This is a genomic window from Streptomyces actuosus, assembly GCF_016921115.1.
GTDB lineage: Bacteria > Actinomycetota > Actinomycetes > Streptomycetales > Streptomycetaceae > Streptomyces > Streptomyces actuosus_A.
Genome location: NZ_JAFFZS010000008.1, coordinates 114163 through 170551, shown reverse-complemented (window position 1 = coordinate 170551; position 56389 = coordinate 114163). Strand labels below are relative to the sequence as shown.

Genomic DNA, 56389 nt, shown 5'->3' with positions numbered 1-56389 from the left:
CTCGGCTACAAGTTCGAGCCGTAGGCCCGACCGGCCGGGCCTGGGACACGATGAGGGGCGGCACCCCCAGGGTGCCGCCCCTCGCGGCGTTCCGGGCCGCTCGGCCGGCCGGACTCCTCGGTGATCGGAGCTTCCGGCCGCGTGGCCTCCGGTGGCCGGAAGCTCCGGCCACCGGAGTGCTCGACCGGACTACTGGGAGGCCGAGGCCGACGGGCTGCCGGAGCCCTCGCCGGCCGGGGAGCCCGAGGCGGACTCCGACGGCGAGGCCGACGCGCCCTGCGACGCAGTGGCGGCGGGGGCGGCGGTCGTGGCGCTCGGGACGTCGCTCGGGCCCCACTCGGTGAAGTAGCTCGTGGCGGGGACGACGAAGGCGTTCAGGCTCACGTCACCGGTCTCGCTGAAGGTGAAGGTGACCTTCTCGACGTTGCCGTCCTGCAGCGCCTCGCTGCTGTCGGGCAGCGAGGCCGCGGCGTTGCCCTTGCCGCCGATGACGAGGGAACCGCCGGCGGGGATGCTGAGCTTGCCGCCGCCCTCGGCCGGCTTGAGGTCGGCGGTCCGGTCGACACCGTTCACCTTGACGGCGTCCAGGGTCTGGGCGGTGGTGCCGGTGTTGAACACGGTGGCGGAGACCACGGCCGGGCCCTTCGCGTCCCGCATGGGCTGGGTGATGACCAGCGCGTTCTGGATCTTGACGGCGCCGACGCTCGTGGCCGCGTTGTCCGGCTTGACCTGAAGGGTCTGAGCGTCGTTTCCGGCGCCGCAGGCGGCCAGCGAGGCGATCGAGACGGCAATGACGGAGGCGGCGAGGGCGCCGCGTCGAAGGCTGCTGCTCACGGCGGCGGCAACTCCTTGAACGCAGGGAAAGGCGGCTCTCCTTGTAAAGCCGCCCTAAGGGTCTGTCAGCGGCTTCAGGTTACCGAGCCGCTCCCCGGCCGCCGCACCCGACCCTCCCCCGAGCGGTTCGGCTTCCCTCGTGCAGGTGCCCCCTCGGGGCGTCCGACGCCGCCCACGACAGGTGACCCGTACAGCCCCGGGAGCCGTTTCGGGCCACGGCTCGTCCGGCAACCACCTTGTGCCACGGGGACGCCCCGGTGCTGACGCAGGGGAGGAGCGGTGCGCTCCGCGCGGGCCGGGAACTGTGCGCGCAGGTGCGCGGGAAGCGGGGCCGCGCGCGAAGGCGCCCCGGCAGCGGCAGGACAGCGACCACCGGTGGGGTGGGCCGAGCGTGTCGGGGGAGTCAGCGGCGCCCTCGCTGTGGGGGCGTCCGATCGCCTCGTCTCCTCGCCAGGGCGCCGACGGCCCGCAAGGAGGCAGACGCTGCCGGTCCGAACCCCGCTCGCGCCGAGGGCGCGGGACCTCCCGGGGCGCTGCTCCCCGGGGGGCGGACCGGGCCGGGAATCCCCTCCCTTCGGCGAGTCCTTCGGCGAGTCCTCCGCGAGGGAGCATTCGAATAAGCGGCCGTCGGACCGCGGTGGGACCCCGGCGAATATTTCGTGAAGGAATGCACGACCCCCCGGGCGCGGGAGTCGGAAATTGATCAACGCGGGTAGCGTCCGGCACTTCTGTGGCGGCCGTGATCAATTCCTGATTCGTCTCGTATCCACCTCGGGGCCACCGAACGGAGTAGCGTAAGTCGCACACCTGGAAGCGGACATTTGTGGACGTTCGGCCCTTCGGGTGGCCCTCCGGGTGCGTGTGACGTACGTGTTTCACCCCACCTGCGAAGCGGCTCCGACCTGCGAATACCTGCTTCCGCTCCCGCGGCGAAGCACGTTCCTGTTGCTGTTGTCAAGCCCCGAGATATGCCCTGACCTGCGAAAACGCCATTCAGAAGACGCTGTATCCGTGTTACCCTGGATAGCCACGGAAGGGGTACCTGTCACATGACGTTCAAGGTTGGCGACACCGTGGTCTATCCCCATCACGGGGCCGCGCTGATCGAGGCTATCGAAACTCGCCAGATCAAAGGCGTGGACAAGACCTACTTGGTGCTGAAGGTCGCCCAGGGTGACCTGACGGTACGTGTGCCAGCGGACAATGCGGAGTTCGTCGGCGTGCGTGATGTGGTCGGTCAGGACGGGCTGGACCGGGTCTTCGAGGTGCTGCGTGCGCCGTATGCCGAGGAGCCCACGAACTGGTCGCGTCGCTACAAGGCAAACCTGGAGAAGCTCGCCTCCGGCGACGTCATCAAGGTCGCGGAAGTCGTGCGCGATCTGTGGCGCCGTGAGCGTGAGCGCGGACTCTCCGCAGGTGAGAAGCGCATGCTTGCCAAGGCGCGGCAGATCCTGGTGAGCGAGCTGGCCCTCGCGGAGAACACCAACGAGGACAAGGCCGAGGCTCTGCTCGACGAGGTTCTTGCGTCCTGACGCAGGCGCGCGCCGCTCGGAACGCTTCGTACATGGCTATGCCGCGGTGCCCGATGACGTGAATTCCGTCGCCGGGCGCTGCGGCATGTTCGTACGCGGATACACCGCGCCCGTACCGTACAACGGGGAAGGCACCCCGGCACCGAGGGGAGAGATCCCCCCGGGCCTGTGCGCCGGGGCCGGGCGATCGGCTCGACCGTGGTCACGGAAAGGGTCCGGTCTGCAGTGCCCACCCCCGCGCACTCCTCCAGGCCATACCCACGCCAGGCCGGCACACAAACCTGACAGGAACCGATGTCTGACGTTTCCAGTGCTCCCCCCGCCGCCGAGGCCGCCCGCACGGCCGTCGTGATCCCGGCCGCCGGCCGGGGGGTACGGCTCGGGCCCGGCGCCCCCAAGGCCCTGCGCACACTCGGCGGCGTCCCCATGCTCGTCCACGCGGTCCACGCGATGGCCGCCTCGCGCGCCGTCTCCCTGGTCGTCGTCGTGGCCCCGCCCGAGGGTGCCGCCGAGGTGAAGTCGCTGCTGGACGGGCACGCACTGCCCGAGCGCACCGACGTCCTCGTCGTGCCCGGCGGGGACACCCGCCAGGAGTCCGTCCGGCTCGGGCTCGACGTCCTGCCGCCGGAGTTCGGCATCGTGCTCGTGCACGACGCGGCCCGCCCGCTGGTCCCCGTCGACACCGTCGACGCCGTGATCGACGCGGTACGGGAGGGCGCCGTCGCCGTCGTGCCCGGCCTGGCGCTCGCGGACACCGTCAAGGAGGTGGAACCGGCCGCCGTCCCCGGTGACCCGGAACCGGTCCTCGCCACGCCCGAGCGGGCCCGGCTGAGGGCCGTGCAGACCCCGCAGGGGTTCGACCGGGCGACCCTGGTCCGCGCCCACGAGACCGTCACCGGCGCGGTCACCGACGACGCGGGCATGGTCGAGCAGCTGGGGGAGCAGGTGGTCGTCGTCCCCGGGCACGAGGAGGCCTTCAAGGTCACCCGCCCGCTCGACCTGGTCCTGGCCGAGGCGGTCCTGGCCCGCAGGAGGCTCAACGATGGCTTCTGACGTCCCCGCCGCCCCGCCGCTGCCCCGGGTCGGCATCGGCACCGACATCCACGCCTTCGAGGACGGGCGGGAACTGTGGTGTGCGGGCCTCAAGTGGGAGGGTGAGGGCCCCGGCCTCGCCGGCCACTCCGACGCCGACGTCGTCGCGCACGCCGCCTGCAACGCGCTGTTCTCCGCCGCCGGCCTCGGCGACCTCGGGCAGCACTTCGGCACCGGGCGGCCCGAGTGGTCCGGTGCCTCCGGCACGGTGCTGCTGGCCGAGGCCGCCCGCATCGTGCGCGAGGCGGGCTTCACCATCGGCAACGTCGCCGTCCAGGTCGTCGGACCCCGGCCGAAGATCGGCAAGCGCCGCGACGAGGCGCAGAAGGTGCTGTCCGAGGCGGCCGGGGCCCCTGTGTCGGTGTCCGGCGCCACCACCGACGGACTGGGCTTCCCCGGCCGGGACGAGGGTCTGATGGCCGTGGCCACGGCCCTGGTGGTGCAGACCGGCTGAACGCTCCGCGGCGCCGCGGAGCGGTGGGCACTTCCGCCCGGACGTCGGTTGCACCCCCCGCGGCCCACTACCCTGGAGTGGTGACTATTCGCCTGTACGACACCAGCGCCCGGCAGATCCGCGACTTCACCCCGCTCACGCCGGGCTGTGTCTCGATCTACCTGTGTGGCGCCACCGTGCAGGCCGCCCCGCACATCGGGCACGTCCGCTCCGGGCTGAACTTCGACATCATGCGCCGCTGGTTCACCCACCGCGGCTACGACGTCACGTTCGTCCGCAACGTCACCGACATCGACGACAAGATCATCAGGAAGGCGGCCGAGCAGAACCGCCCCTGGTGGTCGATCGGCTACGAGAACGAGCGCGCGTTCGACGACGCCTACACCACGCTCGGCTGCCTGCCGCCGACCTACGAGCCGCGGGCCACCGGGCACGTGACCGAGATGGTCGAGATGATGCGCACGCTCATCGAACGCGGCCACGCCTACGAGTCCGACGGCAACGTCTACTTCGACGTCCGCTCCCTGCCCGGCTACCTGTCGCTGTCCAACCAGGAACTGGAGAACCTGCTCCAGCCCTCCGAGGAGGGCGAGACCGGCAAGCGCGACCCGCGGGACTTCGCCATGTGGAAGGCGGCCAAGCCGGGTGAGCCCAGCTGGGAGACCCCGTGGGGACTCGGCCGGCCGGGCTGGCACCTGGAGTGCTCCGCCATGGCGCACAAGTACCTGGGCAGCGCGTTCGACATCCACGGCGGCGGGATCGACCTGATCTTCCCGCACCACGAGAACGAGATCGCCCAGGCCCGCGGCTTCGGCGACGCGTTCGCCCGCTACTGGGTGCACAACGCCTGGGTCACCATGAGCGGCGAGAAGATGTCCAAGTCGCTCGGGAACTCCGTCCTCGTCTCCGAGATGGTCAAGCGGTGGCGGCCCATCGTGCTCCGCTACTACCTGGGCGCCCCGCACTACCGCTCCACCATCGAGTACAGCGAGGAGTCCCTGCGCGAGGCCGAGGCCGCCTTCGCGCGGATCGAGGGCTTCGTGCAGCGCGTCACCGAGCTGGCCGGCAAGACCGTCGATCCCGCCGACCAGGTGACGCCCGCCTTCGCCGAGGCCATGGACGACGACCTCGGCGTCCCGCAGGCCCTCGCCGTCGTGCACAACACCGTCCGGCAGGGCAACAGCGCGCTGGCCGCCGACGACAAGGACGCCGCCGTGGCGCGGCTCTCCGAGGTGCGGGCCATGCTCGGCGTCCTCGGTCTGGACCCGCTCGACGAGCAGTGGGCCGCCGAGAGCGACCGCGGCGCCGAACTGCACGGCGTCGTCGACAGCCTCGTGCGGCTGGTCCTCGACCAGCGCGAGGCCGCCCGCGCCCGCAAGGACTGGCCGACCGCGGACGCCATCCGCGACCGGCTGGGGCAGGCCGGACTCGTCATCGAGGACGGCCCGCAGGGCCCGCGCTGGAGCCTCGGGGCGCGCTGAGCCGGGACCGGCGCAACAGGCCCGCAGAAGATCGACAGTGCCGCCCGGGCCTCCGGGCGGCACACTGCATAGACGTACGTACGACAGCACACGACAGACAGGTAGGTCATGGCCGCGAACAACCGCCGCATGTCCGGCAAGAAGGGCGCGCAGGTCGGCAGCGGCGGCAAGCGGCGCCGGGCCTTGGAGGGCAAGGGGCCGACGCCCCCCGCCGAGATGCGCAAGGGTCACCCCAAGCAGCGTGCCGCGCAGTCCAAGACGCGCCGCGCCCAGGGCCGTCCGCAGCAGAGGCGCGGCGCCGGCCGGTCGACCGCCGAACTGGTCGTCGGCCGCAACCCCGTCGTCGAGGCCCTGCGCGAGGGCGTGCCCGCCACGACCCTCTACGTCCAGCAGTTCATCGACAACGACGAGCGCGTCCGCGAGGCCCTCCAGCTCGTCGCCGACCGGGGCTCGGTCAACCTCATGGAGGCCCCCCGGCCCGAGCTCGACCGCATGACGAACGGGCTCAACCACCAGGGCCTGGTCCTCCAGGTCCCGCCGTACGAGTACGCCCACCCCGAGGACCTCGCCGACGCCGCCGCCGACGCGGGCGAGGACCCGCTCATCGTCGCCCTCGACGGGGTCACCGACCCGCGCAACCTGGGTGCCGTCGTCCGGTCCGTCTCCGCCTTCGGCGGCCACGGCGTCGTCGTCCCCGAGCGGCGGGCCGCCGGTATGACCGCCGGTGCCTGGAAGACGTCCGCCGGCACGGCCGCGCGCACCCCCGTCGCCCGCGCCACCAACCTCACCCGGGCGCTGGAGACGTACCAGAAGGCCGGGATCGTCGTGGTCGGGCTCGCCGCCGACGGCGAGGTCGAACTCGGCGAGCTGGAGGCGCTGGACGGGCCGGTCTGCATCGTCGTCGGCAGCGAGGGCAAGGGCCTGTCCCGACTGGTCGGCGAGACCTGCGACTTCCGAGTGCGCATCCCGATGCCGGGCGGCGCCGAGTCGCTCAACGCCGGTGTCGCGGCGGGCGTCGTGCTGTACGAGGCGGCCCGCCGCCGCGCCTGAACCCGCGTTCGCGGACGTCACCCACACGCGCTCTTCGGGTCTGTCCGGACAACCTTGACGGGGTCCGGACAGATCCGGCGGGTCAAAGCAGTGTCCTAAGCACACGTCACTCGGTTAGATGAGTGTGGACACCAGAACACCCCGCACACCCACGGGGGACCGCTCGTCGGGATTCGACGACGCTCCCGCGCTGAGCATGGTGAAGGTGCCGAGCGACCCGGCGCAGATCATCGTGAACCACGCGAGCTTCCGCGTGCAGCTGGGCGCGTCGGCCAGGCGCACCCGATCCCCGCGGATCGCGCGGCACCCGAGCGCCACCTACGACACCGCCCGCACCCCCTTCGTCGGCGCCACGGCCGGCCGGACGCCCGCCGCCGGCGGCCGCCGTCCCGTCGTCTGGAGCGGCAGGTCCGCCCCGGACGACACCGGCGCCCACCGCCTCCTCCAGGCCGTGCGGGCCGGCAGCGTCGGCCACGACGAACCCGCCGAAGCCGGGGCCACCCAGGTCATCCCGCGCGTCGACGGCACCGACCCGGGCTACGGCGCCCTGGACGCCACCGTCGAGACCCCCGTCGTCGGCGCCCAGCGCACCCCCGGCGACGCGCCCGGCGCCCGACTGCTGCCCGCCATGCGCAGCGTCGGCAGCGACTACGACGAACCCGGTTACGACGACGCGGAGTTCGAGGACTTCGACGAGACCGAGGACGCGCGGCCCCCGGCCCGCGGCAAGCGTCACGCCGACGACCCCGCCCGGCACGCCTACTTCCCGGGCCGGCGCATGAACCTCGGCGTCGTCTTCCTCCCGCTGCGCGTCTTCCTCGGCTTCATCTCCATCTACGCCGGCATGGGCAAGCTCTGCGACCCCGTCTACTTCGACGGCGGCAAGCGCGGCTCCATGGTCACCTGGCTCAACACCCTGCACCCCTGGCAAGTCGCGGAGCCCCTGCGCCAGTTCGCCCTGCACCACCCCGTCGGTTCCGGCCTGGTCATCGCCTTCCTCCAGGTCGTCGTCGGGGTCCTGACCGTGCTGGGCTGCTGGCAGCGGGTCGCCGCCGTGGTCGGCGCGCTGCTGTCGGCCGCGCTCCTCGTCACGGTCAGCTGGAAGACCGTTCCCGCCTACGACACCCCCGACATCATCTACCTCGCCGCCTGGTCGCCGCTGATCATCGCCGGCGCCCCGGTGTACTCGATCGACGGCCGCCTCGCCGCCAGCGCCTGGCGCCGGCTCGGCCCCCGCTCGGACATCTGGGAGCTGCGCCGGTACGTGCTGCGTCGCGGCGCCCTGATCACCGCCGTCGTCACCGGCCTCACGCTGCTCCTGGGGTCCCTCCTCGGCGGTGCGGTCCGCGACTCCGACCGGATCGTCGTGCCGGGCCCCGGAGAGTCCCCCCGTAACGAACTGCCCGGCTCCCCGCTGCCGCAGGAACCCGGCACGCAGCGGCAGAGCCAGTCGCCCACCGCGGCCACGTCTCCCACCCAGGGCGCCACCTCGGCCGCCCCCACCACGGACGCCGCCACCGCGCCCGGCGCGACCCGCGGGCCCGGTGCGGCCACCACCGGCGCCCCCAGCCAGACCCAGGGCACCACGGGCCAGGCCCCGCCGCAGCAGTCCTCGCCGGCCGGACAGGCGCCCAGCACCAGCTCCGGCCCCACCTCCGGCGGCACCGCCACCAGCGGCACGTCCGGCGGCGGCACCAGCGGCGGCTCCGACTCCGGCTCCTCCTCCGACCAGTCCGGCCTCGTGGGCGGCCTGTTGGGGTAACCCGGCCGGTGGGCGGCATCATGGGCGGGCCCACCGGCTGAACACCATCGCCCACACGACGAGGCCCCGCTCTTCGAGAGCGGGGCCTCGTTCGTCGTGGGGCGTGCGGGACGGCGTGGGCCGAGGCGGGGCCGGGTCGGGCGAACTGCGCGGGAGCCCGGCGGCGGTACTGCAGGCCGTCCTGGGGCGTCCGGGGCGTCCTGGGCGTCCGGAGCCACTGGGGCGCCTGTGGGGAAGCCTGTGGGCCGCTTGCGGGCCGCCCACAGGGGGCGAGTGGTCCCGGGCGGCCGGTCCGTGGCCTGGAGGGCCGTGCGGCGGTCGGCCCTCGGCATGCCCAGTCGTGCATCGGTCGGTGCGCGGTCAGCGGCGGCCGGTCCGTGGCTGCGGGGGGAGGCGTCGCGTCACCGTGGCGGCCTTGCGCCTCGCAGCCGTGCGGCCCTGCCCGAGGGAGCCTCCGTGGGGCCTGTGCGCGATCCGGGCGAGCGTGAACCGCGAGGTGGGACCCGCCCAGTGGTGTGTGCCCGCGTCGGGTCGGGGGCGGCCGGACGGTGTCAGCGGCCGAGTGCCGCCAGTTCCCTGGCCGCCTCCGTCAGGTCCTTCGCCGTGTCGATCGCCCGCCAGTACGCCCCCTGCGGGATCGGGAACCCGGCCAGGCGCCGCTCCCGGGCCAGATGCGGGAAGGTGGTGCGCTCGTGGTCACCGCGTTCGGGCAGCAGCGCCGCGAACTCGGGGGAGAACACGTAGACACCCGCGTTGATCTCGAACGTCGACGGCGGGGCCTCGATGAAGTCGGTGATGTGTCCGAACCCGTCGGTCTGCACGGCTCCCCAGGGAATGCGCGGCCGGGCCAGTGCAAGGGTCGCCACCGCATCGCGTTCGGTGTGGAAGTCCGCCATGTCGCGCAGCGAGAAGTGGGTCCAGATGTCACCGTTCGTCGCGTACCACGGCCGGTCCGCGTGCGGGAGATGGGCAGCCGCGTACTTCAGTCCGCCGCCGCGGCCGAGCGGCTCGTTCTCGACGACCGTCTTCACCCGCACCGGCAGATCCGCCGTCCGAAGCCACTTCTCCAGCACATCCGCGAGATGGCCGCAGGAGACCACGACGTCGGTGACGCCCTCCTCTGCCAGCCAGACGAGCTGATGGCCGATGATCGGCGTCCCCGTCCCGGGGATCTCGACCATCGGCTTGGGCCGGTCGTCGGTGTACGGACGCAGTCGGGAGCCCTGGCCCCCGGCCAGGATCACGGCTTGCGTGGGGCGGGACGCGGCATGCGGATCGGTCATGCCCGAAGCGTACGCGGCGCCCCGCCGGGGGCCCGAGCCGCCGGCGGATTTCCCGTACTGCCGTCACCGTCGTCCGCCCCGGGCCGTCCGGGGCGCACGGACGGACGTCAGTGGTGGGCCGCCAGAACCCCCGAGGCGAACGACGTGTCACACACCGGCCGGGCGAACGACTGGGCACGGGAGGGGCCGTACACGCGGACCGCGGCGCGGCCCAGGGCCCGGGCGATGGACGCGCAGTGCTTCGCCAGGGAGGGGCGGCTGTTGACGGCCTGCTGGAGGTGGGTCAGGGCCACGCCCGGATCCTTCTGCTGGAGCTCGGTCAGCAGTTGGTCGCGCAGCACGTCCTGCGGGGCGCGCGGGGCGGCGTTCTTGGCGTCGCTCGCGACCGAGACGTCCGTTGCGGCGAGCACCGAGTCCTGGGGGCTCCTCGACCAGTTGACCCGGGTCACGGCGAGGGTTCCGGAGAGCACCAGGACGACGGGCAGGACGAGGGCGAGGGAGCGGCCGATCCGGCGGGCTGGGCCCCGGTGGCCGCGTCGCGTCTGTGGGGTGATGGAGTGCTTCACGCGTGTGAGGGTAGCGCCCGGTAATGATTCAGCGACATTCAGTCACCGGTTCGGGGGATGGGGGGATGCTGATTTCGGGGTAACGGGTTGACGCGCCCCCTTCGAAATGCCTGCTATGCCGGGGTACTCGTCGGCAACGAGAAGGGCCCCGCAGAAGCCTTGCGGGGCCCTCGTCGCCAACGTGGGTGAATTGCCCGGGTCTTCGGACGACCGGTGTCAGACGGACAGACGCGCGCCCGTCGAGGTCGAGAACACGTGGGACTCGCCCGGACGCGGCACGACGTGCACCGTGGCGCCCTTCTCCGGCACGTCACGGCCGTTGACGCGGACGACGAGCTCCTTGTCCTCGCCACCGACGTGGGCGGTGCCGTACAGGTACGCGTCGGCGCCCAGTTCCTCGACGACGTTCACGGTGACGGCGAGGCCCTTGTCCGAGTCGGCGCCCGCGACGTCGAAGTGCTCGGGGCGGACGCCCACGGTGACCGTCTTGTCCGTGGTCCCCGACAGCGCGTCCCGGTCCACCGGCACCACCGAGTTGCCGAACTTCACACCGCCGTCGGCGATCGGCACCTCGACCAGGTTCATCGCCGGGGAGCCGATGAACCCGGCCACGAACAGGTTCGCCGGCTTGTCGTACATATTGCGCGGGGTGTCGATCTGCTGGAGCAGACCGTCCTTGAGGACGGCCACGCGGTCGCCCATCGTCATGGCCTCGACCTGGTCGTGGGTGACGTAGACGGTGGTGATGCCGAGACGCCGCTGGAGCGAGGCGATCTGCGTGCGGGTGGAGACGCGGAGCTTGGCATCCAGGTTGGACAGCGGCTCGTCCATGAGGAACACCTGCGGCTCGCGCACGATCGCCCGGCCCATCGCGACACGCTGGCGCTGACCGCCGGAGAGGGCCTTGGGCTTGCGGTCCAGGTACTCGGTCAGGTCGAGGATCTTCGCGGCCTCCTCGACCTTCTTGCGGATCTCCGCCTTCGGCACGCCGGCGATCTTGAGCGCGAAGCCCATGTTGTCGGCGACCGTCATGTGCGGGTAGAGCGCGTAGTTCTGGAACACCATGGCGATGTCCCGGTCCTTCGGTGGCAGGTGCGTGACGTCGCGGTCGCCGATGCGGATGGCGCCGCCGTTGACGTCCTCCAGGCCCGCGAGCATCCGGAGGGAGGTGGACTTGCCGCAGCCGGACGGACCGACCAGGACGAGGAACTCCCCGTCGGCGATCTCGATGTCCAGGGCGTCGACGGCGGGCTTGTCGGAACCCGGGTAGATCCGGGTCGCCTTGTCGAACGTGACAGTGGCCATGGTGAATGGGCCCCCTTCTACCGGCAGGAACGTGCCGGACGATCCGTTGTAGGAAGGTGGTGGGTGTAGTCCACATGCGTGAACCGAATCAGGACGGTACCTGGCGCTCACCTGGTCTGTCAGCACCTGGAGCCCTGTGAACTTCGCCGAAATTTTCGACAGGGCCCCCTCGGGACGTGGGTACACTGCACAGGCGCGTGGGCCCCGCCCGCGCGCCTGCCTCCTTAGCTCAGCTGGTTAGAGCGCCGCTCTTGTAAAGCGAAGGTCGTCGGTTCGAATCCGACAGGGGGCTCTTCGATCACCCTGCTGACCTGGGTTTCTCCCTTGAGAGGCGCTTCACACTGTAGTGCCCGATGCCGGGACCGTGGGTGCCGTACCGAAACAACCGGCGGCAGGGTTGGAAAGCGTGTACCTGCTGCGGCCGGCGCTGACAGGTCATCGCTTGGCCAGCAACGAAGCCCGATCGTCGCTCGGGTCCCGGACAAGTCTCCAGCCCGCCCCGGGACAGGCGGGCGGGAGGACGACGGCCGACGAACCTGCCAGGCCGGGTGGTGGTGCGGCGAGCAGCACGCGTGGTGGAGACTGTGGACCGGCCAGAGGAACCGTTGGAGGTCTGCCCGGTGCCGGAGCTGTTCCGCTGGCATCCGACGCCGACACCGACGGGCCGGGACGGCGGGACACAGTGGCGCCCCGCGCGACCGCCGGACCGGCTGACCAGATCGTCAGGGGCGACCGCGGACCGAAGTGGTGGAGCGAGGGTCGTCGGTTCGCATCCGACAGGGGGCTCAAGGCAAAGGCCACCCGGCAGCTCTTCCGAGTGGCCTTTGACATCCGGACGCGTCGACATGGCCGGAATCCCTCCAAGTTGGAGCAGGGCAGGGCTCCGGGTCCACCCGGCGACTCCGGTCGTCGGACGACGCCCGGCGCGATCCTCTTCCGTTGCGTACGGCGACGTCGAACGCAAGGAACGAGCCAATCTCGTGCAACTAAAGCCGCTCGTCGTGAGTCTGTCTGAGCGGTGCGCGGCCGTGTGCGTACCGCTCTGCACAACATGAGGGGCTCCCTTGGCTTCCACGCGCACCACCCGACACCGTCTCGGTGCCTCAATATCCGCAGCCCTCGCTGTGACGGTCGGTGCGGGCTTCCTGGCCTCGCCCGTGGCCACGGCTGCTTCAGCCACCGTGGCCACGGCTACTGCGGCTACCACCGCCGGGGCGAATCTTCCCCTCGGTGCCGAGATCGTCAGCACCGGCGACACGGGCTACCTCACCTCCAGGAAGGACGACGCCGGCGACACGGTCCTGGAATGGCACAGGCACGCCGACGGCTCTGTGCTGCCCGTCACCGGGACCGTGGGCTACGACAGCGCCTCCGACATCGTCGTGACCGGCGACGGGGGTGACACAGTCTCTCTGCGGGACATGACGGCGGGAGCCGCCGCAACTGTGTCCTTCGACCTCGGGTCCGAGTTCACGCCCGGAGCGAGGCTCGTCGGCGTGGTCGGCGAGAACCTCTTCGTGAGTGTTCCGACCACCGCGGACTACCACGAGCTGTGGCAGCTGAGCCGGGTGGACGGGGTCACCGAGAAGGTGAAGCGCTCGTCCAACCCCTACAGCATCGACTTCAAGGTCCTCGCGTCCAGGAGTGGTGCCCTGCTCGTCCTGAGTAGCGACCGGGTGTTCCCCAACTCGGCGACCTTCCGGACCGAGTACTGGAGAACGCTCACGACCGTCGACAGCGGCCAGGCGATCGAGGGGGGCAGCAGGAGGAACATCGCCTCGTGGACCCAGGCCTCGACGGGCGCCCTCACCGCCGACTACGTGGCCGACGTCCAGTACCGGTCCGGGGTCACCGAACTAGTCGTGGACGGGACCTACGTCCACGGCAAGTACGCCATGGACAGCTCCATGAGTGGCGCTGTCATCGTCGGCATCAGCCGGGACACCCTGCTCTACGGGGTCCCGGGCAAGGCGGACGGCGAGACGCTCAGCCCGCTGTACGCGAGGAGCATCACCGACTCGACCGCCGCGCCGTACAAGCTGCTGGAGCACTTCTCCAGCGCGGCCCACGCAGCGGACGGCAGCCTGCTCGTACGTGGGGCCACGGCCGAGACCGACGGGCTGTTCCGGATCTGGGAGGGCGCCGACGGCCTCCCGGCCGCCACGCCTGTGGCGGACACCGGGCGGGCCCTGGCGGTTCAGGTGACTGCGTCGAACGTCCCCACCGCAGTGAGCCTGGAGGAGCCGGGCACCATGGTTCCGCTGGAGTGGACGCTCTCCCGTGCGAACGCCACCGCGGACCTCACGCTCACGTACCCGGCCACCGGCCGGACGCTCACCCGACACCTGTCCCAGCCGGTCGCCGACAGTCGCTTCGCCTTCGTCTGGGACGGCCTCCTGGACGGCGCCAGCTCCCCGAACGGTGCCTACACCTGGCAGATCACCGCCACCCCGACCGACGGCGTCGGCGGCCCAGCGGCCGCCTCGGGGAGTTTCCAGGTCTCGCGCGAGGCCAATGCGCACGACTTCAACGACAACGGATCCACGGACGTCCTCGCACGCGACGCCTCCGGGGTGCTGTGGCGGGACGACCTCCTCGACTGGCCGTCGAACAGCCGGATCGACACCGCCGGGCGGACGAAGGTCGGCGGCGGTTGGCAGGTCTACAACCGGATCGAGGCCGCGGGCGACCTCGGGGGCGCCCCGGCGGGTGACCTGGTCGCTCGTGACAAGGACGGTGTCCTGTGGCTGTACCTGGGCAAGGGGGACGGCACCTTCGCCTCCCGCACCAGGATCGGCGGCGGCTGGAACGTCTACACCCAGATCACCGCAGGCAGCGACTTTGACGGTGACGGCCGGGCCGACCTCGTCGCCGTCGACAAGGTCGGCGACCTCTACCTCTACCGGGGCACCGGCGACTGGCGGTCCCCCTATGCGTCGCGCGTGAAGACGGGCTGGGGCTGGAGCATCTACGACCGGATCGTCGCCACCGGGGACATCGCCGGCGCCCCGGCGGGTGACCTGGTCGCTCGTGACAAGGACGGTGTCCTGTGGCTGTACCTGGGCAAGGGGGACGGCACCTTCGCCTCCCGCACCAGGATCGGCGGCGGCTGGAACGCCTTCACCCACCTCGTCGGCGCCGGCGACGTCACCGCCGACGGCCGCCCCGACCTGATCGCCTACGGCCCGAACGGCACGTACGTCTACCGGGCCACGGGCGACTGGACGGCCCCGTTCAGCCGGTGGCCGACTTCTCTGTACATGGGCGAAGGCACCGAGTTCGATCACATCGCCTAGCAACCGCGTCGCAGCGCAACGGCATCGCCCGGAAACTGGTCCCGCGACCGTCCCCGCGCGGACCGGCCGACGGGCCGGCCGGCGCGTGAGTTCCATGGCCGGCACCGGCCTGTGGGCCGGTCGGGCGACGGCCGGTGCGGAGGCGGGGGACGCGCGAGGACGGGAGAGCCGGGCCCCGACGCGCATCACGGCGTCGGGTCGGCGAACCGGCCGAGCGTGGCGGGCGGCCGAAGAGGTCAGCCGTGCTGCAGCGCGGCGAGACCCTTCTGCATGTCCTCGCGGTTCATCACCGGCTGGATCTCGATCTTCGCGCCGAGTTCTTCGAAGAGCGGCTCCGCGATGCTGGGCAGGATCGAACTGTCCTGCATGTCGAAGACGAACGTGCAGGACCGTCCGCCCTCGCTGGGGCCGAAGTAGGCCGCCTCGGGCTTGACCCGTTCCATCGTCGACTCCATGACCTTCAGCAGCGCGCCGCTCCTGAGCGCATCGTTCGTGACCTGGGTGTCCAGATGCGCTCTCAGCATGACCCTCATCGCACTCCTCCTTCCGCCCGCCGCTGCCGGCGCGGCCTGGTGCGCGCTCGCTGGGACAGGGGGACGTCCTCCTCAGGCTCTCCTCGGGTGATCGGCCCGGCAACCTCTCGTCCTCCGTCCGTGCCGCCGTGGCCGCCGATCGGGGCGACGGCTCCCATTCGGCGGACCGGCAGCCGTCGCGGACTTCGGTCGCGGCGGTCCCGACGGGGGCCGACGCCGAGGGCCTGCGCCGTCCACGGCCGCGAGCCGATGTCGCTTCGGCCTCCTGACAGAAGCCCCCCTGGACGGGGGGGCGGGGGCGGGGGGCTTCGGGACGGACGGCCGACCGGAGGGGCCGGGCGGAACATGCGGGGACAGGAGCCGGGGAGCCCGGTGGGCCGAGGGGGCTGTCCGGCTCAGCGGGCTGCGTGGTCGACGACGTTGCCGTTCACGCAGTTGTTCACGTGGTCGCCGGCCCAGCCGGACGCGGCGGGTACCGCGGCCAGTTCCTGGAAGCAGACGGCCGCTGCCGTGAAGTTCCAGTTGTTCGCGGCGTTGACGCCCGGACCGAAGTTGCTGTCGTCGTCGGCCTGGGCAGGTGCGGCCAGGGCCACCGCGGCCAGGGCCAGCGCGGCAGTCGTGATGATCTTTCGCATGCCCGGTGCAACGATCAAGGACAGGGGAAGGCGCAGCCCGACGGCGCGCGTACGCCCGCATGCCCCCGAGGGCGAAGGCCGATGTCGGTCACCGGGCGGGGGAGCGCGGCGTGGGTGAATCTCGCCATGCGAATCAACCGGGTGCTGCGCAGGGCGGCGGCGGGGGTGTGGGCGTACGTCCGCAGTGCGCCCGGAACCTATGTGTGGCTCGGGATCCTGTTCGTGACGACGGTGGCGCTGCACCACATGTCCCCCGAGTTCGAGCGGGAGTTCCTGCGGGCGCGGTCGACGAACCTCCGGGAGTTGGCGAGCAACCCGGTGCGGGTGCTGGTCGCGAGCGCGATGTGGATCGCGGGCGGACGCTGGCTGCCGTACGCCGTGCTGTACAGCGTCTTCCACGCGCAGGCGGAGCGCTGGCTCGGCACGCTGCGGTGGCTCGCCGTCTGCGCGGCGGCGCACGTGCTGGCGACGCTGATCAGTGAAGGGGCGCTGCTGATCGCGATCCGGGCCGGGCTCGTGCCGTCCACGGCGGTCGACACGATGGACGTCGGGGTCAGTTACGCGCTGGCGGGTGTCGTGGGGGTGCTGACGTACCGCCTTCCGGCGCCCTGGCGGTACGGCTGTCTGCCGGGCGTGCTCCTCGTGTACGGGGCTCCCCTGGTGCACCGGCCGACCTTCACCGATCTCGGGCATTTCGTCTCCGTGCTGATCGGGCTGGCGTGCCTGCCTCTGGTGCCGGGGCGCCGAAAGTCCACGAAATCCGAAGGAGACAGCGAAGGGCGGCGCGGGTTACCGTCCCGGCCATGACCAGCACTGTCGTGAACGGCGGCATCTCCTTCTGGTATGCGGACGACGGCCTTCCGCTCGCGCGGGATCCACTGCCGGGTGACGCGACGGCCGACGTGGTGATCGTGGGCGGCGGCTACACGGGACTGTGGACCGCGTACTACCTGAAGAAGGGCGACCCCTCCCTGCGCGTCGTCGTCCTGGAGCAGAGGTTCTGCGGCTACGGCGCCTCCGGCCGCAACGGCGGCTGGCTCTACAACGGCATCGCGGGCCGGGACCGGTACGCCGAGAGGTACGGCCACGACGCCGCGGTGCGGCTCCAGAAGGCCATGAACGACACCGTCGCGGAGGTCGTCCGCGTCGCCGAGGAGGAGGGCATCGACGCCGCCGTCCACCGCGGGGGCGTTCTGGAGGTGGCCCGTACGCCGGCGCAACTGGCCCGGCTGAGGGCTTTCCACGAGCACGAGCTGTCCTACGGGGAGACGGACCGCCTGCTGTTCGGGGCCCGGGAGACCGCCGAGCGGATCCGGATCGCCGACGCGGTCGGATCGGCGTGGACCCCGCACGGGGCGCGTGTGCATCCGGTGAGACTGGTCAAGGGCCTCGCCGCGGCCGTCGAGGCGCTGGGGGTGACGGTCCATGAGTCGACACCCGTGACGGAGGTGCGGCCGGGGCAGGCGGTCACCCCGTACGGCACCGTGCGGGCACCGTACGTGCTGCGTTGCACGGAGGGCTTCACGGCGTCGTTGAAGGGCCAGCGGCGGACGTGGCTGCCGATGAACTCCTCGATGATCGCCACCGAGCCCCTCACCGAGGCCCAGTGGGAGCGGATCGGCTGGGCGGGGTGCGAGACGCTCGGGGACATGGCGCACGCCTACATGTACGCGCAGCGCACCGCCGACGGTCGGATCGCGCTCGGCGGACGGGGCATGCCGTACCGCTTCGGCTCCCGCACCGACAACGACGGGAGCACCGGGCCGGCCACCGTGGAGGCCCTGCGCGGCATCCTGGTCGACTTCTTCCCGACGCTGGCGGGCGTGCGGGTCGAGCACGCCTGGTCGGGGGTGCTGGGTGTGCCGCGGGACTGGTGCGCCACCGTGACGCTGGACCGTGCCACGGGCCTCGGCTGGGCGGGCGGCTATGTCGGTTCGGGTGTCGCCACGGCCAACCTGGCCGGTCGCACGCTGCGTGATCTCGTCCGGTCGGATGCCGGCCGGTCGGGCCGCACGGAGCTGACCGATCTCCCCTGGGTCGGCCACAAGGTCCGCAAGTGGGAGCCGGAGCCGCTGCGCTGGCTGGGCGTGCACGGCATGTACGCCACCTACCGGTCGGCCGACCGCCGCGAGCGGGCCTCGCGCAGCACGGCACCGTCCCGGCTGGCCCGGCTGGCGGACCGGGTGGCCGGACGGCACTGAGCGAGGCGGACCCGCGCGCCGGGTTCCTCCCCGGGCGGGGCCGGGGCACGGCTCGGGGCCGGCCCGGTCCCCGCCGGTCTCACGCCCCCTTGCGGCTCCAGGTGCCCCGGTGGCCTGCGGCGTGGCGGCCGAGGGCGAGGGACACGGCGGTCAGAGCGCTGTTGAAGGAGACCTCGGCCAGGACACCGGGGGCGGCGACCTGGTCGCCCGCGAGGTGGACTCCGTCGCCGCGGTCGATGGCGGGGCGGTCGCGCCAACTGGTGCCGGGCAGGTCGACGGCGCCGGTGCGGCCGTTCGCCGTGGCCTCGCGCCGCCAGGTGACGCGGTCGCGCCAGTCGGGGAAGGCCAGGTCGAGGAGGTGTTCGGCGGGCGCGACGCCGTCGGCGCGCGACTCGTGCGGGGCGAGGGGGATCTGGCCCTGGACGAGTTGCTCGCCGGCCGGGGCGAGGGTGCGGTCCTGCGCGGTGAAACGCTCCAGCCAGCCCGGGGCGTCGAGATCGGAGACGGCGAAGGCGTCGCCGCGCCGGGTGCGCAGCGCCAGGTCGATCAGGGCGGTGCGCCCGCCGGTCCAGGTCAGGGAGTCGTCGCCGAGCAGGCGCCGCGCGGCGCCGAGCGAGGTGGCGACGATGACGGGCGTGTCGGTGGGCAGCGTGTCGACGCGGGAGAGGGTCTCCATCCGCACGCCGAGGTTCCAGGCACGGGCCGCCATCCGGTCGATGACGGTGGCCCAGCCGCCGCGCGGGTACTGCGCCTCGGGCGGCAGTTTGACGGCCCGGCGCAGGCGCTCCTGGACGAAGGCGGCCGACAGGGCGCCGGGATCGTGGTGGAAGAGCGCGACGGCCGAGTAGTGGGCTGCGGCGCGGGCGCCCTCCTCGCCGGCGATGCCGGTGGCCCAGGTGAGGAAGTCGGTGTCGACGGGGGCCGGGCCCAGGCCGGGGCGCAGCAGCTTGAGCATGGCGAACGGCGGAGTGCGGCGCAGGGCGCCCTTGTGGTGCAGGCGGAGCCGGGCGGCTTCCCTCGGCGGGAGCGCGGCGAGGGGACCGATGAGGCCGCGCCGGCGCAACCAGGCCCAGTGCGGGCCGCCGCTGTAGAGGGCGTGCGGGCCCTCGTTGGTCCGGTACGGTCCCTCGGCGGTGCGTGCCCGGCCACCGAGGGTGTGGTGCGCCTCGTGGATCGTGACCTCGGCGCCGGCTTCCGCGGCGGAGATGGCCGCGGTGAGTCCGGCGAAGCCGCCTCCGATGACGGTGATGCGGTGCATGTCCGGCGATCTCCTTCTGCTGTCCGAGCCCTCTGGGCGGTCTGCGGGCCTGTGGTGCCTCTGCCGTGCGGGCGGCCACCCGCGCTGTGCGGCCCGCCCGTGCTGCGTGCGTCCCTCTGCTGCCTCGCGCCTCGCTGTCCCTGCGCCTTCTGCGTTTCGTCCGTGTCGTCCGGTGGTGCGTTCGGTCCGGTGCCGTGCGGGTCGCGGTGGTGTCCCGGTGGGCCCTCGGCCGCGGGTCCCGCGTACGTACGACACCTCTGCGGGCCGAAATGTGACAGCCTCGGCGTCTGTGCAGGTCGGAGCACTTGTCAGCGGCGGGGTGCAGCATGGGGGCATGGCGCGTGCGAGGAACGGCAGAGGTGTGAAGGCGGCTCGGCGGCCGGAGGTGCGGCTGCCGGAGTTGCAGCAGTACGGCGGGGGCGGGCTGGCCCCCGACGGGGATTACGACGGACTGGAGTTCGGGGACGTCGATCTGGGCGGACAGGACGGTGCGGGGGCCCGGTTCATGGACTGCCGGCTCGCCGGGTGCGCCCTGGACGAGACCCGGTTGCGGCGCGCCCGCCTCCTGGACTCGGTGCTGACCGGCGTGCGGGGGGTGGGGACGGATCTCGCCGAGTCGACGCTGCGGGACGTGGAGGTCGTCGACGCCCGGTTGGGTGGGACGCAGATGCACGGTGCCGTGCTGGAGCGGGTGCTGGTGCGGGGCGGCAAGATCGACTTCCTCAATCTGCGCACGGCGAGTCTGAGAGACGTCGTCTTCGAGTCCTGCGTGCTGGTGGAACCCGATTTCGCGGGGGCTCGCATGGAGCGGGTGGCGTTCGTCGACTGCGCGGTGAAGGGCGCGGACTTCGGGGAGGCGACCCTGACGGACGTGGATCTGCGGGCCGCCGCGCCGCTGGAGATCGTCCGGGGTGTGGACCGACTGGCGGGTGCCGTGATCAGCACGGCTCAACTGCTGGACCTGGCCCCGGTGCTGGCGGTGCAACTGGGCATCGGGGTGGAGGACTGAGGGGACGGGCGACGGGCGCGGGCGGCGCCTGCCGGGAGGAGGACGCAAAGGGCCCGGGCCGGTCGGGGCCGGGGCTGCGGAGCGCCTTTTGCGGGCCCGCCCCGGCGCGGGTCCCCCGATCCGGGCGCGGTCACCCGGGGGCCGTGGGCTGTGGGCCGTGATGTGCGGATGCCGGTGCCGGGCGGGGCGGCCGTCGGCGCGGCGGCCCGCAGGTCCATGCCCGTCAGGGCAGCCGGGGGAACCTGGCCTGGAGGGTCCAGATCGCCGGGTTGTCCGCGAGCTCCTCGTGCAGATCGCACAGGTCGGCGACCAGGTCGTGGAGGAAGTCGCGTGCCTCACGGCGCAGTTCGGTGTGGGAGAAGGTCAGTGGGGGTTCCTCGGCCGGCATCCAGTCGGACTCGATGTCGACCCAGCCGAAGCGGCGCTCGAAGAGCAGGCGGTCGGTGGACTCGGTGAAGTCCAGTTCCGCGCGCTGGGGGCGGGAGGCGCGGGAGCCCGCCGGGTCCCGGTCGATGCGTTCCACGATGTCGCAGAGGGCCCAGGCGAAGTCCAGCACGGGCACCCATCCCCAGGATGTGGACAGTTCGCGGTCGGCCTTGGTGTCGGCGAGGTAGACGTCGCCGCAGAACAGGTCGTGGCGCAGGGCGTGGACGTCCGCGCGCCGGTAGTCGGTCTGGGGCGGGTCCGGGAAGCGGGTGGAGAGGGCGTAGCCGATGTCGAGCACGCAGGTGATGGTGTCATGCCCGCATAGGATCTGAGGCGTGTCCCGATTCGCGCCCGTTGTCCCCGCCGCCCTGCTCGTCCTCGCCCTGGCCTCGTGCACGGGCGCGCCGGGTGGTGGTGGAGTGCACGGCACCCCGGGCGGCGCGGGGGTGCGCGACCCGTACTTCCCGAAGGCGGGCAACGGCGGCTACGACGTCGGCCACTACAACCTCGGCCTCACCTACGACCCCGCCCGCCACCACCTGACCGGGACCGCGGAGATCACGGCGAAGGCGGCCGAGGACCTCTCCGCGTTCGACCTGGACCTGAAGGGCCTCACGGTGGAGGCGGTCACCGTGGAGGGCAGCCCGGCACGCTTCAGCCGCGCCGGGCAGGAACTGACCGTCCGCCCCCGCCGCGACCTCGACCGGGGGGAGACCTTCCGGGTCACGGTCCGCTACGCGGGCACGCCGCTCACCCTGACCGACCCCGACGGCTCGCAGGAGGGCTGGCTGCGCACCGCCGACGGCGCGCTGGCGCTGGGGGAGCCCACGGGGTCCATGACGTGGTACCCGGGCAACCACCATCCTTCGGACAAGGCCTCGTACGACATCTCCGTCACCGTTCCGAAGGAGCTGACGGCCGTCTCCAACGGGGAGTTGCGCGGCGTGAAGAGCCACGACGGGACGAGGACCTTCGAGTGGCACACCGCCGAGCCGATGGCGAGCTACGTCACCACGCTCGCCATCGGCCGCTTCGAAGTCTCCCGGCCCACCGTGGGCGAGCGGCGGCTGCCGGCGTACATCGCGGTGGACCCGGTCAGCGCGGCCGACAGCAAGGCGGTGCTGGGGCGGCTGCCCGAGATCATGGACTGGCTGGAGCTGAACTTCGGCCCGTACCCGTTCTCCTCCACCGGCGTGATCGTCGACCGCGAGGACGACGCCGGCTATGCCCTGGAGACCCAGAACCGGCCCGTGTTCCCCGGCCCGACCGACCTCCGCACCCTCGTGCACGAACTGGCCCACCAGTGGTTCGGCGACTCGGTCACGCCGAAGAGCTGGCGGGACATGTGGCTCAACGAGTCCTTCGCGACGTACGCGGAGTGGCTGTGGTTCGAGGACCACGGCGGCGACACCGCCCAGGAGACCTTCGAGGAGCTCTACGACCACGGGGAGGACGAGTACGAGGACCTGTGGGACTTCCCGCCCGGCGAGCCGAGCAGTGCCGCGGAGATCTCCGACTCCCCGGTCTACCAGCGCGGCGCGATGGTCCTGCACCGGATCCGGCAGACCGTCGGCGACGACGCCTTCTACGACATGGTCCAGGGCTGGGCCGCCGCGCACCGGCACGGCAACGCGGACACGGACGACTTCACCGCGTTCGTGGAGCGGCAGGCGCCCGACGAGGACTTCGACGGAATCTGGGAGGCCTGGCTGTACGGCGACGGAAAGCCGGGCCGCCCGTGACGGGCGGCCCGGCGCGGCCTCACGGCGGGGGCGGGCCCGCCGGCCGGAGTCCGGTCGCGGCACTGGTGTCGCGGCAGGCGACGTCCGCCCGTCGAGGAGCGGCGTCCGGTGCGTGCTCCCGGTGCGCCGGCCGGAAGCCCTCGTACCGGGCGTACTCGGGCTTGCGTCCGGTACGCCGGGTGGGGCACCTCCCACGCTTGGGCAGCGGGGGAGTGCGCCGCGCGTCGTGACAGGGCGGACGTCGCCTGGTGCGGCACTAGTTGACGTTGACCGCCTTCCAGGCCGCCGCGACCGCCGCGTACTCCGCGCCGCCCGACCCGTACAGGTCGGCGGCGGCCTGCAGGGTGGCGACGCGGGCGTCCGCGTAGTCGGTCGTGGAGGTGAAGTACGTGGTCAGCGCGCGGTACCAGATCTGGACGGCCTTGTCCCGGCCGATGCCGGTGACGGTGGAGCCGTCGTAGGTGGGTGAGTTGTAGCCCACGCCGTTGACGGTCTTCGCGCCGCTGCCCTCGGACAGCAGGTAGAAGAAGTGGTTGGCGACGCCGGACGAGTAGTGGACGTCGAGGCGGCCGACGCTCCTGGACCAGTAGTCGGCGGAGCCGCCGTCCTTGCTGGGCTTGTCCATGTAGCGCAGCGGGGTGCCGTCGCCGTTGATGTCGATCTTCTCGCCGATGAGGTAGTCGCCGACGTCGGAGGAGTTGTTCGCGTAGAACTCCACCGAGGTGCCGAGGATGTCGGACGTCGCCTCGTTCAGACCGCCGGACTCGCGGCGGTAGTTGAGGCCGGCGGTGGCGGCGGTCAGGCCGTGGCTCATCTCGTGGCCGGCCACGTCGAGCGAGGTCAGCGGCTGGGTGTTGTTCGCGCCGTCGCCGTAGGTCATGCAGAAGCACGAGTCCGACCAGAAGGCGTTGACGTAGGCGTTGCCGTAGTGGACGCGGGAGTAGGCGGCCTTGCCGTCGCCGCGGATGCCGGTGCGGTTGAAGGCGTTCTTGTAGAAGTCCCAGGTGACCTGGGCGCCGTAGGCGGCGTCCACCGCGGCGGTCTGACGGTTGGAGACGGTGCCGTCGCCCCAGTCGTCGTCGGCGTCGTGGAAGAGGGTGCCGGTGCCGTTCGTGCCGCCGTTGAGGTCGTACGTCTTGTGGCCGCCGCGTCCGCCGTCGACGAGGTCGTAACCGCCGGAGGCGGAGGCGGTGGTGCCCAGGGTGACCGTGCCGCTGAACTCGCTGGTGCCGATGCCCGTCTCGACGGCCTCGTAGGAGTACAGCTCCTTGCCGCTGGTGGCGTCGGTGACGACGTGCACCTCGCTCGGGGTGCCGTCGTGCTGGAAGCCCTTGACCACGGTCTCGTAGGCGAGGACGGGCTTGGCGCCGGCGGCCCAGACGACCTTGCGGGCGCTGGAGGCGGTGGCCTCGGCGGCGGAGCCGTGCTCGGCGGCGGCGGCCTTCAGCGCGCCGGACTTGGCGGCGGTGACCGGTATCGCCGCGTTGGTCGACGGCACGGAGATCCGGACCGTGGTGGCCTTGCTGGTGCTCTTGAGCGCGCCGCCCTTGGTGTGGGTCACCAGGTCGCCGCCGAGGACGGGAAGCCCGGCGTAGGTGCGCTCGTAGCGGGTGTGGACGGTGCCGTCGGCGTCCTTGACGACGTCCCGGACGACGAGCTTCTCCTGGCTGCCCAGACCCAGTTGCCGGGCGGTGGCACCGGCGGCGTCCTGGGCCGACTGCAGCGCCGCCGCGCGGGCGGAGGGGGAGAGGGTGAGGGGAGTGGAGGGAGTGCGCTGCTGGGGAGCCGCGGTGGCGGCGCCGTTCTGCAGGGCGAGGACCACCATCGCCGCCGAGCCGATCAGGGCGGCGGCGCGGAGTGTGGTGGTACGGGCGATGCGGGGGGACTGCTGTCTCACTCGGTCTCCTAGGTCGCTGGCCTCGTGGTCGAGACTCAGGTGGGGCACAGAGTTGGCGGCGAGTGAGGAGAGAGTGGCACTTGCACCGTTCGTTTGACAGAGCGCAGTCAAGATTTTACGTGTTCGTTTCCGAATGGCGGTGCTGCGGATCCGGTATTCGGACGGCTGAAACCCCGTCAACTTGTCTTTCTATTCAGCGAAGTTGGGCCGTCGAATGTCACACCCGAAAAGCAGATCCGCCCGTGCGGTCAGAATGCGCGCCGTTCGTCGAGCAGTCGCGCCAGGTCCGGAGGCCATAGCGGTTCGGGAGCGGCGGAGAGTTCCTCGCGGGACCACCAGCGCCAGGTGAGGATCCCGTCGGCGGCGTGCGCGGCCGTCAGCCGGGGGCCGACGGGTTCGCGGCGCGGGCCGCAGGTGACGTACACGTGCTCGTGCCGGTGGACGGGAACGCCGCCGTGCGTGACGTCGTGTTCCCAGGTGCACAGCAGCGGGCCGGGCTCCAGGTCCGTCCAGCCGGTCTCCTCCCGCAGTTCGCGCAGCGCGCCCTCGCGCGGGCTCTCGCCGGCCTCCAGGCCGCCGCCGGGCAGCGCCCAGTGGACGCCGACCTCGACGTTGTCGTAGCGGAGGAGGAACACGGCCCCGTCGGGATCGACCACGGCGACGCGGGCGGCGCGGCGCGGAGTGCGCAAGCGCGGCAGCGGCTTGCGCAGCACCGCGCAGGGGCGGCCCAGCTGCCGGTCCGGGCGGTGACCGATGACCTCGAAGCCCAGGGCCGTCCAGAAGGCCAGGGCCGCGGGGTGGTTCTCCAGGACGGCCAGCCGCACTCCGGTCCGTCCGGCGGCGCGGAAGCGGTCCTCCAGAGCGGCGGCGAGCCGCCGTCCGTACCCGCGCCGCTCCACGGCCGCGTCGATCATCAGCAGGCCGATCCACGGGTCGGGATCGGCGGGGTCGGGGTGGCGGGCCAGGGTGATCGCGATCCCGACGAGCCTGCCGCCGCTGCGGGCCAGCAGCACCTCGGCGTCCGGGTGCGCGGCCTCGTCCGCGAGCGCGGAGGCCACCTGCTCCTCCCGGATGTCGTCCGGGTCGGGGAAGTCGCCGCTGAGCGCATGGAAGTCGCGCCGGCCCGCGTACAGGGCGGTGAGTTCGGTGAGCAGGGGGGCCGGGACGGGCCGGCCGGGGGCGGGGCGGAGGGGGCCGAGGATCATCCGGGCGCGGTGACGCGGGGGACCGAGGAGCCCCCGGCGGATGTCCGGCCGGGGGCTCTGCTGCCGCGACGTCCTCAGACGTTGACGCCGAAGTCCTGGGCGATGCCGACCAGGCCCGAGGCGTAGCCCTGGCCGACGGCGCGGAACTTCCACTCCGCGCCGTTGCGGTACAGCTCGCCGAAGACCATGGCGGTCTCGGTCGCGGCGTCCTCGGAGAGGTCGTAGCGCGCGATCTCGGTACCGCCGGCCTGGTTCACGATCCGGATGTAGGCGTTGCGGACCTGGCCGAAGTTCTGGCCGCGGTTCTCGGCGTCGTAGATGGAGACCGGGAAGACGACCTTGTCGATGTCGGCCGGCAGGGCGGCCAGGTTGACGTTGATCGCCTCGTCGTCGCCCGCGCCCTCGCCCGTGAGGTTGTCGCCGGTGTGGACGATCGAGTTGTCCGGGGTCTGCTTGTTGTTGAAGAAGACGAAGTGCTGGTCGGAGTAGACCCTGCCCTGCCCGTTCACCGCGATCGCGGAGGCGTCGAGGTCGAAGTCCGTGCCGGTCGTGGTGCGGACGTCCCAGCCGAGGCCCACGGTGACGGCGGTCAGGCCCGGAGCCTCCTTGGTGAGCGAGACGTTGCCACCCTTGGACAGGCTTACAGCCATGGGGAGTCCTTTCCCTCGAATGCGTACGGCATGAAGCTACAGCTACCGGTAAGAACGCCGAGAGGGGTGCCGCAGGTTCCGCGTGGCTTTACTTTCTTTACCTTCCGGGGTGACGCGGGCACGCTCGCGGTGCGGCTCGACGGCATCCGCGGGCTGCACGGCGTTCCCGGTCCCGTGGCATCCGCCGGACCCGCAGCGTCCTCGGAACCGCCGCCGAAATCGGGGTGACGCGGACCGGGTCGGGGCGCGACCATGGACGGCATGTCCGGTCCCTATGTCATCCGCGGCTCCGTCGCGCTCCCCGAGGCCGAGCTGATGTGGCGCTTCTCGCGGTCGTCGGGGCCCGGCGGACAGCACGTCAACACCACCGACTCGCAGGTGGAACTCCGGTTCGACCTGGGCGGCACCGACGCCCTGCCCGAGGTGTGGAAGCAGCGCGCCCTCCAGCGGCTCGCCCCGCGCCTGGTCGACGGCGTCGTCTCCGTACGGGCCTCGGAGCACCGCTCCCAGTGGCGCAACCGCGAGACCGCCGCCGTGCGCCTGGCCGCGCTGCTGGCCGAGGCGACTGCGCCCCCGCCCAAGCCGCGCCGGCCGACCCGCATCCCACGCGGTATCAACGAGCGGCGGCTGCGGGAGAAGAAGCAGCGCGCCGACGTGAAGCGGGGCCGGTCCGGGCGGGACTGGGGCTGAGCCGCCCGGGGCGCGCGGGCGCCCCCTGTCACATTCTCCGCCCCGCGTCCGTCTTGTCGGTGACGGCTTGCACCGACGGGGACCGACGAGAGGCTGGGAACGGATGACCGGGCACGCGTGGGACGGGAACGAGCTTCTGGTCCGGCAGTTCGAGGGGCACCGCGACCGGTTGCGGGCCGTCGCCCACCGGATGCTCGGCTCCGCCGCGGAGGCCGAGGACGCCGTGCAGGAGGCGTGGATCCGGCTCGGGCGCTCCGACGCCGGGCGCATCGACAACCTCGGCGGCTGGCTGACCACCGTGGTCGGCAGGGTCTGCCTCGACATGCTGCGTTCGCGCAGCTCGCGGGCCGAGGAGCCGCTCGACACCACCTCGGCGGCACCCCTCGCCGAGGCCGGCGCCGGCCCCGAGCAGGACGCCCTGCTCGCCGACTCGGTCGGTGCCGCCCTCCTTGTGGTCCTGGACACGCTCACCCCCGCCGAACGGCTCGCGTTCGTGCTGCACGACCTGTTCGCCGTGCCGTTCGAGGAGGTCTCGGCGATCCTCGGCCGCACCCCCGCGGCGGCCCGCCAGCTGGCCAGCCGGGCCCGGCGGCGGGTGCAGGGCGCCCCGGAGCCGGAGGTGGACCCGGCCCGGCGGTGGCGGGTCGTGGAGGCGTTCCTGACGGCCGCGCGGGACGGCGACTTCGAGGGGCTGCTGCGGGTCCTCGACCCGGACGTGGTGGCCCGCACGGAGGCCGGGGTGAACGCGGGGGCGGCGGCGGTGGCCGCCGGGGCCATGACGTACGCCCGGCTCGCCGGAGTCGCGCGGCCGGCGCTGGTCGACGGCCGTCCCGGCCTCGTCGTCCCGGCCGACGGACGGCCCGAGCGCGCGCTGGCCTTCACCTTCGTCCGCGACCGCATCGCGGTCATCGAGGTCGTGCTCGATCGGCAGCGACTCGCACGCATCGACATCCGGCCCGTCCCGGACGCCTTCGGGGCGGGGCCGGAACAGGTCTGAGCGCTCCGCCGGACGTGCCGCCGGCCGCGGCGCCGTCGTGGCCGGTCGCGCAGTTGCCCGCGCCCCTGCGGCGTGCTGCCGAACCGCGGTGGGCCTCGCCCGACCTGCCCAGGGCGGGTCCGGGGCGATCCGCTGCCGGATCCGGAGCGGTCGCCGTCCCGTCCCGTACGCCCGGTCACCTCAGCTGCCGGTACCGCCCCTTGAAGTAGGTCAGGGGCCCGCCGCCGGCGCTGGGCACCCTCGCGGTCAGGACCCGGCCGACGACCAGGGTGTGGTCGCCGGCAGGCACGCGCTGCTCGGTGCGGCACTCCAGGGCGGCCAGCGCGCCGCCGACCAGCGGGGCGCCGGCTGCCTCGCCGCGTACGTAGGGGATGTCCTCGAACAGGAGGCGGTCGCTGATGCGGCCCTTCATGGCGAAGCGGCCCGCGATGTGGCGCTGGCTCTCGGAGAGGACGGAGACCGCCCACAGGGGCTGCTCGGCGAGCAGGTCGTCCATGCGGGCGCCGGTGCGCAGGCTGACCAGGACGAGCGGCGGGTCCAGGGAGACCGACATGAACCCGGTGGCCGTCATGCCGACGTCCTCGCCCAGCGGGGCCTGCGGGTCGTCGGGGTCGAGCGGCGGCTCCTGCGCGGTCACCAGGACCACGCCGGAGGCCAGCCGGGACAGGGCGGCACGGAACTCGTCGGCGGTCACCCCCTCAGCATGCCCGGGTGGCAGGGAAAGGGAGGGAGAAGGCGGGGCCGGGAGGGAGGGAGAGGAAAAGCCGGGGGGAGTCTTCAGCACGCCGGAAACGCTAGTCTCCGCTGCGCGGCGCACACATCGGTCCCCGGCCCGAGGCGGGACCTAGGACTCCCGGAGGAACTGCCGCCCCCCAAAGTCCGCCGCGTGCCGCATACTCGCGAAGGGCTTGTTCATTTGGCACACGGGAAAAACACAGAAACTGCACTCAATTGTTCATGTTTTGCTGTGACTTGGGTCACAAGAGGCATTAATTGTTGACCCTGTGTACCGAGTGGGCAGCGCGCTGTGATTCAGTGGCGGAGACGCTGCAATCACACTTCGAGGACAGTACGCCGATACACGACCCTTTGATTCGCTGCGAGGTCTCGGGGGGAGGGCGAGCATGGAGACCGAGTCGGAGCCCTACGTCCGTCTTGCGTCCCTGCGGCAGCTGCACCAGGCCATGGCGGACATGAACACCGCACGCAGCCTGGCCGACACGCTGCAGACCGTCGCGGACGGCGTCGTCACCGCCCTCGGCTACGAGCTGGCGTGCGTCAACCTCGTACGGCCGGACGGCGACCTCGTCGTCGCCGCCTTCGCCGGGAACGCCGCCGCCGAGGCCCTCATCACCGGCCGGGTCGGCTCCCGCGCGTCCTGGGAGCGCCGGCTGAGCATGGGCGAGACCTGGGGCGACCTGGTGTTCATCCCCCACACCGAGGGCTGGGTCCTCGACGACGACGACGTACCGCAGTGGTACACCGACGGGCCCGCCCCCCGCTTCGAGGACGAGTGGCACCCCTCCGACCGCCTCTTCGCCCCCATGTACGCCCCCGGCGGCCAGGGCAACCCGCACGGCGAGCTGATCGGCGTCCTGTCCGTGGACCGGCCGCGCAACGGCCGCCTGCCCGGCGCCTGGGGCCGCGAGGCCCTCCAGATGTACGCCTTCCAGGCGGCCATCGCCGTCAGCAACGCCCGGCTGCGCAGCAACATGCAGCGGGCCCTGGTCCGCCTGGAGCGCGAGCAGCAGGCGCTGCGGGCCAGCGAGGAGAGCTTCCGGCAGGCCTTCGAGTACGCCCCCTCCGGCATGGCCATCGCCGAGATGGGGGGCGAGCAGCACGGGCGGATCCTGCGCACCAACGACGCCCTGTGCCGGCTGCTCGGGCGCCCCTCGTCCGCGATGCGCCGCTACTCCTTCTCCGACCTCGTCCACCCCGAGGACATAGGCACCCTGCTGCGCACCTCCGCCGAGGGCGGCCGGGCGGAGCTGCGGCTCGGCCGCCGGGACGGGACGTACGTCTGGGTGAGCCTGCGGAACTCCGTGGTCGCCGACACCGCCGACGGTCCCCGCTTCCTCCTCACCCACGTCGAGGACATAGAGGAGCGCAAGCGCCGCGAGCTCCAGCTCGCCCACCGTGCCTCCCACGACTCGCTCACCGGCCTGCCGAACTCCGCCGAGCTGCGCTCCCGCCTCGCCTCCCGCCTGTGCCGCCGGCCCCAGGCCGCGCACCCGGCCGCCGTGGACGCCTACGAGGCGTACGAGTCCTTCGAGGCGCACGAGCCTCAGGACGCCGCCTACGCGCACCCGGCCGCCTACGACACCGGCGGCCACGGCTTCGACCTCCGGCCCGGCGCGGAGCCCTACGACGCCTATGACCACCACGTGCACACCGTCGCCCCCGAGAGCGACCGGGACGACGGCACCAAGGGTCTCGCCGTGCTCTTCTGTGACCTCGACGGCTTCAAGTCGATCAACGACCGGTTCGGGCACAACGCGGGCGACGCGGTCCTCATCGAGGTCGCGCGCCGCCTCTCGCGCGGGGTCCGCGACGGCGACACGGTCGCCCGGCTCGGTGGTGACGAGTTCGTCATACTCGCCGACGGGCTCGGCCGGGCCGACGCCCAGGACCTCGCCGTACGGCTGCGCAGCGAGATCATCCAGCCGATCCGCGCCGAGGGCCGGGCCATGCGCGTGGGCGCCAGCTTCGGCATCGGGTGGGCGCATTGCGGCATGACGGCCGACGAAGTGCTCAAGTCTGCCGACGAACGCATGTACGTCGAGAAACGATCTCGTCCCAAACAACACAGACGTGCGGGATGATGCCCAGGTCAGCGAGTTGATGCGGTCCGGGTCACCCGTTCGGGCCCACGGAAGCGGGTAGGCTCGCCCTCTGCCACACCTATCGACGCACGACCGCATCCGCCCCGCACCTGTTGAGGAGTACGAAGGGATGACGCCCGGCAACAACGGCTCTGGCACGCCCGAGGACGACGACCCGTTCGGCTACCTCTACGCCGACGGTCAGGCCAAAGGCGCCCAGCCGCCCTCCAGCGGTTACGGCTACCCCAACGCGGTCAGCAGGGTGCGCACGGTCGGGGAGCGCCAGTACGGCCAGCAGCCGCCGTCCGCCCCGCCCGGCCAGCAGCCGGCTCCTCCGCACGGCCAGGTACCGCCGCAGCAGGGCGGGTACGGCCGTCCGCACCCGCACTACGCCGCCCCCGAGACGCTTCCCGGCGGTGCCCCCGCCGGCCCGCAGCAGCAGGGCGGGCGCTCCGGCGGCTCCGGCCGGGACCGCGGCCCCAACACCAAGGGCCTGCTGATCGGCGCGGTGGCCGTGGTCGCGGCGGTCGTGATCGGCATCAGCGTCGCCATGATGAACGGCGACTCCGGCGGGAACAAGGGCGGCGGCCAGGCCGCCCCGACCCGGTCCCAGGCGCAGAGCAGCGACTCCAGCCCGTCGGCGAGCACCAGCGCGGAGCCCGACGCCCCGCTGCCGACCATCGCGGCCAAGGCGCTCCGCCTGGGCGGCAGCGCCGCGCTGGCCTCCGACGTCCAGGGCGCCCAGTCCGACGGCGGCATCTACGTCGGCAACCTCGACCAGGTCGGCTCCTCGGTGACCTGGACGGTGAACGACATCCCCCAGGACGGCGTCTACACCCTCTTCGCGCGTTTCAGCGCGACCGGCGAGGACCAGTCGATGACGCTCACCGTCAACGGCAAGGAGTTCGGCAGCAAGCTGAACCTGGGCAACTTCACGCACGCAGCCGACGGCGACTTCGCCAAGGGCTGGACGCAGACCTTCGCGTGGCCGACGCTGGCCAAGGGCACCAACACGATCTCGCTCTCCTGCGCGGACGGCGACAAGTGCAACGTGCTCCTGGACCAGTTCTGGCTGAAGCCCGGGCAGGTCAAGAAGTAGCCCCTCAGGCCGCGCTGGCCTCCGGCGTCACGGCGACCTGCCCCAGCAGCCGGTCGTACGTGCCGCGGTCGAACTCGCCGGCCGCCGGGGCCGCCACCGTCGCCGCCGACAGGGCGACCGCGCGGGCCAGGCGGTCCGGCCACGGCAGACGCTCGACCAGGCCCGACAGCAGGCCGGCGACCGCGGAATCGCCGGCGCCGGTCGGGTTGCCCCGCAGCCGGGACGGCGGGACGGCGTGCCAGTGCCCCTCCGGCGTGGCCGCGAGGAGGCCCTCGGCGCCGAGGGAGGCCACCACCGTGCGGGCGCCGCGGCGGCGGGCGTCCCGCGTGGCGCGGACCGGCTCGTGGGAGCCGGTCAGCTCGGCCAGCTCGTCGGCGTTCGGCTTGATCAGGTCCGGTCGGGCCGCCACCGCGCGGCGCAGCGGCTCCCCACCGGTGTCCAACAGGACGGGGACGCCCGCGGCCCGGGCCGTGCGGACCAGGCCCGCGTACGCGCCGACCGGCACGCCCGGCGGCAGGCTGCCGCACAGGGCGACCGCCGCGGCCGTTGCCAGCAACTCCCGGTAGACCTCCTGGAAGGCGGACCACTCGCCCGGTGTGATCGCCGGGCCGGGCTCGTTGAGCTGCGTGGTGTCCCCGGACCGCTCGTCCACGACGGCGATCGTGCGGCGCGTCGCGCCCGCGACCGGCACCAGGGCGTCGACGACCCCGGGCGTCGCCGTGAGCTGCTCCTGGACGACGCGCCCGGTGGTGCCGCCCGTGAAGCCGGTGACCGTCACGTCGTGGCCCAGGGCGGACAGCACCCGCGCCACGTTGAGGCCCTTGCCGCCCGGCCGCTCCGTGACGGCGGAGACCCGGTGGGCGGCGTGCGGGCGCAGGGACCGCACCCGATAGGTGATGTCGAGAGCGGTGTTCAGCGTGACCGTGAGGATCACCTGGGCCGACCTCCCCCGGGAATTGCGCGTGCTGGTGTGGCTTCCGCCAGGCCCGATCATGCCAAAGAGACGGCGGTCGGCCCAGCCCCCGGGTCGGCCACCGTCTCTCGACGGGCGGATGAATCAGCCCAGTTCGGGGGCAACCACCCAGAGCCCGCGCCGCATCACGCCCCGCACGTCGAAGGCGCCGTCCAGCAGGACCAGGTCGGCGTCCCTGCCGGGCTCCAGGGAGCCGACGCGGTCGGACAGGCCGAGCAGCCGGGCCGGGTTGGCCGACAGGGCCGCCACCGCGTCCTCGACCGGCAGCCGATCGACCGTCACCGCCCGCTTGAAGGCACGGTCCAGGGTGAGCGTCGACCCCGCGATGGAGCCGCCCTCCACCAGTCGGGCGACGCCACCGGCGACCTCGACCTCCAGCGGGCCGAGCATGTAGCGGCCGTCGCCGAAGCCGGCCGCGTCCATCGCGTCGGTGATGAACGCCACCCGCCGCGCGCCCTTGTGACGGAACGCCAGCTCCAGGGCGGCCGGATGCAGATGGACCCCGTCGTTGATCAGCTCGACGGTGACCCGCTCGTCCTGGAGCAGTGCCGCGATCGGGCCGGGGGCGCGGTGGCCGAGGGCCGGCATCGCGTTGAACAGGTGGGTGGCGACCGTGGCGCCCGCCTCGATCGCCTCCACGGTCTGCTCGTACGTGGCGTCGGTGTGCCCGATCGCTGCGATCACGCCGTGCTCGGCGAGGAGCCGGACCGAGTCGGTGCCGCCCGGCAGTTCGGTGGCGAGGGTGACCATCCTGGCGTGCCCGCGCGCCGCGTCGATCAGCTTGCGCACCTCGGCCGGGTCCGGGTCGCGCAGCAGTTCCTCGGAGTGTGCGCCCTTGCGGCACGGCGAGATGAACGGCCCCTCGAAGTGGATGCCCGCGATGTCGCCCTGCTCGGCCAGTTCGCTCAGCAGCCCGGCGCGGTGGGTGAGGAAGTCCATGTCGCCGGTGACGGTGGAGGCGACGAGGGTGGTGGTGCCGTGCCGTCGGTGCGTCTCGATGCCGGCGAGGACCTCCTCGACGGTGCCCGAGGTGAAGGAGGCGCCGCCGCCGCCGTGGTTGTGCAGGTCGACGAACCCGGGGACCAGCCAGTGGCCCCGTACGTCGAGGACCCGCGCGTCGTCCGGGGCGGTGGCGGCGATGCGGGTGCCGTCCACGACCACCCGGCCGGCGGTGACGGTGCCGCTGGGCAGGACGACGTTCGCGCCGGACAGGATCAGGGGGGTGCTGTCCGCTGCGGGCTGCGGGACACCGGTGGTCTCTCGCGCAGTTGCCCGCGCCCCTGGGGCGGTTGCCATCAGGCCGTTTCCTCCTTGCGGTCGGTGGTGTCGAGGAGATCCCAGGCCAGAAGGCCCGCACCCAGGCATCCGGCCGTGTCCCCGAGAGCCGCCGGGACGACGGGCGGCAGCTTCTGGAAGGTGACCCGCCGCCGGACGGCGTCCCGCAGCGGTGTGAACAAGGTTTCCCCGGCCTCGGCGAGTCCGCCACCGATGACGATCACGCCGGGGTCCAGCAGAGTGAGCGCGGTGACCAGGCCGTCGGCGAGGGCGTCGACGGCCTCCTGCCAGATCCGGACGGCGTTCGGGTCACCGGACGCGACGGCCTTCGCGCAGTGGGCGGCGTCCGCCGCCGGGTCGCCGGCGGCGGACGCCCAGGCCTCGGTGACGGCCGCCGCCGAGGCGTACCGCTCCAGGCAGCCGCGCTGGCCGCACGGGCACGGGACGCCACCGGGGCGGACGACGACGTGGCCGATCTCGCCCGCGAAGCCGTGGGCGCCGGCCTCCACCCGGCCGCCGATGCCGATCGCGCCCGCGATGCCGGTGCCGAGGGGGACGAAGAGGAAGCGGTCGGCGCCCCGGCCCGCGCCGATGCGGCCCTCGGCGAGTCCGCCCGCGCGCACGTCGTGGCCCAGCGCGACCGGGATGCGGCCGAGCCGCTCCGCCAGCAGGCCGCGCAGCGGTACGTCGCGCCAGCCGAGGTTGGCCGAGTAGGCGGCGACGCCGTGCCGTTCGTCGACGATGCCGGGGACGGCGACGCCGGCCGCGCTCGCGGGCTCCCCGAGCCGCTGCTCGCCCAGGGCGCGCAGTTCGGCGGCGAAGCCGAGGACGGCGTCGACCACCGCATCCGGTCCGCGGTCGCGTCCGGTCGGTCGGCGGGCCTCGTGGAGCAGCTCGCCGTCCGCCCCGACCAGGGCGGCCTTCATCCCGGTGCCGCCCACATCCAGCGCGATGACATGTCTCACGGGGACAGTGTGGACCGAGGACCCACAAGAGGTCTAGTCCACTTGCATGGTGTAGACCATAATCCGTTAATCGGAATGGGCGAGCGGAAGCTGAACGGCGGGCCATGGGGCGGCGAGCAGTGGGGAACAGGACAGTGCGGCGGCGGCAGCGCCGAACGACGACGGCGATCGCGGCGGGGTCCGCGCTGGGCATGACGGTGCTCCTGGGCGGCTGCGGCCTCACCGGCGGCTCCGGCGACGTGACCCTCACACTGGTCGCCGCCGACTACGGCGACAGCAAGTCCCACACCACCCGGAAGTACTGGGACGACCTCGTCGAGGCGTACGAGGCCCAGCACCCCGGGGTGCGGATCGAGGTGAGCGTCTACTCCTGGAACGACGTCGACCGCAAGGTCGAGGAGATGGTCGACGCCGGCCAGGCCCCCGACATGGCGCAGATCGGCGCGTACGCCGACTTCGCGGACAAGGGGCTGCTCTACCCGGCCGACCAGGTGCTCTCCATCCCCACGCAGGCCGACTTCGCCTCCCAGCTCGTGGAGGCGGGGCAGGTGCACGGGCAGCAGTACGGCATGCCGTTCGCCGCGTCGACGCGGCTGCTGTTCTACAACAAGGCGCTGTTCGAGAAGGCCGGCCTCACCCCGCCGACCACGTGGGCCGAGCTGGCCGACGACGCCGCGGCGCTGAAGGCGGACGGCGTGAAGTACCCGTACGCGCTGCCGCTCGGCCCCGAGGAGGCGCAGGCCGAGACGATGCAGTGGCTGCTCAGCGGCGGAGGCGGCTACACCGACACCATCGGCTCGTACAGCATCGACACCCAGCAGAACGTCGAGACGTTCACCTGGCTGAAGGACGAACTCGTCGGCAAAAACCTGACCGGCCCGGTCGCCCCGGGCAGCCTCGATCGAGCCGACGCCTTCGCCGCCTTCGCCGACGGCGACGTGGGCATGCTCAACGGTCATCCGTCGCTGATGAAGACGGCCGAGAAGAAGGGCGTCGAGTTCGGCATGGTGCCGATGCCGGGCGTGAACGGTCCCAGCCGGTCGGTGATGGGCGTCGCCGACTGGATGATGGCCTTCAAGCAGAACCAGCACCGCGAGCAGGTCGGCGCCTTCCTGGACTTCGTCTACAACGACAAGAACGTCCTCGCCTTCTCCCGCGAGTACGACCTGCTGCCGGTCACCACCTCCGCGTCCGCGGTGATGACGTCGACCCCGGCCGACCAGGACCTGGAGCCGTTCCTGGAGCAACTGCCCCTGTCCGAGCTGTACCCCGTGGGCAAGACCTCCTGGTCGTCGGTGAGTGCCTACATCAAGAAGCGGATCGGCTCCTCCGTGTCCTCCGGCGCGAGCCCCTCCGCCGTGCTGCACCAGCTCCAGGCCGCAGCGACGGCCGCGCAGAGCGCGGAGTAGGGAGGAGCGGGGAGGAGCAGGGGGAGCAGGGGAGAGCAGAGGAGAGCAGGGACGCGTGGCGGGAGCCGGGCGCCCGCGGGGGCGGCGCCGGGACCGTCGACGGGCAGTGCCGCGCCGCGGCGGGTGGCGGGAGCGCCCTGTCACCGGGCCGCGCTACGGTGCGGCCCATGGAGCAGGAACGACTGGGGGCGACGGAACGGGCCGTCCTCGCCCTGGAACGCCGGGCCTTCCCCGGACCGGGCGCCAAGGAGCGGGCCGTCCGCGAGGAGCTCGGCCTGTCGCCCGTCCGCTACTACCAGCTGCTCAACGCCCTTCTCGACGACGAGCGCGCGCTGGCCCACGACCCGGTGACGGTGAACCGGCTCCGCCGGGTGCGGGAGGCACGCCGCGAGGAACGATGACCCCGCCGCGCCTCGGGGCCCCGCACGGCCCGGCGGGAGGGCGTGCCACCCGCGGGCGGATCCGCCCGCGGGGGAGCGGCGCCGACGGGCCGGCCGGGCCCGGGCCGCCTGGGCCGCCTGGGCCGCGGGCCGGTTCGGCGGGGCCTGTGCCGGATAGGGTCAGCGCATGGGCAGTCACCATGCAGACGAGCTCCCGACTCCTACCACCCGGGCCGGCCGCGACGGGCTGAGCGCCCTGCTCGCACGGCCCGGAAAGGCCGTCGTCGCCCTCGACTTCGACGGCACCCTCGCGCCGATCGTCCCCGACCCCGACCAGGCCCGCGCCCACCCCGACGCGGTCCCCGCGCTCGCGGCGCTCGCCCCGCACGTCGCCGCCGTCGCCGTGATCACCGGCCGGCCCGCCGGCGTGGCCGTCCGCCACGGCGGTTTCGCCGGTGTGCCCGGCCTGGAGCATCTCGTCGTCCTCGGCCACTACGGCGCCGAACGCTGGGACGCCGCGACCGGGGAGATCTCCGCCCCTCCGCCCCATCCCGGCGTCGCCGCGGTCCGAGCCGAGCTGCCGGGCGTCCTGGACTCCGTCGGCGCCTGGCAGGGCACCTGGATCGAGGAGAAGGGCCGGGCCGTCGCCGTGCACACCCGGCGGGCCGCCGACCCCCAGGGCGCGTTCGAGGCCCTGCGGGCCCCCCTCACCGCCCTCGCGGGCCGGCACGGCCTCGTCGTCGAACCCGGCCGCCTGGTGCTGGAGCTGCGCCCGCCGGGCACGGACAAGGGCGTGGCGCTCACCGAGTACCTCCGCGGCGTGGGCGCCGAGGGCGTTCTCTACGCCGGCGACGACCTCGGCGACATCCCCGCCTTCGCCGCCGTGGAGAAGCTGCGGTCCGACGGCGTGCCGGGCCTGCTGGTGTGCAGCGGGAGCGCCGAGGTCACCGAGTTGACCGACCGGGCCGACCTGGTGGTCGACGGTCCCGAGGGCGTCGTACGGTTGCTGGCGGCTCTCGCCGCTCAGCTCGGCTCGGCCCGCAGCGCCTGAAGCTGCTCCAGGAACCACTGCGCGGGCGGCAGCGCCGTCGCCGCTGCCGCCAGCCGCTTGGCCCGCTCCGACCGTTCCCCGGCCGGCATGGTCAGCGCCTCGTGCAGGGCCCGTGCGGTGTCGACGACGTCGTAGGGGTTGACGCCGATGGCGTCCTCGCCCAGTTCCTCGTAGGCCCCGGCCTCGCGGGACAGCACCAGCGCGCAGCCCTCGTCGGAGACGACCGGCACCTCCTTGGCGACCAGGTTCATGCCGTCGCGGATGGGGTTGACCAGGGCCACGTCCGCCAGCCGGTAGGCGGCCAGGGAGCGCGCGAAGTCGTCCTTCACATGGAGCACGACCGGGGTCCAGCCCGGGGTGCCGTACCGCTCGTTGATCTCCGCCGCCACACGCTGCACCTCGGCGGTGTAGTCGCGGTAGACCGCCAGGTCCTGGCGGGAGGGGTAGGCGAAGGCGACGTGCACGACCCGTTCGCGCCACTCGGGGTGGTCGTCGAGGAGCCGGCCGTAGGCCAGCAGGCCGCGCACGATGTTCTTCGACAGCTCCGTGCGGTCGACGCGGACGACGGTCCTGCGGCCCGCCCCGATCTCCTCGCGCAGCGACGCCATCCGGTCGGCGACGTCGTCCTCGTGGGCGCGGCGGCGCAGGAAGTCCGCGTCCGCGCCCAGCCCGTGCACGCCGACGCGCGTCGTGCCGAGCCCGCCCGCGAACTCCTCGCAGCACGCGCGGAACGCCCGCGCCCACCGCTGGGTGAGGAAGCCGAGCCGGTCCGCTCCGAGCATGCCCGCCAGCAGCTGCCGCGCGATGTCGTCGGGCAGGATCCGGAAGTACTCGGGCGGCGCCCAGGGGGTGTGGGAGAAATGGCCGATGCGCAGGTCCGGGCGCAGGGCGCGGAGCATCCCGGGGACCAGTGTCAGGTGGTAGTCCTGCACCACGACCGCCGCGCCCTCGGCGGCCTCCTCGGCCAGCGCCTCGGCGAAGGCCCGGTTGTACGCCTCGTACGACGCCCACTGCCGCCGGAACTCCGCGTCGAAGACCGGCTCCAGCGGCGTCTGGTAGAGGAGGTGGTGGACGAACCAGAGGACGGAGTTGGCGACGCCGTTGTAGGCGTCGGCGTGGACGTCCGCCGGAATGTCCAGCATGCGTACGCCCGGCTCGCCGACCCCGCGCCGCACCGCCTCGCGATCCCCGTCGGACAGGGCCGAGCAGACCCAGAGGGCGCCCGTCTCCGGCCCGATCGCCGACAGACCCGACACGAGCCCGCCGCCGCCGCGCCGGGCGGTCAGCGAGCCGTCCTCACGCACCTGATACGAAACCGGGCCGCGATTGGACGCGACCAGTACCTCAGCACCGTCCGTGGAAGCCATAGCCCTCAACCTAGCCCGGCCCGGAAACGCTCAAACGTACGGATGAGTCACGCCGGCCATGCGGGCAATCCCGTATACAACCGGCGGATCTCGATGCTCTCCGGAGTCGCTACGCCACCTTGCGCGACGCGTACTCGGCGATCTCGATCATCGGTGGGCGCTCCTCGGTGTCCACCGAGTAGGTGCGCGGCTCGAACCCGTCCTCGCCGCGTTCGAACTGGGTGAGGGCGGGCCGGATCAGGTGGCCGCGGGCCAGGCGCAGCTGGGCGGTGCGGTAGATGGCCGCCGCCATCCGGCCCAGCGCCTGACCGTCCTGGTGGCGGTGCTTGCGCACCCCGACGTCCACCTGGGCGAGCGCGTCGAGGCCCACCAGGTGCAGGGAGTCGACCAGCATGCCCAGCTCCACGCCGTACCCGACGGGGAAGGGGAGCTGTTCGAGGAGGCTGCGGCGGGCGGCGTACTCGCCGCCCAGGGGCTGCACGAATCCGGCCAGCTGCGGCCAGTGCATGTTGAGCAGCGGGCGCGCCATCAGCTCGGTGACCCGGCCGCCCTGCCCGGCCGCGCCGCCCAGCGGACGGTCGTACATGCCCTTGACCAGGTCGATGCCGGGGTCGGTGAGCAGCGGGCCGACGATGCCGGAGACGAAGTCGGAGGAGAACTCCCTCAGGTCGGCGTCGATGAAGCAGACGATGTCCCCGCGGGTGACCAGCAGCGAGCGCCAGAGCACCTCGCCCTTGCCGGGCGCGGCCGGGATGCGCGGCAGGATGGCGTCGCGGTGGACGACCCGGGCGCCCGCCGCGGCGGCCACGGCGGAGGTACGGTCGGTGGAGCCCGAGTCGACGACGACGATCTCGTCGACGAGTGGGACCTGCTGCATGAGGTCGTGGCGGATCACGGCGACGATGTCGCCGACGGTCTCCTCCTCGTTGAGCGCGGGCAGCACGACGGACACCGACCGGCCCGTTCGCTGCTTGGCGGCAAGGATCTTGTGAAGGGGTCGATCGGTCACGGACCAGGAGCGGGTGCTCAGCCAGCGCTCGACTTCTTCCAGCACAGTCTGCGGCTCCTCACTGTTGTGATCACGCCTGGTAACCGGGTGATCCATCTCGCGGTTCGGACGACTATCTCAACTGTCCTGGCCTTCGGTTACAGTCTTGAACAACGCTGATGACCATCGCATGTCGGGGGCCACCACGCGTTCACAACCGCATACCGCTCATCCAGAGGGGCAGAGGGACACGGCCCGATGAAGCCCCGGCAACCCCCCTGATCACCGGACTCGTTCACGCGAGGCTCCCGGCCAGGGAAGGTGCCAATTCCGTCTCACGGCGAGATGCGTCGTGAGGAAGATGAGGAGAAAGGGCCTCGCCTCACATGGCTGTGCAGACTGCTGCAACCTCCACCGACTCCGCCGCCGTCGACCTCGGGCCGGCCGCCGCCCTCTCGTGTCGCGAGTGCGGCCACCGCGTGCCACTGGGCCCCCTCTTCGCCTGCGAGGAGTGTTTCGGCCCGCTGGAGATCGCCTACGACTTCTCGTCCTACGGCGCCGACGAGCTGCGCAAGCGCATCGAGGCGGGCCCGGCGAACATCTGGCGCTACGCGCCGCTGCTGCCCGTCCCCGCGGACGTGGCCGACAAGCCCAACCTGAACCCGGGCTGGACCCCGCTCGTCAAGGCCGACAACCTCGCCCGCGAGCTGGGCGTGACCGGCGGGCTGTACGTCAAGGACGACTCCGGGAACCCGACGCACTCCTTCAAGGACCGCGTCGTCGCCCAGGCGCTGGAGGCCGCGCGTGCCTTCGGCTTCACGACGTTGTCGTGCTCCTCGACCGGCAACCTCGCCGGCGCCGTGGGCGCCGCGGCGGCCCGCGCCGGATTCCGCTCCTGCGTCTTCATCCCCCACGACCTGGAGCAGGGCAAGGTCGTCATGGCCGCCGTCTACGGCGGCGAGCTCGTCGGCATCGAGGGCAACTACGACGACGTCAACCGCTTCTGCAGCGAGCTGATCGGCGACCCGGCCGGCGAGGGCTGGGGCTTCGTCAACGTCAACCTGCGGCCGTACTACGCCGAGGGATCCAAGACGCTCGCGTACGAGGTCTGCGAGCAGCTCGGGTGGCGGTTGCCGGACCAGATCGTCGTCCCCATCGCCTCCGGGTCGCAGCTCACGAAGATCGACAAGGGTCTGCAGGAACTGATCGCGCTGGGCCTGGTCGAGGACCGGCCGTACAAGATCTTCGGTGCCCAGGCCGCGGGCTGCTCGCCGGTGTCGACCGCCTTCAAGGCCGGCCACGACGTCGTCCGCCCGCAGAAGCCCGACACCATCGCCAAGTCGCTGGCCATCGGCAACCCGGCCGACGGCCCCTACGTCCTGGACATCGCGCGCCGCACCGGCGGCGCCGTGGAGGACGTCACGGACGAGCAGGTCGTCGACGCCATCAAGCTGCTGGCCCGCACCGAGGGCGTCTTCGCCGAGACCGCGGGCGGCGTGACCGTCGGCGTGACGAGGAAGCTGATCGAGAACGGCGTCCTCGACCCGGCGAGGACCACCGTCGTCCTCAACACCGGCGACGGCCTGAAGACCCTCGACGCGGTGGCCGGCACCGGTCTCACCGCCACCATCCGCCCCAACCTGGACTCCTTCCGAGAGGCTGGCCTCGCATGAGCGTGACCGTCCGCATCCCCACCATCCTGCGCACCTACACCAAAGGCCGGGCCGAGGTCGCCGCCGAGGGCGGGACCCTCGCCGAGGTCATCGCCGACCTGGAGAAGAACCACACCGGGATCTCCGCCCGGGTGCTCGACGACCAGGGCAAGCTGCGCCGGTTCGTCAACGTGTACGTGAACGACGACGACGTCCGTTTCGAGCAGGGACTGCAGACGCCGACGCCGGAGGGTGCGGGCGTGTCGATCATCCCGGCGGTCGCCGGCGGCTGACCGGTCGGGCGTCCTCGCGCCCCCCATCTCGTTACCCTCGGTAATGATATGACGAAGAGTTCACCGGATTGCCCCCTCCGTGAGAGAAGCGGAGGGGGCAATTCTGCGTGATTGAGCACGGTACAGTTGGGGAACGCGCTCCCGCTCCGAGAGTTCGGGAGCCATCGATTCCTGCCGTCGGCCCGTCAAGAAGCAGCCAAACTGTGCGCCGCAAACGCCGCTTTTGCGGCTTTTGCCCCGCCCGACTTGACCTGAATTCAGCCGATTTCTCCGCACATTCCGGACCGTGTGCGTCCAGAATTCTCGTCCGATTGACCTGTTGCAGACGGCAGTTGGACAGATACATTCAGCCGCGGTCGACGCGTTCCGGCGCACGCCCCCGGCGACTGGGGGGTGAGGTCTGACCCGGATTCGCGAAGTGCGGATCTGTGCAAGGGCCAGTAATAGGGGAGTTAGGCATGGCTCAGGGCACCGTCAAGTGGTTCAACGCGGAGAAGGGGTACGGCTTCATCGCGGTCGACGGTGGTGCGGACGTCTTCGTCCACTACAGCGCGATTCAGATGGACGGCTACCGCACCCTGGAAGAGGGCCAGCGGGTCGAGTTCGAGATCTCGCAGGGCCAGAAGGGTCCGCAGGCCGACATGGTTCGCGTCACCGCCTGAACATTCAGTACGAAGGGCCCGCACCCGCTGGGTGCGGGCCCTTCGCGCTGCCCGCACGCCCCGGCCTGTCCGGGGAGGTCGCCCGCGCGGGTCTCGCGGGCCCGGCCCGGAGCGGTGTTCGCGGGCCCGGCCGGAGTGGTGTTCGCGGGTGGCTGAGCGCCCCGCCCGATCCCCGGAGGCGCTTGCACTCGACAGGGGCGAGTGCTAATCATTGGCGTTAGCACTCTGAAGGTGAGAGTGACAGCGAAGGACCGGGTCGGTGAGGCCCGCAGGCCGGGTGGGGCAAGGGACCACGAGGTCGGCGAGCCGTCCGTCGCGGGCGCGGGCGCGGTCCGAAGGAATCACCCCCAGTCCTGGAGGGACCACTTCACATGGCCAAGATCATCGCGTTCGACGAGGAGGCGCGGCGCGGCCTCGAGCGCGGCATGAACCAGCTCGCGGACGCCGTCAAGGTGACCCTCGGCCCCAAGGGCCGCAACGTCGTCCTCGAGAAGAAGTGGGGCGCCCCCACGATCACCAACGACGGTGTCTCCATCGCCAAGGAGATCGAGCTCGAGGACCCGTACGAGAAGATCGGCGCCGAGCTGGTCAAGGAAGTAGCGAAGAAGACGGACGACGTCGCCGGCGACGGCACGACGACCGCTACGGTCCTGGCCCAGGCGCTGGTCCGCGAGGGTCTGCGCAACGTGGCCGCCGGCGCCAACCCGATGGCCCTCAAGCGCGGTATCGAGAAGGCCGTCGAGGCCGTCTCCGCCGCCCTGCTGGAGCAGGCCAAGGACGTGGAGACCAAGGAGCAGATCGCCTCCACCGCCTCCATCTCCGCCGCCGACACCCAGATCGGCGAGCTGATCGCCGAGGCCATGGACAAGGTCGGCAAGGAAGGCGTCATCACCGTCGAGGAGTCCCAGACCTTCGGTCTGGAGCTGGAGCTCACCGAGGGTATGCGCTTCGACAAGGGCTACATCTCGGCGTACTTCGCCACCGACATGGAGCGGATGGAGGCGTCGCTCGACGACCCGTACATCCTGATCGCCAACTCCAAGATCTCCTCGGTCAAGGACCTGCTCCCGCTGCTGGAGAAGGTCATGCAGTCGGGCAAGCCGCTGCTGATCATCGCCGAGGACGTCGAGGGCGAGGCCCTGTCGACCCTGGTCGTCAACAAGATCCGCGGCACCTTCAAGTCCGTCGCCGTCAAGGCCCCGGGCTTCGGCGACCGCCGCAAGGCCATGCTCGGCGACATCGCCATCCTCACGGGCGGTGAGGTCATCTCCGAGGAGGTCGGCCTCAAGCTGGAGAACGCGACCCTGGACCTCCTGGGCCGCGCCCGCAAGGTCGTCATCACCAAGGACGAGACCACCATCGTCGACGGTGCCGGCTCCTCCGACCAGGTCAACGGCCGCGTGAACCAGATCCGCGCCGAGATCGAGAACAGCGACTCCGACTACGACCGCGAGAAGCTCCAGGAGCGCCTGGCCAAGCTCGCGGGCGGCGTGGCCGTCATCAAGGCCGGTGCCGCCACCGAGGTCGAGCTCAAGGAGCGCAAGCACCGCATCGAGGACGCCGTCCGCAACGCGAAGGCGGCTGTCGAGGAGGGCATCGTCGCCGGCGGTGGCGTGGCCCTGCTCCAGGCCTCCCAGGTCTTCGAGAAGCTGGAGCTCGACGGTGACGAGGCGACCGGCGCCAACGCCGTGAAGCTCGCCCTGGAGGCCCCGCTGAAGCAGATCGCCGTCAACGGCGGTCTCGAGGGCGGCGTCGTCGTGGAGAAGGTCCGCAACCTCCAGGTCGGCCACGGCCTGAACGCCGCGACCGGCGAGTACGTCGACATGATCGCCGAGGGCATCATCGACCCGGCGAAGGTGACCCGCTCTGCTCTGCAGAACGCCGCCTCCATCGCCGCGCTGTTCCTCACCACCGAGGCCGTCATCGCCGACAAGCCGGAGAAGGCCGCGGCCCCGGCCGGCGGCGGCATGCCGGGCGGTGACATGGACTTCTGATCGGCCTGGAGGCTGATCGACCGTCCTACGGACCGAGGGCGGCACCCCCGCAGGGGGGTGCCGCCCTCGGGCGTTCGGGGAGGACCCGGACTCTCGGGGGAGCGGTCAGTCGCCCGCCGTCGGGGACGCAGGGGGCGTGCGCCCGGCCAGGACGTCCTTGAGCCGCTCGGTGCCCTGCTGCACCGCGGCGTTCACCGAGTCCTGCGCGCCGCCGTCCGGCCCGCCGGCCGTCACGGTGATCGCGTCGTTGCCGACGCGCACGACGCCGACGTCGAGGGTGAGCGTGGTGGGTTGCCCGTCGGCGGAGCCCTGGACCGTCACCTCCAGCCCCTGCCGTGCGTCGCCCTCCTTCGGCAGCGAGGTCTCGATGACCTGCACGGTGCGTGTGCCGCCCTGGGGGTCGGTCGCGGTGAACTGGTCGCACGTGTCGGGCAGGGACGTGAGCCACTTCATCGAGTCGTCCAGGGCCTTCTTGTCGTACGCGGCGACCTGGTACAGCAGACGGGAGTCGCCCTCCTCGAAACCGGTGAGCGCGGACGCGCCGGAGGGCTTGCCGAGCAGGTCCTCGCTGTAGAGGCCGTCCAGCAGCCGCTGGCAGTCGGCGGCGTCCGCCTTGGCGGTGAGGAAGGCGTCGACGTCGACCTTCCCCGCGACCAGGTCGTCCTTCCACTTGTCGGCGTCGTCGACCTGCTGCCAGTCCCCCTCGATGTCCGCCTCGGTGATCAGCGCCGTCTTCGCCCCGGCCTCGGTGAGGGTGGCGGAGGCCGAGGAGGTGGCCCGCGCGGCGGGCGCTGCGGCCCGGGAGGTGGCCGCGGCCGGGGACGCGGTGGTCTGCGGGCTCGCGGTCTCGTCGTCGCCGTTCGAGCAGGCCCCGGTGGCCAGCAGGGCTCCCACCGCCAAAGGGGCGGCGACAACGCGGGCGGGGCGGAACGGGCGGGTCATGGCAGGACCTCCTGGGGGCGCGGGCGATGCCACCAGCGCACCACCGCGCCGGACCGTCCACCAGCGCTCGCGACCGTCCGGGTGAGGAGGCGTCGCGGCCCGGCCGGCGGTCGGGACCGGTCCGTCCGCAACGCCCACGCGGCTTCCCGGAGCGGGTGCCGCGGGCCCGTGCTCCCCGGCCGGATCCCGAGGGACCGGGAGGGGCGGGGGCGGGAGGCGGAGCCGGGCCCCGCCCCGCGGCGGCGGCGAGTGGTGCGGATCACAGCGCGCGGAGGTGCGGGGCGGAATGCGGGTCGCGGATACTTCCGTTCACTTAAGCAGGTGCAACAATGCGCGTGCACATACTGTTCGGTCTGCCCTGTCGCCCCACGAGGAGCCCCACGTGACCTCCACCCCCGACGCCGCCACCTCCCGCGCCGCCGAGATCCTCTCCCGGCCGATCTCCGTCAACGGTCTGACCGTTCCCAACCGCATCGTCATGGCGCCGATGACGCGGATGTTCTCCCCCGGCGGCGTTCCGGGCGAGGACGTGCGGTCGTACTACGCCCGCCGTGCCGCCGCGGGCGTCGGGCTCATCGTGACGGAGGGCACCTACGTCGGGCACGAGTCGGCCGGAGAGAGCGACCGTGTGCCGCGGTTCAGCGGCGCGGAGCAGCTCGCGGGGTGGGCGAAGGTCGCCGACGCCGTGCACGCGGCGGGCGGCACGATCGTTCCGCAGCTGTGGCACATCGGCATGGTGCGCAAGCCGGGCCGGGCACCGTACCCGGAGGCCCCCGCCGTCGGACCGTCCGGAGTGCGGCTCGACGGCACCGAGGGCACCGGCCGGGCGATGACGCAGCAGGACCTGGACGACGTCGTCGAGGCCTTCGCCCGGGCCGCCGCCGACGCCGAGCGCATCGGGTTCGACGGCGTGGAGATCCACGGCGCCCACGGATACCTGATCGACCAGTTCCTGTGGTCCGGCACCAACCGCCGGACCGACTCCTACGGCGGCGACCCGGTCGCCCGCGCCCGCTTCGCCGCCGAGATCACCGCGGCCGTGCGGGCCGCGGTCTCCCCGTCCTTCCCGGTGATCTTCCGGTACTCGCAGTGGAAGCAGGAGGCCTACGACGCCCGGCTCGCCGAGACCCCGCAGGAGCTGGAGGCGATCCTGGCTCCGATCGCCGCGGCCGGCGCCGACGCCTTCCACGCCTCCACCCGGCGCTACTGGCTGCCCGAGTTCGAGGGTGCCGACCTCAACCTGGCCGGCTGGACGAAGAAGCTGACCGGCAAGCCCACCATCACCGTGGGCTCCGTGGGCCTGAACGGCGACTTCATCAAGGCCTTCCAGGGCCAGGGCGCCGAGCTGGGCGACCTCGACAACCTCCTCGACCGGCTGGAGCGCGACGAGTTCGACCTGGTCGCCGTCGGCCGGGCGCTCCTCCAGGACCCGCTGTGGGCGCAGAAGGTGCTGGCGGGCCGCTTCGACGAGCTGACGCCGTACGACGCCGCGGCGCTGAAGACGCTCAGCTGACCCGGCACGGGGCCTGCGACGGCCGGGGTGCGGGACGCGCCCCGGCCGTCCGCCGTTCCCGGCGGCTCCCCCGGACTCCGCCCGCCTTCCTTCTCGCCTCCCCCGTCCTCCTCGTCGAGCGGGTCAGGCAGCCGCTCGATCGAGGCGGCGACGCGGCTCGGCCGGGTCGCCGTGCCCGCGCAGGACGGTGTCCCACGGCGCGGCGGTCGGCGCGGGCGCGGCACTGTCGCCGTCGGCCGTGGCTGCGTCCGTCCCGAGGGCCGCGGGTCGCGGGCCGGGCGCCGGCTCCCCCGACGGCACCGGCGACCGGACCGGCCGCGACGGTGGCGTCCGTCCGCTGGCGTGGCCGCCGTCAAAGATTGCCCATCGGCTCGATGTCCACCTTCACCGGTGTGCCCCACACCCGCAGCACCTCGTAGTCGGTGAACTCGTGCACGAGCCGGTACGCCGTCGCCGCCCGGGGCCCGCGGCGCTGCGCGGCCAGGTAGAGCTCGGCCTCACGGCGGTCGTGGCGCGGGGTGCCGCACAGCTGCCACTCGCGCCCGTTCCACAGCTCCGGCAGCCACCGCTGCTGCGGCTGCGGGCGGTCGCCGCGGACACCGTAGCGGGTCGGGACCCGCTCCACGGTCCCGGCGGGCTGCCGGGGTCGGCCGTAGGCACCGTCGACCTCCGAGCGGCGGGCGGCGCGGCGCCGCGTCTCGCACAGCAGACAGAGGTCGGGCGCGCTCTCGTCGACGGGGCCGGTCGGATGCTCGGCGCAGCGGGTGCTGGCGGCGGCTCCCGTGAGGCCGTCCTCCAGCAGGTCCAGGGCCCGCCGCAGATCCGCCCTGATCTCGTGCAGCCGGGTGTCCGGCGTGTCGGAGGTCAGGGACTCCCCGTGCTCCCCGAGCAGCCGGAGGGCGCGCCCGAGGGCGGTCAGCTGGGCATGGTTCATGGGGCCAGTGTGCGTGACCCGCGCGGAACGCGGCCAGCACTGCTTCCGGTCCGTTGCGCGTCCTCACCGGTGCGGGCGGCGCCGTCCGGCCGGAACAGCGCGTACGTCGCCACGAAGCCCACCGCGTACCCGGTCAGCAGCCCGCCGGCGTAGATCGCCGCCGTCGCGGCCGGCCCGCGGTTGCCCGCCAGCAGCGGGAACAGGGCCCAGCCCGACGGGCCGATCGCCGTGGCGCCGACCCGGTCGCCGAGCATGGCGAAGAGGCCGACGAAGGCGCCACCGGCCGCCCCGCCCGCGCACGCCGTCAGGAAGGGGCGGCCGAGCGGCAGGGACACCCCGTAGATCAGCGGCTCGCCCACGCCGAGCAGCCCGGCGGGCAGCGCGGACCTGATGGTCGCGCACAGGGAGGCGTCGTGCCGGAGCCGGACGTAGACCGCAAGGGACGCGCCGACCTGCCCCGCGCCCGCCATCGCCAGTACGGGGAGGAGGGCGGTGGCACCCTGCTCGTCGATGAGGGTGGCGTGGAGGGGGATCAGCGCCTGGTGCAGGCCCAGCATGACGAGGGGGAGGAAGAGGCCGCCCAGGACCAGGCCCGCCACGGCCCCCGTCGTCGACAGCAGCCAGGTCGCCCCCGTGCCGATCGCGGTGGAGACCGCCCCGGCGGCGTACATCAGGCCGTACAGCGTGGCCAGGCCCGCGACCAGGACGGTCACGGTGGGCGTGAGCAGGGTGTCGAGCGCGTCCGGGAACCGGCCCCGGCACCACTTCTCCACGTACGTCCCGAGCAGCGCTGCCGCCAAGGCGCCCAGGACGCCCCCCTGACCGGGGGAGAGGGCCGCCCCGAACGCCGTCACCTTCGCCACGCCCGGGTGGACGACCACCGCGGCGACCGCGCCGCCGAGCACCGGGGTGCCGCCGAACTCCTTCGCCGTGTTGTGCCCGACGAACACCGCGATCAGCGCCATGAACGCCGACGCCACCGCCGCGAGCGCCGGGGTCAGTCCCGGCAGCAGACCGGCGTTGACCAGCAGCCCGTTCAGACCGGCGAGGATGCCGCAGCCGACCAGGGCCGGGACGAGCGGCACGAAGACGTTCGCGACGCGGCGCAGGGCGAGCTTGAGCGGGGTGGCGTTGCGCCGCCGCCGCTCCTCCCGCAGCCGCGCGCCCCGTGCCGCCAGCGCGGGCGCCGCCCCCGGCCCGGCCGGCTCTCCCGCCCGTGCCGTCTCCGCCGGGACCGCTTCGTCCGTCGCCGGGGGCACAGCACCCCCGTCCCCGGCCGCCGCGGCGGTCAGCGCCTCGACCTGCGCCGTCACCGCCGCGACCGTACCCGGCCCCAGTACCACCTGGCAGCCGCCGTCGGCCACCACGCCGAGCACGCCGGGCACCGCCCGCAACGCCTCCGCGTCGACGAGCGACGGGTCGGCGAGTGCGAGGCGCAGGCGGGTCATGCAGTGGGCGACGGATGTGATGTTGCCGGTGCCGCCGACCAGCGGGAGGATCGCGGCGGCCGTCTCACGGGGTTGGATGCGCACCCTGAGAGCGTGCGGCTCAGCCCGTCGCCGCCGCCAGCGCGGCACGCAGTCGGCCGCCGGACTCCTCCAGAAGGCGGGCGGCCGTCGGGCCGTCGACACCGGCCAGCAGGGCCAGCACGGCGTGCTTCACCTCCCCGTCGGTGGCCTTGAGCGCCGCCTCGACCTCGGCCTCCCCGGCCCCGGTGGCCAGGGCGACGATCCGCCGGGAGCGGGCGCGCAGCTTGTCGTTGGAGGCGCGCACGTCGACCATCAGGTTCCCGTAGGTCTTGCCCAACCGGATCATCGTGATCGTCGAGAGCATGTTGAGGACGAGCTTCTGCGCCGTGCCGGCCTTCAGCCGGGTCGAGCCGGTGAGGAGTTCCGGGCCCACCACGACCTCGATGCCGTGCTCGGCAGCCGCCGCGAGCGCGCTGCCCGTGTTGCACGACAGACCGATCGTCAGGGCGCCCCGTGCGCGGGCGTGTTCCACGGCACCGACGGCGTAGGGGGTGCGGCCCGAGGCGGAGACGCCGACCACGCTGTCGTCCGGGGTCAGCCCCAGAGCGTCGAGGTCGGCCCGAGCCAGCTCCTCGGAGTCCTCGGCGCCCTCCACCGAGGTCACCATCGCCTGCGGGCCTCCCGCGATCAGGCCGACGACCTGCGCCGGATCGGTGTTGAAGGTGGGCGGGCACTCGGAGGCGTCCAGGACGCCCAGCCGACCGGCGGTGCCCGCACCGGCGTAGACCAGCCTCCCGCCGCGCCCCATGCGCGCCGCCACGGCGTCGATCGCGGCGGCGATCTGCGGGAGGCACCCGGCGACGGCCGCGGGCACCGTGGCGTCCTCGCCGTTCATGAGCCGGGCGAGGTCCAGGGTCGGCAGCCGGTCGATGTCGGCGAGCTCGGGGCGGAACGCCTCGGTGGTGAGGGCGGAGAGCTCGCAGAGGAGGTCGTGGGGGTCGGAGGGGGAGGTCATCAGGGGGCGGCTCTTTCTGGGTGCGGTGAGATGTCCGTCCCGAGGGGCGCGGGTGACTGCGCGACCGGCCACGACGAGCCCGCAGGGACCCGGAACCCGCGGGCCTTGGGGCTACTTGCGGTGCCGGTGCGCCAGCGCCTCGTACGACGCCGTGAGCGCCGGTGCCGCGATGTCGTACGTCCGCTGCGCCACGCCCACGAAGAGGCAGTCCACGACCAGCAGTTGGCTGGTCCGCGAGGACATCGCGGCGGGCCGCAGCTCGGTCTCCCGGGAGGTCGAGGTGGTCAGTACGTGGTCGGCGTACTGGGTGACGGCGCTGTTCGGCAGCCCGGTGATCGCGACGGTGGTCGCGCCGCGCTCGAAGGCGACCCGCAGCGGTTCGATGACGTCGCCGGTGGAACCGGAGTGGGTGATGGCGATCGCCACGTCCCCGGAGCGCAGTTGGACGGCGTTGGTGACGGCGAGGTGCGGATCGCTGTGGGCGTGGGCTATCCGTCCTATCCGCAGCAGCTTCTGGGTCAGGTCCTGCGCGACCAGTCCGGAGGCGCCGATGCCGTAGACGTCGACGCGGCGGGCCGCGGCCGCGGCGGTGACGGCGGCCCCGAGTTGGGCGGTGTCCAGGCCGGCGGCGGTGTCGGCGAGGGTCTGCTGCTCCTCGTAGGCGAGTTTGGCGACCACGTCGGTGATCGGGTCGTCGACCGAGATGCCGGTGGTGATGGTGGGCGCGCGGCCCGACTGCTGCTGGGCGGCGAGGCCGGCCAGGGCGAGGCGCAGGCCGCGGTAACCGGGGTAGCCGAGGAGGCGGGCGGTGCGCACGACCGTCGCCTCGCTGGTGCCGGTGCGTTCGGCGAGGCCGGTGACCGTCAGGGCCGCGCAGCCGGCCGGGTCGTTCGCGACGGCCTCGGCGACGCGCTGCACGGAGCGGGTCATCGAGGGGGCGAGCGTGCGCACCTTGGAGGCCAGCGCACCCCCGAAAGTTCCCTTCACGTCCTGGGTCACCCCTGAAAGGTATTTTCGGGTCGGGTCGGGGTCAAGTGCGCGCACAATGGGGGGATGGATCCCGTCAGTCCCCTGGAACAGGCCCTGCACGCCGCGCGCGCCCTCGTGCTCGCGGATCTCGTGGCGCGGGAGGTCGCCGAGGCGGATGTGGTCTCGCTGGTGGAGGAGTCCGTCGCCCAGCGGCGCTGGTGGGTCGAGCAGTGGCCGGAGGGTGCGGGCTTCGTCGCCGGACTGGTCGCCCAGGACGTGCAGGACGCCCTGCTGGACCGGTACGGCCGATGGCCGCTGTGCCCGGTCTGCGGCTCCGGAGATCCGCACGCCCTGGAGGTCGAGCCGGAACTGGGGCCCGACCCGCACTGGGTGTGCCACCAGGCGGGTGTGAAGGTCGCCGCGATCGGCTCGCTGGGCCGGGCGCTCGGCGGGGCGTCCCCGTCGTGACCGTCTACATCGATCCGCCCGGCTGGCCGGGGCACGGCCGCCTCTGGTCGCACCTGGTCAGCGACAGCTCCTACGACGAACTGCACGCCTTCGCCGCCCGGTTGGGCGTGCCGCCGCGGGCCTTCGAACGCGACCACTACGACATTCCCTCCGACCGGTACGCCGACGTGGTGGGCGCGGGCGCGGTGGAGGTGAGCAGCCGGGAGGTGGTCCGCCTGCTGCACGGTTCGGGACTGCGCCGGCGCAAGCGGGCCCGCGCCGTCCCCGGCGGGGCGTCCGGCACGGGCCGCACGCACGAAGGCGGGGCCCGCTGAGCCGCCCCCACGGCGCCCGCCGCGCCGCGCGGCGGTGATGCGGGGAGCAGGGCGATCGCGGGCCGGCCCCGGACGAGCGCGCGCCTCGGACGGGTGGCGAGGGCGGCGCCGGCCGCCCGAAGTCGCGCAGCGGCGGGGATCTTTCGCCGCACGGCCCCGCGGTGCGTGCGGCGGAGCCCTCAGCCGCGCCGCACGTACAGGCGCAGCCCCGGTTCCAGGTCGTGCTGCCCGTGGGCCGTCCGCTCCTCCTCCACCGTCGCCCGGGTGAATCCGGCCCGCTCCGCGACGCTCTGCGAGGGGCGGTTGTCGTCGTCGATCGCGGCGAACAGCAGTCGTATGCCGTCCCGGGCGAGCGCCCGGTCGGCCAGTGCCGTGAGTGCCTCGCTCGCGTAGCCGTGGCCGCGGGCGGACTCGGCGAGGTCGTAGCCGACCTCGGCACGCTGCTCGTCGTCGGGGGCGCCGTGGAAGCCCATGCCGCCGACGGCCCGCCCGTCCTCCTTCCGCACCAGGACGAACAGGCCCCACTCCGGGCGGTGTACGCCCGCCTCGTACGCCTTGACGACCGTGCCGGCGGCGTCGCGGGTGCCCTGGAACGGTCCGTCCTCGACCCAGGTGAAGCCGCCGTCGCCGCCGAGGGCCAGGTCGCGGGCGGCGGCCGGGGTGACGCCGTGGAGGGTGAGGCGGCCGGCGGGGACGACGGGGGGCAGGTACCAGTGCCACCGGGTGACGGGGGCGCGGCCGGGCAGGTCGCCGCGGCCGGTGGCCCACAGCAGGGTGGGCCAGGCGGCGGAGCCGGGCCGGACGTGCGGGAAGAGGAGGGTGAGGACGTCCTCGGCGAGTTGGGCGGGCGGCTCGTAGGCCACGCCGAGCCCCTCGGCGATGTCGTGCGTGTGCAGCAGCACCTCCGTGACCCCCATCGCGGCGAAGCCCGAGCGGTCCGCGCCGCCGAAGGGGAACGGGTGGAAGGCGCGGGCCTCACGGGGCGCGGTGCGCACGGCCGCCGCGAGCAGCGCGCCGGTCGTCCCGATCACATCCAGGACGTCTGCGGTGCCGGCCGGTTCGAGGCCGTCCTCGCTGCCCTCGAAGGTGATCTCGAAGGGGGCGTATCGGTTCTGCACCCGGCCCGCCAACTGGCCCGCGTAGGCGATGAGATCGCTCGCGATGTGCTCGGCCGTGCGCCGGCAGCTCCATTCCAGTCGGCCGGCCCGGACCGCGTCCCAGTCCCGGTCGGCCGCCGGCCGCAATGTCTCCAGGCAGCCCTCGACGGCCTGCTCCACCTGATCTCCGCCCATGATGCGCATGCGGGCAGCCTAGGCGGCGCCCGTCGGTCAGGGCGACAGCGTTTCGAGCTCGGCGGTGAGGTTGCGGCGGGCGGCCGCCGCCCAGTGCTCCTGACCGTACGGCGTCCTGAACAGCCTTGGCAGGGCGAGGAGTTGGCGCAGGATCGCGGCGCGGCCGGAGCGGAAGAGGTCGCTCGGCACGAAGTGGTACTCCTTGCGCACCGCCGCGGTGTAGGCGGCGTACGCGGACGGTGGCGCGGCGAGGATCGCCAGGTCGGCGTCGCACAGGACCTGGCCGTCGCGGTCGTCGTCGGCCGGGTCGTGGGTGACGGTGAGCCGGACCAGGCGGGCGACCTCGTCGGTCCTCGCCCGTGGCACCCCGGCCTCGGTCAGGGCGCGTTCGGCGAGGTGGGCGGAGCGCTCCTCGTTCTCGGAGCGGTCCGGCAGGTAGACCGCGTCGTGGAACCAGGCCGCCAGGCGCACGGCGCCGGCGTCGTCGGCGTACCCCTCCAGCACGTCGATGTGGTCCAGGACCGCGGTGAGGTGGGTGAGTGTGTGGTAGTGCCGCTGGGGCTCCTGCCAGCGGGCGAGCAGATTGTCCGCGTACGGCGACGGATCGGGGCCGGAGGTCAGGTCCCGGGCTGCGGCCAGGGTGCGGGCGAAGCGTGCGCGCAGGGCGTCGAGGTCGGCCATGCGGACATTGTGCCGCCGGTGTGTACGGCGCGGGGGAGCGGGTTCCACGCCCGCCGCGGGTTCCGGCCGTGTGCGGGGTGCACGGCGGCCCGGACCCGCACACGGCCGGAGCGGAACCGAGGGGTGGAGGCCGGGGAGCGGCGCCTTCCCGGCCCGGCGCGGAGGGTGGGGCCTGTGGCGCGGGGCGCGGGCGTAGTCTTGAATTGGACTAGACCTGTAGCCGCCGTCGACGACCATGAATGGGGTCCCATGAGCAAGCGTGCAGTCCTGGAGGTGATCGCCCTCGACGTCGAGGACGCGGTCGCCGCCCAGGCCGGAGGTGCGGACCGGCTGGAGCTGGTCACCGACATGGCCGCCGACGGGCTCACCCCGTCCGTGGCGACCTTCGCCGGGATCCGCGCCGCGGTCGACGTCGACCTGCGCGTGATGCTGCGGCCGGCGGACGGCTTCGCGGCCGGGGACGTGTCCCGGCTCGTGGCCGTCGCCGGGGAGCTGCGGGCCGCCGGTGCCGAGGAGTTCGTGCTCGGGTTCCTGGACGCCGACGGCGCGGTGGACCTGGCGGCCGTCGAGCAGGTCGTGTCGGTGCTGGAGGGGTGCCGGTGGACCTTCCACCGCGCCATGGACCGCGCCGCCGACCGGAACGCCCTGCGCAGGGCGCTCGACGGGCTGCCCGGGCTGGACACCTTCCTGACGGCCGGGTCCGCCGGTGGTGTCGACGACGGGCTCCCCACCCTGCTCGCGGAGGCCGGGCTGCGGGGGGAGCCCGGGTACGGGCCGCGGATCCTGGTGGGCGGCGGACTGCGACTGGAGCACGTGCCGCGTCTGGCGGCCGCCGGGATCGACGGCTTCCACATCGGCGGCGCCGCGCGACCGGGCGGCTGGGCGGGCCCGGTCGCGGCGCGGGCCGTCGAGGAGTGGCGGCAGGTGCTGGACGCGGGCGTCCCGGTCGCCTGAGGCGTCCCGTGGCGCACCCGACGGGGCGTCCGTGCGCCCGCCGCCGGCGGTCCACCGACCCACCGTGCCCGGCGGGAGCCGGGGCGCCGGGGAGGCCGTTGCCGCGGGGTGCCGGAACGGCGCCGCAGATCAAGCCAGTTGAGGCGGAAGCGGCGCCGCGTGCGTCACGATCAGGCCGGACACCGCACGGGTGAGCGCCACGTACAGGCGGCGCAGCCCGGTCCGCTCGTCCGGCTCGCCGTCCACCACCGCCTGCGGTTCGTCGAGGACGACGTAGTCGTACTCCAGGCCCTTGGCCAGGGACGCCGGGACCAGGGTCAGCCGGGTCTGCTCGGTCGTCTCCTCGCCCGGCGCCAGACACCCGATCCCCGCCGCCGCCAGGGCCCCGGCGAGCTCCGGGACGCGGGCGTCGGCCGCGATCAGGCCGACCGAGCCTTCGTTGCGGAGCAGTTCCGCGCAGGCGGCGACCACGTCGGCGGTCTCCGCCGAGGCGCGCACGTCGAAGAAACCCGGGTTCTCACGGACCGAGGCCACCGGCGTCAGCCCCGGGGCGATGTGCGGCAGGAGGCGGGAGGCGTAGGCGATGACGTCGGTGGGGACGCGGAAACCGGCCGTCAGTTCCTCCACGACCGCGTCCGACTTGCCCAGGTGGGCCAGGGCCTCGTCCCAGCTCCGCGTCGCCCAGGGCGTGGTGCCCTGCGCCAGATCACCGAGGACGGTCGCCGAGCCGGTGGTGCAGCGGCGGCCCACCGCCCGGTACTGCATGGGGGACAGGTCCTGCGCCTCGTCGAGCACCACGTGGCCCAGGGAATGCGTGCGCCGGACCAGGTCCGACGCCTCGTCGACGAGGACGGCGTCCGCCGCCGACCACTTCGCCGACCTCACACTCCGCACCGGCCTCGCCCAGAGGATGGCCTTCTGCTCGTCCTCGTCGAGCACCCCCCGCGCGTGCTCGGCGAGGAACTCCGCGTCCGTCAGCAGGCGCAGCACGAGCTTCGCCGGGTCGACCG

At 72.9% G+C, this 56389-nt stretch carries 52 protein-coding genes, 1 tRNA gene and 1 riboswitch (2 of these 54 running past the window's edge); of the genes, 28 read left to right on the top strand and 25 right to left on the bottom strand.

Translation table 11 applies throughout. The features are described 5' to 3' along the window. Positions 1-24, top strand: partial view of a two-component system response regulator PhoP gene (gene phoP, locus JS756_RS13335; protein WP_014673455.1) — the 3' portion only. The gene continues 657 nt to the left of window position 1, outside the view; only the last 24 of its 681 coding nucleotides appear in the window; its start codon lies off the left edge, out of view; its stop codon occupies positions 22-24. 165 nt (positions 25-189) lie between these two features. Here phoP and JS756_RS13330 read toward each other — a convergent pair whose 3' ends face one another. Further along, positions 190-834: a DUF461 domain-containing protein gene (locus JS756_RS13330; RefSeq protein ID WP_205383283.1), complete on the bottom strand. Its 645-nt coding sequence runs from the start codon at positions 832-834 to the stop codon at positions 190-192. Between the two features lie 1049 nt (positions 835-1883). Between JS756_RS13330 and JS756_RS13325 the strand changes: the two genes are divergently transcribed. From JS756_RS13325 to JS756_RS13300, 6 genes are all read left to right on the top strand, one after another. Beyond that, positions 1884-2366, top strand: a complete 483-nt coding sequence (locus JS756_RS13325) for a CarD family transcriptional regulator (RefSeq protein WP_003953493.1) — start codon at positions 1884-1886, stop codon at positions 2364-2366. A gap of 294 nt (positions 2367-2660) precedes the next feature. Next, positions 2661-3419 carry a 2-C-methyl-D-erythritol 4-phosphate cytidylyltransferase gene (ispD, locus tag JS756_RS13320; protein ID WP_205383282.1) on the top strand — a complete coding sequence of 253 codons (759 nt, stop codon included), beginning with the start codon at positions 2661-2663 and terminating at the stop codon, positions 3417-3419. Continuing rightward, a complete protein-coding gene (ispF, locus tag JS756_RS13315) occupies positions 3409-3912 on the top strand; it encodes a 2-C-methyl-D-erythritol 2,4-cyclodiphosphate synthase (protein WP_205383281.1) in 504 nt (167 codons plus the stop codon). The genes ispD and ispF overlap by 11 nt, the downstream gene beginning before the upstream one ends. An 80-nt stretch (positions 3913-3992) precedes the next feature. Beyond that, positions 3993-5393 carry a cysteine--tRNA ligase gene (cysS, locus tag JS756_RS13310; RefSeq protein ID WP_205383280.1) on the top strand — a complete coding sequence of 467 codons (1401 nt, stop codon included), beginning with the start codon at positions 3993-3995 and terminating at the stop codon, positions 5391-5393. Between the two features lie 108 nt (positions 5394-5501). Further along, entirely contained in the window at positions 5502-6443 is a 942-nt protein-coding gene (rlmB, locus tag JS756_RS13305; RefSeq protein WP_205383279.1) for a 23S rRNA (guanosine(2251)-2'-O)-methyltransferase RlmB, read from the top strand. A gap of 118 nt (positions 6444-6561) precedes the next feature. Continuing rightward, positions 6562-8205 carry a DoxX family membrane protein gene (locus JS756_RS13300; protein ID WP_205383278.1) on the top strand — a complete coding sequence of 548 codons (1644 nt, stop codon included), beginning with the start codon at positions 6562-6564 and terminating at the stop codon, positions 8203-8205. Between the two features lie 551 nt (positions 8206-8756). On the opposite strand, the gene JS756_RS13295 is transcribed toward JS756_RS13300, so the two are convergent. The 3 genes from JS756_RS13295 to JS756_RS13285 all read right to left on the bottom strand — a co-directional run bounded on the left by JS756_RS13295 (position 8757) and on the right by JS756_RS13285 (position 11359). Continuing rightward, the gene (locus JS756_RS13295; protein WP_205383277.1) at positions 8757-9488 is read right to left on the bottom strand and encodes a nucleotidyltransferase family protein; all 732 of its coding nucleotides are present in this window, start codon (positions 9486-9488) and stop codon (positions 8757-8759) included. A gap of 107 nt (positions 9489-9595) precedes the next feature. Next, on the bottom strand, positions 9596-10054 hold the full coding sequence (locus JS756_RS13290) for a hypothetical protein (RefSeq protein ID WP_205383276.1): 459 nt from the start codon (positions 10052-10054) through the stop codon (positions 9596-9598). 216 nt (positions 10055-10270) lie between these two features. Beyond that, a complete protein-coding gene (locus tag JS756_RS13285; protein ID WP_205383275.1) occupies positions 10271-11359 on the bottom strand; it encodes an ABC transporter ATP-binding protein in 1089 nt (362 codons plus the stop codon). A 218-nt stretch (positions 11360-11577) separates the two neighbouring features. On the opposite strand from JS756_RS13285, the gene JS756_RS13280 reads away from it, so the two are divergent. Both JS756_RS13280 and JS756_RS13275 read left to right on the top strand, forming a co-directional pair. Further along, a tRNA-Thr gene (locus tag JS756_RS13280) sits at positions 11578-11651 on the top strand. 772 nt (positions 11652-12423) lie between these two features. After that, entirely contained in the window at positions 12424-14655 is a 2232-nt protein-coding gene (locus JS756_RS13275) for an FG-GAP-like repeat-containing protein (protein WP_205383274.1), read from the top strand. A gap of 236 nt (positions 14656-14891) precedes the next feature. On the opposite strand, the gene JS756_RS13270 is transcribed toward JS756_RS13275, so the two are convergent. Together JS756_RS13270 and JS756_RS13265 are read right to left on the bottom strand one after the other, a co-directional pair. Then, a complete protein-coding gene (locus JS756_RS13270; protein ID WP_205383273.1) occupies positions 14892-15188 on the bottom strand; it encodes a DUF3303 family protein in 297 nt (98 codons plus the stop codon). A 395-nt stretch (positions 15189-15583) separates the two neighbouring features. Then, positions 15584-15823 (bottom strand): hypothetical protein, encoded by a 240-nt coding sequence (locus JS756_RS13265; RefSeq protein WP_205383272.1) that lies wholly within the window; start codon positions 15821-15823, stop codon positions 15584-15586. Positions 15824-15949: 126 nt separating this feature from the next. On the opposite strand from JS756_RS13265, the gene JS756_RS13260 reads away from it, so the two are divergent. After that, the gene (locus JS756_RS13260; RefSeq protein WP_205383271.1) at positions 15950-16630 is read left to right on the top strand and encodes a rhomboid-like protein; all 681 of its coding nucleotides are present in this window, start codon (positions 15950-15952) and stop codon (positions 16628-16630) included. Further along, on the top strand, positions 16627-18024 hold the full coding sequence (locus JS756_RS13255) for an NAD(P)/FAD-dependent oxidoreductase (RefSeq protein WP_205383270.1): 1398 nt from the start codon (positions 16627-16629) through the stop codon (positions 18022-18024). The genes JS756_RS13260 and JS756_RS13255 overlap by 4 nt, the downstream gene beginning before the upstream one ends. A gap of 79 nt (positions 18025-18103) precedes the next feature. Here the strand turns inward: JS756_RS13255 and JS756_RS13250 are convergent, their stop codons facing one another. Further along, positions 18104-19282 carry an NAD(P)-binding protein gene (locus tag JS756_RS13250; RefSeq protein WP_205383269.1) on the bottom strand — a complete coding sequence of 393 codons (1179 nt, stop codon included), beginning with the start codon at positions 19280-19282 and terminating at the stop codon, positions 18104-18106. A gap of 334 nt (positions 19283-19616) precedes the next feature. Here JS756_RS13250 and JS756_RS13245 point away from each other — a divergent pair, with 334 nt between their 5' ends. Beyond that, entirely contained in the window at positions 19617-20291 is a 675-nt protein-coding gene (locus JS756_RS13245) for a pentapeptide repeat-containing protein (protein WP_205383268.1), read from the top strand. 223 nt (positions 20292-20514) lie between these two features. Here the strand turns inward: JS756_RS13245 and JS756_RS13240 are convergent, their stop codons facing one another. Then, positions 20515-21015 carry a hypothetical protein gene (locus tag JS756_RS13240; protein ID WP_205383267.1) on the bottom strand — a complete coding sequence of 167 codons (501 nt, stop codon included), beginning with the start codon at positions 21013-21015 and terminating at the stop codon, positions 20515-20517. A gap of 37 nt (positions 21016-21052) precedes the next feature. On the opposite strand from JS756_RS13240, the gene JS756_RS13235 reads away from it, so the two are divergent. Further along, a complete protein-coding gene (locus JS756_RS13235) occupies positions 21053-22459 on the top strand; it encodes a M1 family metallopeptidase (RefSeq protein WP_205383266.1) in 1407 nt (468 codons plus the stop codon). Positions 22460-22715: 256 nt separating this feature from the next. On the opposite strand, the gene JS756_RS13230 is transcribed toward JS756_RS13235, so the two are convergent. The 3 genes from JS756_RS13230 to JS756_RS13220 form a co-directional block, all read right to left on the bottom strand. Then, the gene (locus JS756_RS13230) at positions 22716-24284 is read right to left on the bottom strand and encodes a M4 family metallopeptidase (RefSeq protein WP_205383373.1); all 1569 of its coding nucleotides are present in this window, start codon (positions 24282-24284) and stop codon (positions 22716-22718) included. Positions 24285-24604: 320 nt separating this feature from the next. After that, positions 24605-25561 carry a bifunctional GNAT family N-acetyltransferase/NUDIX hydrolase gene (locus JS756_RS13225; RefSeq protein ID WP_205383265.1) on the bottom strand — a complete coding sequence of 319 codons (957 nt, stop codon included), beginning with the start codon at positions 25559-25561 and terminating at the stop codon, positions 24605-24607. A gap of 74 nt (positions 25562-25635) precedes the next feature. Further along, positions 25636-26211 (bottom strand): TerD family protein, encoded by a 576-nt coding sequence (locus JS756_RS13220; protein ID WP_205383264.1) that lies wholly within the window; start codon positions 26209-26211, stop codon positions 25636-25638. Between the two features lie 252 nt (positions 26212-26463). Between JS756_RS13220 and arfB the strand changes: the two genes are divergently transcribed. Further along, positions 26464-26901: an alternative ribosome rescue aminoacyl-tRNA hydrolase ArfB gene (gene arfB, locus JS756_RS13215; protein ID WP_205383263.1), complete on the top strand. Its 438-nt coding sequence runs from the start codon at positions 26464-26466 to the stop codon at positions 26899-26901. Positions 26902-27004: 103 nt separating this feature from the next. Next, on the top strand, positions 27005-27898 hold the full coding sequence (locus JS756_RS13210; protein ID WP_205383262.1) for a sigma-70 family RNA polymerase sigma factor: 894 nt from the start codon (positions 27005-27007) through the stop codon (positions 27896-27898). A gap of 175 nt (positions 27899-28073) precedes the next feature. On the opposite strand, the gene JS756_RS13205 is transcribed toward JS756_RS13210, so the two are convergent. Beyond that, entirely contained in the window at positions 28074-28682 is a 609-nt protein-coding gene (locus JS756_RS13205) for a flavin reductase family protein (protein WP_205383261.1), read from the bottom strand. 340 nt (positions 28683-29022) lie between these two features. On the opposite strand from JS756_RS13205, the gene cdgB reads away from it, so the two are divergent. After that, a complete protein-coding gene (gene cdgB, locus JS756_RS13200) occupies positions 29023-30720 on the top strand; it encodes a diguanylate cyclase CdgB (RefSeq protein WP_205383260.1) in 1698 nt (565 codons plus the stop codon). Between the two features lie 130 nt (positions 30721-30850). Then, the gene (locus JS756_RS13195; RefSeq protein ID WP_205383259.1) at positions 30851-31819 is read left to right on the top strand and encodes a carbohydrate-binding protein; all 969 of its coding nucleotides are present in this window, start codon (positions 30851-30853) and stop codon (positions 31817-31819) included. Between the two features lie 4 nt (positions 31820-31823). Here JS756_RS13195 and JS756_RS13190 read toward each other — a convergent pair whose 3' ends face one another. The 3 genes from JS756_RS13190 to JS756_RS13180 form a co-directional block, all read right to left on the bottom strand. Then, entirely contained in the window at positions 31824-32753 is a 930-nt protein-coding gene (locus JS756_RS13190) for a 1-phosphofructokinase family hexose kinase (RefSeq protein WP_205383258.1), read from the bottom strand. Positions 32754-32876: 123 nt separating this feature from the next. After that, complete coding sequence (gene nagA / locus JS756_RS13185) at positions 32877-34088, bottom strand: N-acetylglucosamine-6-phosphate deacetylase (RefSeq protein ID WP_205383257.1); 1212 nt, start codon at positions 34086-34088, stop codon at positions 32877-32879. Then, positions 34088-35032: an ROK family protein gene (locus tag JS756_RS13180; RefSeq protein ID WP_205383256.1), complete on the bottom strand. Its 945-nt coding sequence runs from the start codon at positions 35030-35032 to the stop codon at positions 34088-34090. Before JS756_RS13180 ends, nagA begins: the two co-directional genes overlap by 1 nt. Positions 35033-35223: 191 nt before the next feature. Here JS756_RS13180 and JS756_RS13175 point away from each other — a divergent pair, with 191 nt between their 5' ends. From JS756_RS13175 to otsB, 3 genes are all read left to right on the top strand, one after another. After that, a complete protein-coding gene (locus tag JS756_RS13175) occupies positions 35224-36441 on the top strand; it encodes an ABC transporter substrate-binding protein (protein ID WP_205383372.1) in 1218 nt (405 codons plus the stop codon). Between the two features lie 167 nt (positions 36442-36608). Continuing rightward, on the top strand, positions 36609-36842 hold the full coding sequence (locus tag JS756_RS13170) for a DUF3263 domain-containing protein (protein WP_205383255.1): 234 nt from the start codon (positions 36609-36611) through the stop codon (positions 36840-36842). Positions 36843-37008: 166 nt separating this feature from the next. After that, positions 37009-37872 carry a trehalose-phosphatase gene (gene otsB, locus JS756_RS13165; RefSeq protein ID WP_205383254.1) on the top strand — a complete coding sequence of 288 codons (864 nt, stop codon included), beginning with the start codon at positions 37009-37011 and terminating at the stop codon, positions 37870-37872. Here the strand turns inward: otsB and JS756_RS13160 are convergent. Next, positions 37845-39239: an alpha,alpha-trehalose-phosphate synthase (UDP-forming) gene (locus JS756_RS13160; RefSeq protein WP_205383253.1), complete on the bottom strand. Its 1395-nt coding sequence runs from the start codon at positions 39237-39239 to the stop codon at positions 37845-37847. The genes otsB and JS756_RS13160 overlap by 28 nt on opposite strands. Before the next feature lie 109 nt (positions 39240-39348). Further along, positions 39349-40293, bottom strand: coding sequence for a glucosyl-3-phosphoglycerate synthase (locus JS756_RS13155; protein WP_205383252.1), 945 nt, complete (start codon positions 40291-40293; stop codon positions 39349-39351). 159 nt (positions 40294-40452) lie between these two features. Next, positions 40453-40595: riboswitch (SAM riboswitch) on the top strand. An 18-nt stretch (positions 40596-40613) separates the two neighbouring features. Here JS756_RS13155 and thrC point away from each other — a divergent pair. The 4 genes from thrC (at position 40614) to groL (ending at position 44828) form a co-directional block, all read left to right on the top strand. Continuing rightward, positions 40614-41900: a threonine synthase gene (gene thrC / locus JS756_RS13150; RefSeq protein ID WP_205383251.1), complete on the top strand. Its 1287-nt coding sequence runs from the start codon at positions 40614-40616 to the stop codon at positions 41898-41900. Then, positions 41897-42172: a MoaD/ThiS family protein gene (locus tag JS756_RS13145; RefSeq protein ID WP_205383250.1), complete on the top strand. Its 276-nt coding sequence runs from the start codon at positions 41897-41899 to the stop codon at positions 42170-42172. The genes thrC and JS756_RS13145 overlap by 4 nt, the downstream gene beginning before the upstream one ends. 458 nt (positions 42173-42630) lie before the next feature. Then, the gene (locus JS756_RS13140; RefSeq protein ID WP_004986573.1) at positions 42631-42834 is read left to right on the top strand and encodes a cold-shock protein; all 204 of its coding nucleotides are present in this window, start codon (positions 42631-42633) and stop codon (positions 42832-42834) included. Between the two features lie 371 nt (positions 42835-43205). Further along, positions 43206-44828, top strand: coding sequence for a chaperonin GroEL (gene groL / locus JS756_RS13135; RefSeq protein WP_205383249.1), 1623 nt, complete (start codon positions 43206-43208; stop codon positions 44826-44828). Between the two features lie 105 nt (positions 44829-44933). On the opposite strand, the gene JS756_RS13130 is transcribed toward groL, so the two are convergent. Then, positions 44934-45770, bottom strand: a complete 837-nt coding sequence (locus JS756_RS13130) for a hypothetical protein (RefSeq protein WP_205383248.1) — start codon at positions 45768-45770, stop codon at positions 44934-44936. A gap of 382 nt (positions 45771-46152) precedes the next feature. Here JS756_RS13130 and JS756_RS13125 point away from each other — a divergent pair, with 382 nt between their 5' ends. Next, positions 46153-47283, top strand: a complete 1131-nt coding sequence (locus JS756_RS13125; RefSeq protein ID WP_307790577.1) for an NADH:flavin oxidoreductase — start codon at positions 46153-46155, stop codon at positions 47281-47283. Positions 47284-47635: 352 nt separating this feature from the next. On the opposite strand, the gene JS756_RS13120 is transcribed toward JS756_RS13125, so the two are convergent. The 4 genes from JS756_RS13120 to JS756_RS13105 all read right to left on the bottom strand — a co-directional run bounded on the left by JS756_RS13120 (position 47636) and on the right by JS756_RS13105 (position 51700). Continuing rightward, a complete protein-coding gene (locus JS756_RS13120; RefSeq protein WP_205383246.1) occupies positions 47636-48217 on the bottom strand; it encodes a hypothetical protein in 582 nt (193 codons plus the stop codon). Continuing rightward, a complete protein-coding gene (locus tag JS756_RS13115) occupies positions 48214-49749 on the bottom strand; it encodes a PTS transporter subunit EIIC (protein ID WP_205383245.1) in 1536 nt (511 codons plus the stop codon). Before JS756_RS13115 ends, JS756_RS13120 begins: the two co-directional genes overlap by 4 nt. 16 nt (positions 49750-49765) lie before the next feature. Further along, entirely contained in the window at positions 49766-50701 is a 936-nt protein-coding gene (murQ, locus tag JS756_RS13110) for an N-acetylmuramic acid 6-phosphate etherase (protein ID WP_205383244.1), read from the bottom strand. A gap of 111 nt (positions 50702-50812) precedes the next feature. Beyond that, positions 50813-51700: a MurR/RpiR family transcriptional regulator gene (locus tag JS756_RS13105; RefSeq protein ID WP_307790574.1), complete on the bottom strand. Its 888-nt coding sequence runs from the start codon at positions 51698-51700 to the stop codon at positions 50813-50815. A gap of 54 nt (positions 51701-51754) precedes the next feature. Here JS756_RS13105 and JS756_RS13100 point away from each other — a divergent pair, with 54 nt between their 5' ends. Both JS756_RS13100 and JS756_RS13095 read left to right on the top strand, forming a co-directional pair. Continuing rightward, the gene (locus JS756_RS13100) at positions 51755-52138 is read left to right on the top strand and encodes a DUF8819 family protein (protein ID WP_205383243.1); all 384 of its coding nucleotides are present in this window, start codon (positions 51755-51757) and stop codon (positions 52136-52138) included. Continuing rightward, the gene (locus JS756_RS13095) at positions 52135-52452 is read left to right on the top strand and encodes a DUF4031 domain-containing protein (RefSeq protein WP_205383242.1); all 318 of its coding nucleotides are present in this window, start codon (positions 52135-52137) and stop codon (positions 52450-52452) included. Before JS756_RS13100 ends, JS756_RS13095 begins: the two co-directional genes overlap by 4 nt. A gap of 179 nt (positions 52453-52631) precedes the next feature. Here JS756_RS13095 and JS756_RS13090 read toward each other — a convergent pair whose 3' ends face one another. Together JS756_RS13090 and JS756_RS13085 are read right to left on the bottom strand one after the other, a co-directional pair. Beyond that, positions 52632-53753, bottom strand: a complete 1122-nt coding sequence (locus tag JS756_RS13090; RefSeq protein WP_438817310.1) for a GNAT family N-acetyltransferase — start codon at positions 53751-53753, stop codon at positions 52632-52634. A 27-nt stretch (positions 53754-53780) separates the two neighbouring features. Beyond that, the gene (locus tag JS756_RS13085; RefSeq protein ID WP_205383241.1) at positions 53781-54425 is read right to left on the bottom strand and encodes an HD domain-containing protein; all 645 of its coding nucleotides are present in this window, start codon (positions 54423-54425) and stop codon (positions 53781-53783) included. A 249-nt stretch (positions 54426-54674) separates the two neighbouring features. On the opposite strand from JS756_RS13085, the gene JS756_RS13080 reads away from it, so the two are divergent. Continuing rightward, positions 54675-55379, top strand: a complete 705-nt coding sequence (locus JS756_RS13080) for a copper homeostasis protein CutC (protein ID WP_205383240.1) — start codon at positions 54675-54677, stop codon at positions 55377-55379. A 129-nt stretch (positions 55380-55508) separates the two neighbouring features. On the opposite strand, the gene JS756_RS13075 is transcribed toward JS756_RS13080, so the two are convergent. Next, positions 55509-56389, bottom strand: the 3' portion of a protein-coding gene (locus JS756_RS13075; RefSeq protein WP_205383239.1) for a HelD family protein. 1183 nt of this gene lie beyond the right edge of the window; the window shows 881 of its 2064 coding nt (coding positions 1184-2064); its start codon lies beyond the right edge, outside the window — the gene reads right to left on this strand; it ends in the stop codon at positions 55509-55511.

Bases quoted from the DNA above. Each gene is read 5' to 3' on its own strand.
- JS756_RS13325 (WP_003953493.1), top strand. From the start codon at position 1,884: ATGACGTTCAAGGTTGGCGACACCGTGGTCTATCCCCATCACGGGGCC.
- ispD (WP_205383282.1), top strand. From the start codon at position 2,661: ATGTCTGACGTTTCCAGTGCTCCCCCCGCCGCCGAGGCCGCCCGCACG.
- ispF (WP_205383281.1), top strand. From the start codon at position 3,409: ATGGCTTCTGACGTCCCCGCCGCCCCGCCGCTGCCCCGGGTCGGCATC.
- rlmB (WP_205383279.1), top strand. From the start codon at position 5,502: ATGGCCGCGAACAACCGCCGCATGTCCGGCAAGAAGGGCGCGCAGGTC.
- JS756_RS13300 (WP_205383278.1), top strand. From the start codon at position 6,562: ATGAGTGTGGACACCAGAACACCCCGCACACCCACGGGGGACCGCTCG.
- JS756_RS13295 (WP_205383277.1), bottom strand. From the start codon at position 9,488: ATGACCGATCCGCATGCCGCGTCCCGCCCCACGCAAGCCGTGATCCTG.
- JS756_RS13285 (WP_205383275.1), bottom strand. From the start codon at position 11,359: ATGGCCACTGTCACGTTCGACAAGGCGACCCGGATCTACCCGGGTTCC.
- JS756_RS13270 (WP_205383273.1), bottom strand. From the start codon at position 15,188: ATGAGGGTCATGCTGAGAGCGCATCTGGACACCCAGGTCACGAACGAT.
- JS756_RS13265 (WP_205383272.1), bottom strand. From the start codon at position 15,823: ATGCGAAAGATCATCACGACTGCCGCGCTGGCCCTGGCCGCGGTGGCC.
- JS756_RS13260 (WP_205383271.1), top strand. From the start codon at position 15,950: ATGCGAATCAACCGGGTGCTGCGCAGGGCGGCGGCGGGGGTGTGGGCG.
- JS756_RS13255 (WP_205383270.1), top strand. From the start codon at position 16,627: ATGACCAGCACTGTCGTGAACGGCGGCATCTCCTTCTGGTATGCGGAC.
- JS756_RS13250 (WP_205383269.1), bottom strand. From the start codon at position 19,282: ATGCACCGCATCACCGTCATCGGAGGCGGCTTCGCCGGACTCACCGCG.
- JS756_RS13245 (WP_205383268.1), top strand. From the start codon at position 19,617: ATGGCGCGTGCGAGGAACGGCAGAGGTGTGAAGGCGGCTCGGCGGCCG.
- JS756_RS13230 (WP_205383373.1), bottom strand. From the start codon at position 24,284: ATGGTGGTCCTCGCCCTGCAGAACGGCGCCGCCACCGCGGCTCCCCAG.
- JS756_RS13225 (WP_205383265.1), bottom strand. From the start codon at position 25,561: ATGATCCTCGGCCCCCTCCGCCCCGCCCCCGGCCGGCCCGTCCCGGCC.
- JS756_RS13220 (WP_205383264.1), bottom strand. From the start codon at position 26,211: ATGGCTGTAAGCCTGTCCAAGGGTGGCAACGTCTCGCTCACCAAGGAG.
- arfB (WP_205383263.1), top strand. From the start codon at position 26,464: ATGGACGGCATGTCCGGTCCCTATGTCATCCGCGGCTCCGTCGCGCTC.
- JS756_RS13210 (WP_205383262.1), top strand. From the start codon at position 27,005: ATGACCGGGCACGCGTGGGACGGGAACGAGCTTCTGGTCCGGCAGTTC.
- cdgB (WP_205383260.1), top strand. From the start codon at position 29,023: ATGGAGACCGAGTCGGAGCCCTACGTCCGTCTTGCGTCCCTGCGGCAG.
- JS756_RS13195 (WP_205383259.1), top strand. From the start codon at position 30,851: ATGACGCCCGGCAACAACGGCTCTGGCACGCCCGAGGACGACGACCCG.
- nagA (WP_205383257.1), bottom strand. From the start codon at position 34,088: ATGGCAACCGCCCCAGGGGCGCGGGCAACTGCGCGAGAGACCACCGGT.
- JS756_RS13175 (WP_205383372.1), top strand. From the start codon at position 35,224: ATGACGGTGCTCCTGGGCGGCTGCGGCCTCACCGGCGGCTCCGGCGAC.
- JS756_RS13170 (WP_205383255.1), top strand. From the start codon at position 36,609: ATGGAGCAGGAACGACTGGGGGCGACGGAACGGGCCGTCCTCGCCCTG.
- otsB (WP_205383254.1), top strand. From the start codon at position 37,009: ATGGGCAGTCACCATGCAGACGAGCTCCCGACTCCTACCACCCGGGCC.
- JS756_RS13160 (WP_205383253.1), bottom strand. From the start codon at position 39,239: ATGGCTTCCACGGACGGTGCTGAGGTACTGGTCGCGTCCAATCGCGGC.
- thrC (WP_205383251.1), top strand. From the start codon at position 40,614: ATGGCTGTGCAGACTGCTGCAACCTCCACCGACTCCGCCGCCGTCGAC.
- JS756_RS13145 (WP_205383250.1), top strand. From the start codon at position 41,897: ATGAGCGTGACCGTCCGCATCCCCACCATCCTGCGCACCTACACCAAA.
- JS756_RS13140 (WP_004986573.1), top strand. From the start codon at position 42,631: ATGGCTCAGGGCACCGTCAAGTGGTTCAACGCGGAGAAGGGGTACGGC.
- groL (WP_205383249.1), top strand. From the start codon at position 43,206: ATGGCCAAGATCATCGCGTTCGACGAGGAGGCGCGGCGCGGCCTCGAG.
- JS756_RS13130 (WP_205383248.1), bottom strand. From the start codon at position 45,770: ATGACCCGCCCGTTCCGCCCCGCCCGCGTTGTCGCCGCCCCTTTGGCG.
- JS756_RS13120 (WP_205383246.1), bottom strand. From the start codon at position 48,217: ATGAACCATGCCCAGCTGACCGCCCTCGGGCGCGCCCTCCGGCTGCTC.
- murQ (WP_205383244.1), bottom strand. From the start codon at position 50,701: ATGACCTCCCCCTCCGACCCCCACGACCTCCTCTGCGAGCTCTCCGCC.
- JS756_RS13100 (WP_205383243.1), top strand. From the start codon at position 51,755: ATGGATCCCGTCAGTCCCCTGGAACAGGCCCTGCACGCCGCGCGCGCC.
- JS756_RS13090 (WP_438817310.1), bottom strand. From the start codon at position 53,753: ATGCGCATCATGGGCGGAGATCAGGTGGAGCAGGCCGTCGAGGGCTGC.
- JS756_RS13085 (WP_205383241.1), bottom strand. From the start codon at position 54,425: ATGGCCGACCTCGACGCCCTGCGCGCACGCTTCGCCCGCACCCTGGCC.
- JS756_RS13080 (WP_205383240.1), top strand. From the start codon at position 54,675: ATGAGCAAGCGTGCAGTCCTGGAGGTGATCGCCCTCGACGTCGAGGAC.